The organism is Lentzea sp. NEAU-D7, assembly GCF_026242055.1.
GTDB lineage: Bacteria > Actinomycetota > Actinomycetes > Mycobacteriales > Pseudonocardiaceae > Lentzea.
This window is the reverse complement of sequence record NZ_JAPJDL010000010.1, coordinates 1-56,782: the sequence shown is the minus strand read 5'-3', so window position 1 is coordinate 56,782 and position 56,782 is coordinate 1. Positions and strand designations below refer to the sequence as shown.

The following is a 56,782-nucleotide window of genomic DNA, read 5'->3' as shown; positions in this document are numbered from 1 at the left end:
CGCACCACGACCTCACCCTGTCCCTGGTGGAGGTGCGCCGTACTCCCCGCTAGCGGAAAGCTCACCTCTGCCCTGCTCGACGCCGAGCGCACCAACACCAGCCTGACCCGGCTCGCCGGCCACGACCTCACCGACCAAGTCACGTCGTGGACGCTCGACCGCTCCTACGACTCCGACCTTCCCGCGCCGATGCGCGCGGTCAACGGCAGCGCCGCCGCCGAACTCCGCCTCGCCCTCACCGGCAGGGACGACAAGACCGCTGCCCAGCTCTACAGCCCCTATGCCCCGCACATTTCAGGCGACATCGCCCGGCCTGGCCAGTCCGTCACCCACGGCTGGGGCCTGGCGGGCGAGGTCCTGCCCGCGTTCCGCGGCTCGATCCGGGACCGGGCGGCCGACAGCGGCACCGGCACCGTGGCCGTGTCCGCGCTCGACGGCGCCGAGCAGCTCCGCGACGCCGCACGGCTGCCCGCCGTCCTCTCGGCGAACGGCAACCCGATCGCCTCCGGCACGTGGGTGGTGGACCACCTGTTGCGCGAGGGCGGCATCCACAGCGCGCCACCGCCGCGCGCGGACTGCACGCTCTACGCCTCCATGCACGGCGGAGTCGTGCCGGACATCGGGTTCTACCGCGACCACACCCCGAACTCGCTGACCTACCGACGAGACCGCGCGCCGTGGGAGATCGCCGCCGTCCCCGGCTCGCAACCGTTCACCGTGCGCTGGGACCCGCGCACCCGCACCACCGCGGGCGGACGCGGACTGTTCATCGAGTTCTGGGTGGACCGCACCTCTCTGCAGGCGTCCGGGAACCGCGTGGAAATGAAGCTTGTGTTCCAGGCGGACAACAACATCAACGACATCTACTTCTGGTTCGACTTCAAGGAAGACCAGATGAACATCGGCGCGACCGGCACCGGTGGCACCGTCAAGGGCGATGCCGCAATGGGCATCCGGTTCGACAGCATCTACCACATCGGCGTGCACTGGACCTGGAACGGCCGCACCCCGTCCGCCCGCTACTTCATCACCAGCTCGGCGTTCAACACCTACCGCGAGACCGACATGGGCGCGTTCACCGAACTCGGTTTCTCGCAGCTGAACTACATCGAGCTGATCTCGGCGTTGCCGATCGAGGCCGTGCAGGTGTCGTTGCGCGAGAACGCCATGACACGGCAGGAGTTCACCCAGACCTGGACCCGTGGCGCGGTGCTCGACCAGATCACCTCCGACCTGCGCGCGATCCCACCCGTGCAGGGCTCGGCGTGGGAGGTGATCACCAGCGTGGCCAAGGCCGAACAGGCCACGGCCGAGTTCGACCCCTACGGGGTGTTCCGCTACCGCAACAACACCCGCTTCACCACGCCCGGCCAGACCGTCCTCAAGGTGACCTCGGCGCGGGAGATCGCCGCCATGCAGGTGTCGGAGGCGATCGACTCGATCCGCAACACCATCGACGTGCCGTATCAGCTCTACTCCACCGGCTCGCCGGCCGAGCGGTTCACCGAAACCACGGTGCGCTCCATCGCCGCGTTCCAGACGCTGACGGTCTCCTACGACTACGACGTCTCCGAGTACGACAGCCCGCCACCGATCGTGTACGCCACCACGGCCCCGGCCAACACCAGCCGTGTCCGGTTCTCCCCGACGCTCAACGGTCAACTCGGTGTGCATGGCTCGATCGAGTCCACTACCGAACGCGACGGCGCGACCCTGCGCGTGACCTTCCGCAACCGGTCGTCCAGTACCTGCTACATGGTCACCACCAGTGGCACGCCGTCGCTGTCGATCTGGTCGCAGCGTCTCGCGTCCGGCAGTCCGGCCAGGCTGTCCACTCGCCGCTACGACACCACCAGCCGCACCCGCTACGGCGCGCAGGTCTACCAAGTCCCACCCACACCGTGGATTCAGACCCTCGGCACCGCCGGACGCATCGCCAACTACCTGCTCTCCGTTGCCGCACAACCACTACCCGTGCTCGGAGCTATCGAGATCCTGCCCGATCCACGGATCACGCTGGGCGACCTCGTGCGCGTGGTGGACGAGGTCGGCGCGGCACTGGACACCGACGCGTGGGTGATCGGCATCCGCACCAGCGGCGACGGCACCGGACGCATCCGCCAGGTCCTCACCCTGCGCGCCACCACCAGCCCCGGCGTCCCCACCGACCCCGGCCTGAACCCAGACCCCGCCGTCGACCCCGCCGCGCGCGACGTCCTTGCACGCGAAGGCATTCGTGTCCCGTAGTTCCGGACCGGCCTCCGGCCCGGAACTACGTCAAGGTCCACTTTGAACTGGCGGTGGCGTGGCTGCTCCAGTCCAAGTACGAACGGAAGGCGTCCACCCGACACCAGGCTCAGGCTGGTTCACCTCCAGGTGTCGCATCAGCGCGCCCACGGCCGTGTCGGCTTTCGCCATCTGGAGCGCGGACTCTATGACGAAGCGCTTCCCGGTCTGGTAGTCGTCGTGGGTCAGGTTCTCCTGTGCCTTGGTGACGGTGTAACGCTGGCTGCCGCCTCCGTAAAGGTGAACTTTGGGCGCGAGAACTTCGAACTCGGCATACCGGCGATAGTCCACTCCGAGAGCGATCATCCGCATCGCCCGCTGCATGGCGGCCGTGATGTTGGTAAGTGCCTCAACATGTTTGACGACGCCGCCGAGCGATTCCCGGCCCAAGTCGAACGCCGAAGGGCTGGTGTAGCGGTTGAACTCGTGGAGAGTTTGGCCGAACCCGAACGCTTCGCGGGTGCCGTGGCGATTGCGGCCAGAGTAGTGGTCGAGCATCTCTTGGAAGGCAAGGGACAAGCCTGCGAGCCCCGCTACGTAGTCACCGATGTCCGCATGTGATTGGGCGTCTCGTAGAGCCTTGACCGTCTCTGGTCGCGCAACCATGTCGATCAGGTCGATGCGCGCGAAGTCCAGCCCGAACACCAGAGACGTGGCATCGACGAAGAAGGTCGTGACGTCGCCGCGAGTCTGAACGACGGCCGTGGCGGACGGGATGGTGCCGTGGTGCTTCAACGCAACCCGCAGCTTGTTCATCCGGTCCATCGGGTTCTTGCTCGGCAGTTGTGCCTGTCCTGGCAATCCAGGCTGGAGCTTCTCCCAGTACTGGGCGAAGTTGATACCGGTCGGCACATTGATCTTCAGGTGCTCAGCGGCCAGCAGCAGGAACGACTCAACGGCGTCATGGAACGACAGGATCGCCGTAGCCGAGAGCGGCTCCGGCTGATCAGCTTGGACGATGCCCTGTTCGTAAAGGAACCGCACGAAGGCCAAGCGTTGAGTTGTGACGGGATCGAGGGCCAACGAACTCTCCAATATCGATCACATGCCGGTGGTGACCGGCCGCTAAAGACCCGCGCTGGTCGAAGCGGTGTTCGTCGACCATGCGGCCGGGGGCCTCGAATCTTACGTTCCACGAGCGGCACACGCCGCTGAATTACCGCTGGTCAGGCCGTCCGAGCGACTGCATATTCAGCTTGACGGACAACTGCGGCCGTCACCACACGCTAGAGGGCGAGCGCGATCGCATCGCCCCTTTGCGCCCTGAGGGGAGGTAGATGGACCCCTCCCTGCTTCCCCAGCTCGGTGTGGCCGGAGCGCTCGTGATCGTCGTGGGCTACCTGCTGCACGCCAACCACCGGCTCATGACCACCAACCGGTCAGACCGCGCGGACTATCTCAAAGCCCTGGCAGCACGCGAAGCCGCACACGCGGCCGAGCTCACCGCCCTACGCGCTCGCTTCGCCGAAGTCGAAAAGCGCCTCGGCGAAGTCGAAGACGAACTCGACCGCGAACGCGACCGCCGCCGCGCGGCCGAGGACATCGCCGCCGCCGTGCGGCGCCACACCTAACCCACCCCGAAACGAACGGCCGTCACCGCCTGGTGACGGCCGTTTTTTGTTGCCCACCAACAGGAAGAGAACACCTTGGCCTGGCGCGTAGCGCGATCCCTGCTCACCCTCCGAGACCAGATCAACGCCAAGTTCCCCAACAGGAACAAGGCATCCGACGGCTTCATCGGCGACGCCAACCACGACGCCACGAGCGACCACACCCCGTGGTACGGCGGCATTGTCACCGCCGGAGACTTCACCCACCACCCCGCAGTCGGCTTCGACATCGACCGGTTCACCGACGAACTCCAGGCCAGCCGCGACAACCGCATCAAGTACGTGATCGCCAACTCGCTGATCATGGACACCCGGCCGCAGTTCAACCCGTGGCAGTGGGTTCGCTACACCGGCAGCAACCCCCACACCAGCCACGTCCACATCAGCGTCGTGGCCTCGGGCCTGTGCGACGACCCGCGGCCGTGGAACATCCCCATGCTCGGCGGCGCCAGCACCCCGCCGCCGTCCCGGCCGCCCACGCTCCCGCGCTTCCCGCTGCCGCCGAACCACTACTTCGGGCTGATCACCGGCCCGAACGAGTCCCACGGCGGCGCGCCCGTGTCGATGGGTGGAATCCCGGACGAGCAGTACTACGTGCGGCTCATCCAGGAACGGTTGCAGCGACTCGGCTTCGCGCCGAACGTGCCCGGCTGGGCTGACGGCATCTTCGAGCAGCCCACCAAGGACGCCGTCGCCGCCTGGCAGCGCGCCCACCGCCCCAACTCCACGTCCCGCTGGGGCGAGGTGTGGGGCGACGACTGGGCCGACCTCATCCGCCCGTGACCCCCGAGCCAGTGCCCGCCGCGCTCACGCCCGGCGGGCACTGGGTCATCTCCCTTGCCCTCGTCGTCTGGCTGCTGATCAAGGGCAGCAAGGCCGCCGTGCTGTGGCTCGACCGCCACGACGACACCCAACCCACACCGGAGGCTGCTCCTTTGCTCGACACCCGTCCCCGCCCGCTGCGCGCCGTCGCGACCTGGGTAGGCCTGATCACCGCCCTGGTCTCCTGGCTCGTCGGCTCCGGCCTGCTCACCACCGGCCAGGCCGACGCCATCAACGGCACCGTCTCCGCGGTCCTCGCCCTGCTCGGCGCCTTCGGCGTTGCTCTCGCCGGCGAGCGCCGCGTGACTCCGACGTTCGACCCGCGCGACGACGCCGGCCGGGCGCTCGTCCCACTCGACATCGACTGACGATCCAGCCCACCTAGCCAACGCCCACCAGCGCGAGGAGCCTTAGGCCTCGCGCTGGTCTGGGGCTCCTCGCGCGCGATCTCGCGGAGCCCACGAATGACGGCAGCAGCCAACGCCCAGGCCTGGACGGTCGACCACGTCGAGACCGAGCCCCTCGACGACGCGCAGCGCGCCCACGCGGTAAACGAACTCGCCACCCTCATCAATTCCTGGAACGAATCACAGCGCTCTACGTGAGAATTGAATCTCAACAATGGTCAACCGGTAATGCTATATTCCGGAACATGACCGAGAGCAATTCCGGAATTGGTAGAGCCATGCCAAAAACCGCGCATTCTCGCGCGTGCGCGGTGAATACTTGGGGGAACATCATTGTCTAGGCGGACACGAACCAAAAAGGTGAGCAACGCTGCGGCGGGGCTCGACCTGGACACCGTGCGGGTCGGCGTCTACATGCGGCGCAGCACCGACGACGAGAACCAGCCCTACTCGATCGAGGCGCAGGACACCCGACTGGAGGCCTATGTCCAGTCGCAGCCCGGCTGGAAGATCGTCAAGAAGTTCAAGGACGACGCGTCCGGGAAGAACACCGACCGGCCCGATCTGCAAAAGGCGATGCAGTGGGCCAAAGCGAACATGATCGACGTCTTGCTCGTCTACCGGGTGGACCGGTTCTCCCGCAACCTGCGCGACACCGTCACGCTGCTGGACGAGCTGGAAAGCGTCGGCGTGGCGTTCCGCTCCGCCACCGAGCCGTTCGACACCTCCACCCCGGTCGGCCGGATGATGCTCCAGCTGCTCTCGATGTTCGCGCAGTTCGAACGAGACCTGATCGTGGACCGCGTCACGGCGGGCATGGAGAAGAAGGCCGAAGCCGGAGAGTGGAAGGGCGGCTACACCCCACCCGGCTACGCCAAGGACCCGGCCACACACAAACTCGTGGTGGACGAGGCCGAGGCCGTCGTGATCCGGCTGATGTTCGATCTGTACACAAAGGACCGGATCGGCTCCCGCTCGATCGCCAACGAGCTCAACGAACGCGGGTACCGCACGCGAAGCGGCGGACTCTGGGCGTTCAAACGGGTTCTCACCATCCTGGAGAACCGCGTCTACCTCGGAGAGATCCACTACCGCGACGTCATCACCCTGGACGCCCACCCTCCGCTCATCACCCCCGAGCAGTTCGCCGAAGCCGAACGCATCATGGACTCACGCGGCGAAAGCCACTCGCGCCGCGCAACCAACAACTCCGACTACGTGGCCACCGGCCGCCTGAACTGTCCCAAGTGCAAGCACGCGATGATCGGCACCAGCGCCACCGGCAAGACCAAGACCTACCGCTACTACACGTGCATGAAGCGCATGAAGTACGGCAAGGACGCCTGCGACCAGGACCGCCTCAACGCCGATGCGCTCGACCAAGCCGTACTCGACTCCGTCGCCAGCTTCTACGGCAACCAGCTCGACCTCATCCGCGACGCCGTCAACGAAGCCCGCAAGGTCTACGAGTCCAGCCACGACACCGTGACCGCCGAACTCAACACCGTGAAGGCCAGGCTCAAAACCGTCACCGCGAAGATCGACAAGTACCTGGACGCGTTCGAAGACGACCTCTTCGACGCCGACGACGACGCCGCCAAGGAACGAGTACGCGGCTACCGCACCGAACAGAAGCAACTCCGCACACGCGCGGCCGAACTCCGGGAAGAACTGGAGAACGAGCCCACCATGCCCGATGCCGCCACCCTGGAACAGGTCAACACCAACATCCGGACCATCATCAAGGCAGGCAACCCCAACCAACGCAAGGCCGTCGTAGAGACCTTCGTAGTCAAGATCAAGCTCACCGGACCGGGCCGCATGGTCCCCGTCTTCCGAGTGCCACAAACCCCCGCACCCACCGATGCCGCGAACGCCAAAGGGGCGGAGCCCGGTATATCGGACTCCGCCCCTAAGGGTGTTCGTGTATGTAGTTCTTTGGTGGAGCTGAGGGGACTCGAACCCCTGACCCTCACACTGCCAGTGTGATGCGCTACCAGCTGCGCCACAGCCCCTTGAAGGTCCACGTTCCCGCCGGGTTTCCCCGTCGTTCTCGTGTGGCAATACCGTACAACACCCATGCCACAAGATAAAAATCGGGGGTATCCAAGGCGCATTCGGCCTGGTAGGACCCGGTGACGACCAGGCGGCACCACCCACCCCGAAGATCGAGTGCGAGACCCCGAAACCCCCTCGGAGCTGCACGAACAGCGCCGATCAAGCGAGCAGGCCGCACGCACCGCACGCAACGGGCCGGAAGTGACGCGCGGCACAAAACGCGGCAACGCCCGGCCCCGAGAAGATCGGGACCGGGCGTTGCACGAGCAGACTCACTTGGTCAGGTCGGAAAGCCAGTTCTTGTTGTCCAGGTCGACGAGCTTGCCGCCGGAGGCGACGCTGGGGGTGCCGCGGAAGCGGCCCGACTCGGCGTCGCGGAGGGCGGGGTCGTTGCTGGTCTTGGACATCAGCTCGTCCAGCTGCGACTTGTAGGTCTGGTTCCGCACGCACGACTCGAAGGTGGCGGACGTGACGCCGACTTCCTTGCCCAGCTTGATGAGCTGGTCCTGGGTGTAGCCGGCTTCGCCTTCCTCGGGCTGCTTGTTGAACAGCGCCGCGTGGAACGCGTTGAACTTGCCGTCGTCGGCCACGCACAGGGCGGCGTTGGCCGAGTCGGTCGAGTAGCCCTCCGGCGACGAGAGGCGGTTGAGCATCGGCAGGATGTGGTAGCGGACCTTGACCTTGCCGTCCTCGACCGCCTTCTTGATGTCGGTGCCGTAGGTCTTCTCGAACGTGCCGCAGATCGGGCACAGGAAGTCCTCGTACACGTCGACGGTCACGGTGGCCGTGTCCTTGCCGACGAGCACGGTGTTGCCGTCGCGGACGGCGGGGGCCGAGATCGTGTGGTCCGCGGGTGCCAGCGGGATGGCGTCCGTTGTCGACGTGGAGGGCTTCATCTGCTGGAAGATGACGTACCCGATGACGGCGACGGCCAGCACCGCCACGACGGCGATACCCGCGATGATCTTGGTGCGGTCGCCGCCCGACGAACGGGCCTGGACCACCGCACGCGCGGCCTGCTTCTTCTTCCGCGCACTGCGCTCTGCTCCACCCACGGCGATGAGGGTAGCGACACAAACTAAAAGAAAGCTGAGCGCGCAATCACGCTTCTGGGTGACGTGGCTTGCCGCCGACCCGTTCGCCGGTCGGGATCTCGGCGCTTTCGTCCAGGCAGCCGCACTCCGGCGCCACCGCGGCGGCCGTGTGCTCCTCCTCGTGCGTGGGCAGCGTTTCGGGGGCGACGAACCAGAAGCCCACGGCCAGCAGCAGCGAGGCGCCGGTGATGGCGAACGACGCACCGAAGCCGAACGAGTCGGCCAGCAGGCCCGCGGCCATCGGGCCGATGATCGCGCCCAGGTCCGTCACCATCTGGAAGCCCGCGAGGACGGGGCCGCCCTTGCCGCGCGCGCCGATGACGTCGGCCACGACGGCGTTCTGCGGCGGGTTCAGGAGCCCGGCGCCGGCACCCGCGATCAGGGACGCCGCCATGAACGTCCAGAGGTCGCCGGTGAAGCCCATCCAGACCGTCGCGAGGCCGCTGACGAGCAGACCGACGATGGCGACGGGCTTGCGGCCGCGCGTGTCCGCGAGTCGGCCGGACAGGAACAGCATCGCGGCGTTGCCGGCCGCGAACACCGACATCGAGATGCCCGCCACGGCCGCGCTGTGCTCCAGCGCCTCGATGACGAACACCGGCACCAGCGAGATCCGCACGCCGAACACGGCCCAGCCGTTCGCGAACCCGGACGCCAGCGCCGCCCGGTAAGCGGGGTGCCGCACCGCCGCACGCACCGTCATGGGCACTTCGGTGTTGGTCTTGTCCAGCGCCACCAGCGTCGACCGCCGGAGGAAGATCCACACGACGAACGCCGCGACGCACAGCAGCACGCCGTACGACACGAACGGCACCCACAGCCCGAACGGCACGAGCCCGGCGCCGACGATCGGACCGGCGATGTTGCCGACCAGGAACCCCGCCGCCCACATCCCGGACGCCCGCCCGCGCATCGGCGCCGGCGTGATCCGGATCAGCAGCCCCAGCGCGGCGACCGTGAACATCGTCGACCCGACACCGGCCAGCGCGCGCCACGACAGCATCTCGGCGTAGCTCGTCGAGAACCCGCTCATGGCGGTTCCGATCGCCACGATCAGGATGCCGACGATGTACACCCGAGGCTCGCCGAAGCGGTTGACGAGCTTGCCGCTCATCGGCGCGAACGCCAGCCGGACGAACGCGAAGGCGCTGATCAGAGCCGCGACAGCGGTATGACCGACACCGAACGAGGACGCGTACACCGGCAGAACGGGTGCCACGATCCCGAACCCCACGGCGATGATGAAACTCGCCGCGACCAGAACCCACACCTCGACCGGCAACCGCTCGCGCACAAAGCCTCCCTTAGCCCTGCTAAGGATATGTCACGCGGCAACTAAGTAACTCAGTCGAGTAGCTCATCCACTCTGCGTACATAGGCAGTCACGGGATACGCCGCAACGAACCCGCACGCCTCGGCGAACCGCTCCCCCGGACCCTCGTCCACCTGCGACGCGACCAACATCGCGCCCGACGAACGCAGGGTCGCGGCAGCGGACACCACCAGCGACCGCCCGACACCCCGGCGCCGCCGCGCCGGACGCACCACGCACTGCTCGACCAGACCCACGCCACGCTCAGCGAATCCCGACACGAATCCGCCGATCCGGTCGCCGTCATCCATCACCAGGGTCGAACACCGCGGGTCGTCCAATCGATGCCCGAGCCAGCGACCCAGCCGTTCACGGTTGCCAACCAGCTCGTCGGACAGCAGCTCGACGATCCCGGCCACGTCCGCGTCGAGGGCCGGTCGCACTCCCTCTGCCACCGACGCGGGTCCGCGATGCACCACGGTCAGCAACTCCTCGACCGCGTACCAGCCGGAGTCGTCGGCGATGCCCTCGATCTCGTCCACCGTGGTCGGCGACGCGTACACGACGGCCTCCGCGCGCCCCACCGCGGCGAAGGTGTGCTCGAGCTGCAGCAACGTCGACGCGACCTCGACCGACGAGCCGTCCAGGGCGCACCCGAAGTTGCCCGACGGCAGCGGGTTCTCCCGGTTGACCACCACGGCGGCGCTGCCGACCTTGCCCACCTTGCCGTACCGGACGGCACCGGACGCGAGCCGCGCGCCCTCCACCAGGATCGCGAGCGATCGGGACTGGTAGGGGTCGAGCAGCTCCGGGTCGTCCGGGTCGCGCAACGGGTCAACCAACGCGGCGGTCCTTCCACTGGGCACCTGGACGCATCGCGCAGTCCAAAAGGAACACCCCAATCGTCGCCCACAACACCGGCACCGGCACCTCCGGCTGCCCGGCCCCCGCCGCACGAACCAGCGGTGCGGCGCGGCCTGAGCGAACCACGCCGATCATCCCCGCACGGCAACCCTGGCACACTCAGCGACGTGGACCTGCCCGATCTCCCGGTGAAATCCGTTCTCCCCCAACTCCTGGCACAGCTCCAGGAGCACGGGGCGGCCGTGCTGGTCGCGCCACCGGGAACCGGCAAGACGACGCTCGTCCCGCTGGCCCTCGAAGGCAGGGTCGTCGTCGCCGAACCGCGCCGGATCGCCGCGCGAGCGGCCGCCGCGCGGATGGCGAGCCTGCTGGGCGAACCGGTCGGCCACACCGTCGGCTACTCGGTCAGGGGTGACCGCAAGACCAGCAGGCACACCCGCATCGAGGTCGTGACCAGCGGTCTTCTCGTCCGCAGGCTGCAACACGACCAGGAGCTGAAGGGCGTCGGCACGGTCCTGCTGGACGAGTGCCACGAACGCCACCTCGACGCCGACCTCCTGCTCGCGCTCCTCCTGGACGCCAAGGCGGGGCTGCGCCCGGACCTCAGGCTCCTGGCCACGTCGGCGACCGTTGCCGCGCAACGGCTTTCGGACCTGCTGAACGCGCCGGTGCTGCACACCGAGTCGCGCATGTTCCCGACGGAGATCACCTACGTCCCGCCCGCGCGCAACGAGCACATCGAGACCACGGTAGCGAGGGCGATCAACAAGGCACTGTCCGAAGTGGATGGTGACGTGCTCGCGTTCCTGCCCGGTGTCAGGGAGATCAACCGGACCGCGAGCCTGCTCAGGGCCGAGACCGTGATCCTGCACGGCCAGCTCAACGCCCAGACGCAGGACGCGGCCCTCAGGCCCGGACCGCACCAGCGGGTCGTGCTCGCCACGAGCATCGCGGAGTCCAGCCTCACCGTCCCCGGCGTCCGCGCGGTCGTGGACGCCGGCCTGGCCAGGGTCCCGCGAGTCGACCACCGCAGGGGTCTGGCGGGTCTCGCCACCATCCGCGTCTCCCAGGCCGTCGCGGAACAGCGCGCCGGACGTGCGGGACGTGAGGCGCCGGGCCGCGTCTACCGCTGCTGGCCCGAACACGAGCACTCGACGCTCCCCCGCTACCCGGAGCCGGAGATCAAGACCGCCGACCTGACCAGGCTCGCGCTCGAGCTGGCGGTGTGGGGCACCCCGGACGGCAGCGCCCTGAACTGGTGGGACGCCCCTCCGGAGGGCGCGCTCAAGGCGGCGCAGGAGACCCTCGACGCCATCGGCGCGCTCGAACCCGGTCGCCGCGACCGCATCGCGAGCGTCGGCCTGCACCCCCGGCTCGGCCGTGCGCTCATCGACGGCAGCGCGCTCGCGGGCAACCGGACGGCCGCCGAGGTCGTGGCACTGCTCGACGACAGCACGCACCCCTCCACGAGCGATCTCGCGACGGCACTGAAGGCACCGGGCAAGTGGCGCAAGGAAGCCAAGAAGCTCGAGAAGCTGGGCACGAACCCGGCGGGCAACGGCGACCCCGCGCTCGTCGTCGCCCTCGCCTACCCGGAACGGCTGGCGAAGCGCCGGTCCAAGAACAGCAACGTCTACCTGATGGCCAACGGCACGGCCGTCGAGCACACCGACTCGCACGCCAAGTGGCTAGCGGTCGCGATCGCCGACCGCGAACCGGGCAGCAAGCACGGCCGCGTCCGCCTCGCCGCCCCGGCCGACGAGGAACTCGCCGTCACCGCCGCGGCGGCCCTTGTGCACACGGTCGACGACATCCGGTGGAACGGCGACGTCATCGCGAACGAGGTCCGCAAGCTCGGCGCGATCACCCTCGACGAACGCCCGCTCAACGATCTCGCCAAGTCGCAGCAGGCACTCCGCCTCGGTCTGGAGGCTGAGGGCCTGGGCCTGCTCAAGTGGACCGATGCGGCCATTCGCCTGCGCGAGCGGATGGCCTTCCTGCACAGGACCCGCGACTGGCCGAGCGTCGAAGACGAGCACCTGATCCGCGCGCTCGACCTGGGCAAGGCGAAGAAGCGCTCCGACCTGGCCAAGATCGACACCACGGCGCTGCTGAGGAGCCTGCTGCCGTGGCCCGAGGCGGCGGAGTTCGACAAGCTCGCCCCGGAACGCATCGGCCAGGGCAAGGTCGACTACACGCAGGACCAGCCCGTTCTCTCCGTCCGCATCCAGGACGCCATGAAATGGGCCGACACGCCGCAGATCGCCGGAATTCCGGTGGTCGTGCACCTGCTCTCCCCCGCAGGCCGCCCCACCGCCGTGACCAGCGACCTCAGGTCGTTCTGGCGCAACGGTTACCTGCGCGTCCGCAGTGAGCTGAAGGGCAGGTACCCCAAGCACCACTGGCCGGAAAAGCCCTACGACAGAAGATAAGACAAATGAGCTGAACGGAAATCCCGGCGCACCTCTGTGAACCATCGGGAAACGAACAGCGTTAGTCTCTTCTATGGCGCACATCGCGATCTTCCTCATGCCCGAACGGGGGCACGTCCTGCCCGCGCTCGGGGTGATCGCCGAACTCGTGCGCCGCGGTCACCGGGTGAGCTGCCCGGTACCCGCCCGGTTCCTCCCCGCCGTCACCGAGTGCGGTGCGACCGCGATCCCCTACGAGGCAACGCTTCCCGGCGAACTGCCGCCGTCGCTCTACGAGGCCGCGCAGCTCGCGCTCGCCGAAGCAGAGTCGGCGTTGCCCCAGTTCGAGCGCACGTTCCGCGACGACCGGCCGGACCTCGTCGTGTGGGACATCGCAGCCTGGTCCGGCGGCGTCGTCGCGCACCGGCTTGACGTGCCGAACGTGCTGCTGGAAGTTCTTCTGACCAGCAACGCGCACTGGTCGCTCGGCGCCGAGGTCGTACCACCGCGCCGGTTCGACCAGGCCGCGATCGGGTTCTTCACCAGGCTGCACGGCTTCCTCGGCTGCTCGCTGCCGGAGTTCGTCTCGGGTGCGAGCCGCCGGATCGCCCTGTTCCCCAGGGAGTTCCAGCCCGAGGGCCACACGTTCGGCGAGCGCGTCACCTTCACCGGCCCCTGCCTGACCGGACGTGCGTTCCAGGGCACGTGGGAACCTCCGCCCGACAGGCCGGTGGTGCTCGCGACGACGGGCACGCAGGTGTGCGCGGACGCGGCGCGGGGAATGCCGTGGCACCTGGTCACGAAGGGCAAGGTGCTGAGTCCCGCGATGAACGTCGAGACCCGCGAAGAGGTGCCGCAGCTCGCGGTGCTGAAGCACGCCCGCGTGTTCGTGACGCGCGGCGGCATGGGCGGGGCCATGGAGGCGCTGCACCACGGCGTCCCGATGATCGTCGTGCCGCACACGACCGACCAGCGGCTCCACGGCCAGCGGATCGAGGAGCTGGGGCTCGGTGTGCTGCTCGACACCGTGACCGTGGAGGGCGTGCGCTCGTTGGTGGACCAGCTGGCGTCGGACTCCGCGATCGCCGCGCGGGTGAAGGACATGCAGCGGATGATCCACCAGGCGGGCGGCAGCACGGTGGCCGCGGACGTCGTCGAGGAGGAACTGGCGCGGTGAGACGGATCTGGGACGACGCGGTGCGCGCGCTCGGCGGCGCGCCGGACGCGGGTGATCTGATGGAGCGCTACTCCGAGCCGCACCGGACCTACCACAACGCCTTCCACGTGGTGTCCGTCGTGCGCGACTCGTCCGCGCTGGCCGACGCGTTCGCGTTCACCGTGGAGGAGCGCGCGATCCTCGCGCTGGCGGCCTGCGCGCACGACGTGATCTACGACAGCAAGCCCGGCGAGGACGAACGCGCATCCGCCGCGTGGGCCCGCGAACGCCTGGCAGGCCTGGAAGAGGCGCACATCGCACGTGTGGAGTCGTTGGTGCTGGCCACCATCACGCACTCGTCCGACGACCCGCTGGCGCACGTGCTGCTTGACGCCGACCTGGCCATCCTCGGCTCGCAGCCGGAGCACTACGACCGCTACAGCCAGGCCGTGCGCCAGGAGTACGCGCAGTACGACGACGCGACCTGGCGGGCGGGCCGGGCGAAGGTGCTGAAGACGCTGCTCGACCGCGAGGTGCTGTTCGTGACCGAGCCCGCGCGGCAGCGGTGGGACGACGCCGCGCGGACCAACCTCGCCCGCGAGCTTCAGTCCTTGGCGTAGAGCACCTTCGTCGCCGTCGTGAAGCGCTTGACGGTCTCCGGGATCGGCTCCACACCGATGCCCGGCCCGGCCGGCACGTGCATGAAGCCGTCCTGGAGCTCGAACGGCTCGGTGAGGTCCTCGGCGAAGTACCTCCGCGACGCCGAGACGTCGCCGGGCAGCACGAAGCCGGGCAACGCGGCCAGTGCCAGGTTCGGCCCGCGTCCGATGCCGGTCTCCAGCATTCCGCCGCACCACACCGGAACGCCGTGCGCGGCCGCGACGTCGTGGATGCGGCGCGCCTCCAGGTACCCGCCGACCCTGGCGGGCTTGACGTTGATGATCCGGCACGCGTCGAGCGCGATGGCCGTCGCCGCGTCCCTGGCCGACGTGATCGACTCGTCGAGGCAGATCGGCGTGCGGATCCGTTGTGCGAACAGCGCATGCCCGCGGAGGTCGTCCTCCTCCAGCGGTTGTTCGACCAGCAGCAGGCCGAACTCGTCGAGCCGGCGCAGGTGGTCGGCGTCGGCCAGCGTGTACGCGGTGTTGGCGTCGACCTGCAGCAGCACGTCGCCGAACCGTTCGCGCACCGCTCGGACGGGTTCGACGTCCCAGCCCGGCTCGATCTTGAGCTTGATCCGCGCGTAGCCCTCGGCGAGGTAGGCCTCGACGTCGTCGAGCAGCTCGGGGATCGAGTTCCTGATCCCGACCGAGACCCCCGCCGGCACCTTGTCCGCCGTCGCGCCCAGATAGGCGCCGATCGACATCCCGTACGACCGCAGCTCGGCGTCCAGGACCGCGGTCTCCAGCGCCGCCTTGGCGAGTTTGTGGCCCTTGACCGCGTGCGTCCTCGGCGCGACCTCGGCGGCCGTGACCTCGGGCGTCACCCGCGGCACGAGGTGCTGCTCCAGCACCAGTTCCGCGGCGCCGACGAACTCCGAGCAGTACAGCGGTTCCGGGTCGGCCGCGAACTCCGACCAGCCCTCCGCCTCGTCCGCGACGACCCGCAGCAGGAACGTGTCCTTCGTCGTCATCGTCCCGAACGAAGTGCGGAACGGCGACACCAGCGGAATCGCGACGTGCAGCAGCTCGACCCGTTCGATCTTCACCGTGACACCTCCTCATGGCGCACCAGCTCGTACCAGCCGTCGCGGGACATCGACGTCGCGACGTAGCCCTGGCCGAAGGCGTCCACGAACACGCCCCGGACCGCCTCCCGCCACTGCCTCGCGAGGTCCCGTGACTCCTTGCGCACCTGCACGACGTCGCGCGGCACCCGGCACCAGATTCGTTCGCCGTCCGTGCGCGCCAGCGGTTCTCCGTCCGGGGCGGTCTTCGTGACCTCACCCGCCGGCACCGGCTCGTGCGGCTCGCGGGAACCGGTGAGGTCCCATCGCACGGTGAGCCGGTCGCTCTCGTCGCCGTCGTTCACGCCGTCGCGCATCGGCCCGTAGAAGTCCACTGTGTACTCGATGGCGACCGCCCCGAGCTTGACCAGGTTGAACCGGGCGTTGCGCGACACCAGCGGGTCGTAGGTCCACCGCATCGACCGGGCGCCGAGCTCGACCGCCCAGTCCTTCTGCGCGAGCTTCAACGCGTGCCCGGTTCCCGGCCGTGCGGCCGCGATCATCGAGTACACCGACCCGTCCGGGCAGAAGAGCCCGGTCGTGGCGCCGACCAGCTCGTCGCCGTCGAACGCGCCGATGGTCGCACCGCCCGCGTGCCGGACGCAGTGCAGCGTCTCCGTGGACAACACGTCCTCGGTGGTGTCCCAGACCTCGGCGTAGTACCGGGCGACGCGGGCGATGCCGGCGACGTCACCGATCACCTGGAACCGCAAGGCGTGCCTTCCTGACGCTGTAACCGAAGTAGATGACGAACCCGAGTGCCATCCAGGCGAGGAACGCGATCCACGTGTCGAGCCCGAGGCTGAACATCATGTAGACGCAGAACGCGAGGCCCAGCAACGGCGTCACGGGCGAGAACGGCACGCGGAAGCTGCGCTTCCGGTGGGGTTCCGTGCGCCGCAGGATGATCACCGCGACATTGACCAGAGCGAACGCGAACAGCGTGCCGATGCTCGTCGCGTCCGCCAGCGACCCCAGCGGCACCAGAGCGGCGAGCACGGCGATGAACAGCCCGACGACGACGGTGTTCACGAACGGCACGCCGGTGCGCGGGCTGAGCTTCGCGAAGATCGACGGCACCAGCCCGTCGCGGGACATGGCGTACAGGATGCGCGTCTGTCCGTAGAGGACGGTCAGCACGACCGAGGTGGTCGCCACCACAGCACCGATCGACAGCAGGATCGGCCAGACGGCGCCGTCGACGTTGTCGGTGAGCACACGGCTCAGCGCCGCCTCCGTGCCCTCGAACGTCTGCCACGGCATGGCGCCCACGGCGGCGAGGGCGACCGCGCAGTACAGCGCGGTGATCACGACCAGCGAGATGATGATCGCGCGCGGCAGGTCGCGCTGCGGGTTTCTGGCCTCCTCGCCGGCGGTCGACGCGGCGTCGAACCCGATGTAGGAGAAGAACAACGTGGCCGCGCCGGCGCTCACGCCCGCCAGCCCGAGCGGGAACAGCGGCTGGAAGTTGCCCGCCTTCAGCGCGGTGAACGCGACCGCGCAGAACATCAGCAGCGCGCCGACCTTGATCCACACCAGGATCGTGTTCGTCCGCGCACTGCCCTTCGCGCCACCGAGCAGCACCAGCATGGAGACCACCACGACCAGCACGGCGGGGATGTTGACGACTCCGCCCGCCCCAGGCGGCTGGCTCAGCACGTCCGGAATCCGCAGCCCCGTCACCAGGTGCAGCAGCTCGTTGACGTACTGCCCCCACCCGACCGCGACCGCCGCGACCGACACCCCGTACTCCAGCACGAGGCACCAGCCGCAGACCCACGCGACGATCTCGCCCAGGGTCGCGTAGGTGTAGGAGTACGAGGAACCGGACGCGGGGATCAGGCCCGCGAGCTCGGCGTACGACAGCGCGGAGAACAACGCGGTGATGCCCGCCAGCACGAACGACAGCACGATGGCGGGCCCGGCGAGCGGCACCGCCTCCCCCAGCACGACGAAGATGCCGGTGCCGAGCGTGGCACCGATGCTGATCATCGTGAGGTGGCCGACACCCATGGTGCGCTTGAGCTCGCTACCTGGATGGGTCAGCTGGTCGATCGGCTTGCGCCGCAACACCCGCGCCCCGATGCGCTGTTGGTTGCTCATCAGGACAACCTAACGCCCACCTGTGGATCTAGTGGCCACCAACGGGGCGGAACGTGCGGCGGTATGTGTCCGGCGGCACACCGACGGTCCGGTGGAAGTGCCGGCGCAGCGTTGTGGCGGTGCCCATCCCGGACGCCTCCGCGATCCGGTCCACGCTGTCGTCCGTCATCTCCAGCAGCTCCTGCGCGCGCCGGATCCTCTGCGTGTGCAGCCACTGCAACGGCGTGGTGCCCGTCACCGCGCGGAACAGCCGGGCGAGGTGCCGTGAGCTCATGCCTGCCTGCCGCGCCATGTCCTCGACGGTGATCGTCTGGTCGAACCGCGCCGAGACCCAGTCGAACAACTCGGTGAGCGGATGCCCTTCGCCGGACGGCACCGGCGCCAGCACGAACTGCGCCTGCCCGCCGTCCCGGTGCGGCGGCACGACGAGCCGGCGCGCCGCCGTGTTCGCCGTCGAGGTGCCGTGGTCGCCGCGGATCACGTGCAGGCTCAGGTCGATCGCCGCCGCCTTGCCCGCGCTCGTCAGCACCTGCCCGTTGTCGACGTAGAGCACGTCCGGGTCGACCTCGACGCGCGGATACCGCCGGGCCAGCTCGTCGGTGTGCGCCCAGTGCGTCGTCGCGCGCAGCCCGTCGAGCAGCCCGGCCTCGGCCAGCACGAACGCGCCCGTGCACAACGACACGATCCGCGCGCCCTTGTCGTGGGCCGCTCTCACGGCCTGCACGAGCGCCGGATCGAGAGGCACGTCCACGTCCGCGATGGCGGGCACGACCACGGTGTCCGCCCGGTCCAGCCGGTCGAGCGGCAGGTCGGGCTCCAGCGTGAACCGGCCGAGGCGCACCGGGGCGTTCCCGCAGACGACCACGCGGTAGTCGAGCTGCGGGGCGGTGAAGATCTCGTACGTGGCGGTCAGCTCGAAGTGCAGCATCCCGGAGGTGACGGCGAACGCGAGCATGTCCGAAAGTGTACGCATCGTGTCGTTCCAGACACTGGCTCGGGCCACGCCCAGCGGCTTGACTGGTCCACATGGGACACAACATCGCGGTCTACGGCGCATCCGGCACCACGGGACAGTTCGTCTTGGCGGAGCTGGAGAAGCGCGGCCACAACCCGCTGCCGTTCGGACGCGCACAGGCCACCGCCGACGACCCGGCAGCCCTCGACCGCGCCCTCGAAGGCGCGGCCGCCGTCACCAATACGGCCGGTCCGTTCGCCGTCACCGCGGGCCCGCTGATCGCCGCCGCCGAACGCGCCGGCATCCCGTACGTCGACGTGGCGGCCGAGATCGAGGCGAACGCCGACACGTTCGCCCGCGGCGCCTCGATCCCGGTGGTGCCCGCGATGGCCTTCTTCGGCGGCCTCGCCGACCTGCTGGTCACCGCCGCGATGGCGGACTGGGACTCCGCCGACGAGGCCCACATCGCGTACGGGCTGAGCGGCTGGCAGCCCACCGCGGGCACTCTCACCGCGGGCCAGGTCTCCCGCGAGCGCCGCGACGGCCGGCGAGTCCGCTTCCGCGACGGCGCCCTGACCTACCACGGCGACACCGCACCGGTGCTGGACTGGGAGTTCCCCACCGGCACCCGCCAGGTGATCGGCGAGTTCTCCATGGCCGACGTGGTCACGCTGCCGAGCCACCTGCGGATCTCCTCGGTGACCGACTACATGTCGACGGAGGCGGCCACCGGCCTGCAGGCCGCGCAGGCCCGCCAGGAGCCCGAGACGTTCGAGGTGGACGTGCGCGTGCGCAGGGCAGGCGAGGAACGACGCCTGACCGCATCCGGCAAGGACATCTACGCCGTGAGCGCCCCTCTGGCCGTGGAAGCGGCAGAACGCCTGCTGAGCGGCCGCTTCAAGACGACCGGAGTCGCCTCAGCGGGCGCGATGTTCGACGCCCCGGACTTCCTGGCCGCACTGTCGGACGTCATTCAGACCAAGGATTGTTCTTGATGACGTCCAACTGCCCCTGAGCGTCCCGCGCGTGCCGGAAGAGGTCAGCGACCTCCTCCGTCATCCAGTACTGCGCGCTCTTGCCTTCGGGGTACTCCCAAGCCCACGGCCACGCACGTCCAACCGACCGACAGTGCCGCATCGGCCACCCAAGAACCCCTGCCACGCCGTGCTTCCCGTTGGGCAGGCCAAGCCGTGAGCTCAGCTCATCACCGCTGAACCGCACACCAGGCTCGTTCATCAACACGGTGAACAGTTCCTTGGCCGGCTCGCTGAGCTTCCCCCAGACAACCTCGGAGAGTTCGCCGTCGGCCTCACTCCACCCGACCACTTCACCACCTGGCTCATCCACGACGTAGATCATGGACGACTGCTGACCAGCACACGGCGTCAATTGGACCACCAAGGTCGCGAAGCGACGAGGCAGCAGAGGCAGGCCAGCCGGATGGGCCGCCGATGTCGCGAAGCGACGAGGCAGGCCGGGGGTCCGGGGGCGTGCCCCCGGCGTGGGGGTCTGGGGGCTCGGCCCCCAGAGGACACCCGAGAACGAGAAAAGGTGAGTGCTGTCCACGAACAGCACTCACCCATCGAGTGGAGGTGCCGGGAATCGAACCCGGGTCCTGTGCCGGTTCATCAGGGCTTCTCCGTGCGCAGTCCGCTGTGTCTCTGCTTGACCCCACCTGTCACGCGGACGAGCAGGTGTGACGGGCCCAGTCGCTGTGAGTTTCCCGGGCAGTCTCCGCGACCGAGACTGCTGGTAAGCCCTCTAGCTGATGCCGGGAACTAGGCCGAAGGCACTCCTAGGCCGACAACCGCTAGCTCCGCTGTCAGGCAGCGAGAGCGTACGCGGTGCGCTTGTCGTTAGACGTGGCGCTTATTGGTTTGCGATGACGCTTAACGGTGGTCTCTCGCCTGCACCGACACGCTTCCCCTGAATCAACGTTCACAGTCGAAACCGTTCACCCCCTTGTAGTGGTACGCATAGCATAACGACTGCGGCCACCGAGTTCTTCCCGAGGCAGGTAGGGCTGTCCCCACCTCTGACCGGATGGCTGGCCAGATGGTCTCTGACCAGCGAGAACGACAGCATGGACGTCATGAGGAAACCGAACGCGCTCGCAGCCGGGTTCTACCTGCTGACCAACCTGGTGACCGGCATCTTCTGGTTCACCCTCTCCGTCGTGCTCACCGTCGTGGGGTTCGCGACCTCGATCCTCTGGGTGGGTCTGCCGATCCTGTGGTCGGCGATGGCCGTCGCGCGGGGCGGGGCGACGATGGAGCGGGCGTGGGTCAGGGCGGCGTTGCGCACGGACATCCCCCGGCCTTATCGGGAGCTGCCGACCGGCGGCACGTTGTGGGAGCGGTTCAAGGCCCAGTTCACCGATCCGGCGACCTGGCGTGATTTCGGGTATCTGCTGTTGCTGTTGCCCGTCGGTGTCCTGGAGTTCGCGTCCGTCGTCGTCATGTGGTCGGTCACGGCGGCGTTCATCGCGGTGCCGTTCTGGATCGACACGGCGCCGTTCGCGGTGATCGTGGGCGACTTCTGGACCATCGACTCGTTCGCGTCGGCGTTGCCGGTCTCGCTGATCGGGCTGGCGCTGATCCCGTTCGCGGCGCTCGGCACGCGGTGGCTCGGGTCGGTGCACGGCAAGTTCGCGCGCGGCATGCTCGGGCCGACCCGGGCCGACGCGCTGGCGATCGAGGCCGAGCGGTTGTCGTCCAGCCGGGCGCGCGGTGTCGAGGCGGCCGAGGCGGAGCGCCGGCGCATCGAACGCGACCTGCACGACGGGGCGCAGCAGCGGCTCGTGGCCGTGGCGATGGGGCTGGGCCGGGCGAAGTCCAAGTTGGACACGGACCCGGAGGCGGCCGCCGAGCTCATCGCGGAGGCGCACGCGGACGCGAAGCTCGCCATCAAGGAGCTGCGGGACCTGGCGCGGGGCATCTACCCGTCGGTCCTGGGCGACCGGGGGCTCGACGCCGCGCTGTCCGCGCTCGCCGCCCGTGTGCCGATCGAGGTCGACCTGCAGGTCGACGTGGAGCCGCGGCCGCCGACGTCGGTGGAGAGCGCCGCGTACTTCACCGTCGGCGAGGCGCTCACGAACATCACGAAGCACTCCAACGGCACCAAGGCGACCGTGCGGGTCAACAGGGTGGACACGGGGGTGCTGGTCGAGGTCACCGACAACGGTCAGGGTGGCGCGGAACTGCGGCCGGGCGGCGGGCTCGCCGGCCTCGCGGACCGGGCTGCCACGATCGACGGTGTTGTTGTCGTCGTCAGCCCCGTTGGTGGGCCGACCGTTGTTCGAGCGGAGTTGCCGTGCGCGTGGTGATCGCCGAGGACTCGGTGCTGTTGAGGGTGGGCGTGCAGAGGTTGCTCGCCGACGAGGGCATCGAGACCGTCGCGGCGGTGGAGAACGGTGACGACCTCCTCGACGCCGTGACCGAGCACAGGCCTGACCTGTGCGTCGTGGACGTGCGGATGCCGCCGTCGTTCACCGACGAGGGGCTGCGGGCCGCGATCGAGTGCCGCCGCCGCTATCCGGGGCTGCCGGTGCTGGTGCTGTCGCAGTACGTGGAGGAGCGCTACGCCGTGGAGCTCCTCGCGGGCGGCGCGAGCGGGGTCGGGTACCTGCTCAAGGAACGGGTCGCGGACGTGAAGGAGTTCGTCGACGCGGTGCGCAGGGTCGCCGACGGTGGCACGAGCATCGACCACGAGGTGATCACGCAGCTCATGGTGCGCAGCAAGAAGAGCCCCGTCGACAAGTTGACGCCCCGCGAACGCGAGGTGCTCGGGCTGATGGCCCAGGGCCTGTCCAACACGGCCATCGCCGGCACGCTCGTCGTGTCCGACGGCGCCGTGGAGAAGCACGTCGGCAACATCTTCGCCAAGCTCGGCCTGGAGCCGTCGAACTCCGAGCACCGCCGCGTGCGCGCCGTGCTCGCCTACCTCGACAGCTGAAGCAGACGGGCGCCGTTGTCGTGCAGGACCGCCTGCTCGGCGGCGGCGTCCAGGCCCCACGACCTGATGGCGTCGAGCTGCACCTCGTACGGGTACGGGATGTTCGGGAAGTCGGTGCCCAGCACCACCCGGTCCGCGAGGGCCGCGACGCGCACCCGCCAGTCCGCGGGCAGCGGCACCATCTGCTCGGTGAACGGGACGCCCACCATCGTGGTGTCGACGTGCACGTTGGAGTAGCGCTCCACCAGGTCGAACGCGCCCGTGTAGTCCGGCATCCCCGCGTGCGCGATCACCGCGGTCAGCCGCGGATGCGCCTTCAGGACCTCTTCGAAGACGCCGAGCCCGGTGAACTCGCCCGGCATCGGCCCGTCACCGCAGTGCACGACCACGGGCACGCCGGCCTCCGCCAGCTGGCCCCAGACGCCGTCCAGCAGCGCGTCACGCGGGTCGTAGCCGCCGACCTGGACGTGCGACTTGAAGCAGCGCGCACCGGCCTCCAGGGCCTTGCGCACGTACGCCTCGGCGCCGGGTTCCGCGTAGAACGTGCCCGTCGGCACCGCCTCGGGGACCCGCGCCGCGAAGTCGGCCACCCACTCGTTCAGCCACGGCGCCATGCCCGGCTTGTGCGGGTAGAGCAGGGGTGCGAACGCGACGACGCCCAGCTCCCGCAGCGCGGTGAGCCGGGCGTTCTCGTCGGTGCGGTACTGGATGAACCAGTCGACCCCGGACTCGCGCACGCGGTCGAAGTAGGCCCAGACCTTGTCCAGGACGTTCTGCGGCATGAAGTGGACGTGGACGTCCACCAGTGCCATCAGTAGCGACCCTTCAGGGCCCGGCCGTGGGCCTTGGCGATCTCGCGGTTCGCGTCGCGCTTCGCCAGGTCCTGGCGCTTGTCGTAGGACTTCTTGCCCTTCGCCAGCGCGATCTCGACCTTGACGTAGCCGTCCTTGAAGTACATCTGCAGCGGCACGAGCGACAGACCGGACTCCTTGGTCTTGCCGATCAGCCGCTCGATCTCCGCCTTGTGCAGCAGGAGCTTGCGCTTGCGCCGGACCTCGTGGTTCGTCCAGGTGCCCGCGACGTACTCCGGGATGTGCAGCGCGTGCAGCCAGATCTCGCCGTCGTCGACCTGGGCGAAGGCGTCCACCAGGGACGCCCGGCCCATGCGCAGGCTCTTCACCTCGGTGCCGACGAGCTGAATGCCCGCCTCGTAGGTGTCCAGAATGGACCAGTCGTGCCGAGCCTTGCGGTTCGACGCGATGACCTTCTGCCCGCGTTCCTTGACCATGACGACAAGTCTAGGCGGTCGGCAAAATACTTAAAGCCGCACGTAGAGACGGAGTGTCACGTAGCCGGTGGTCGCCGAGATGACTATCGCGACGAGGAACAGCCAGGGCGACACGATCAGGATGTCCAGGTAGCCGATCGGCGGGATGATGCCCGACTCGGTGAGGTTCCTGGTGATCCTGTCGAGGAAGAACGCCTTGAACAGCACGAGGCCGCCGACCGCGGTGACCGAGCCGATGATGCCCGCGACGACCGCCTCGATGAGGAACGGCAGCTGCGTGTACCACCGGGTCGCGCCCACCAGTCGCATGATGCCGACCTCGACGCGGCGGGTGAACGCCGACACCTGGATGGTGTTCGAGATCAGCAGCAGCGCGGCGAACGCCTGGATGAGCGCCAGGATCAGGGCGACGTCCCGCATGCCGTTGAGGCCCTCGAAGAACCGTTCCAGGAACTTGCCCTGGTCGTCGACGCCCTTCACGCCGGGCTTGCCCTCGAAGGCCTGCTTGATGACGTCGGTGCGCTCCGGGTCCTCGAGCTTCACGCGGAACGTGGCCGGGATGGCTTCGGGACGCGCGAGCTTGAGCAGCTCCGGCTGGGCCTCGAAGATGCGCTTGAAGCGCTCGAAGCCCTCGTCCCGGTTCTGGTACACCACGGACTCGACGCCGGAGGTCGCCTCCAGGTTGGAACGCAGGCCCGCGCACGGCTGCTGGGTGCAGTCCTTGTCGTTGGCGCTGACGTCGTTCGTCAGCAGCACGGAGACCTCGAGCTTGCCCGCGTAGTTGGCCTGCATCTTGTCGACCATGCGGACGACGAGCAGGCCACCGCCGAGCAGCCCGAGCGAGATGGCGGTCGTGAGGATCATCGCGATCGTCATCGTGACGTTCCGGCGAAGTCCGGTGATGACCTCGCTGAACACGAAGCTGGTACGCATCGGGGGCGGGGTTCCTTGGGGTTCGGGGGCTTAGGGACGCTTAGCGGCCAACGCCGTAAACGCCGCGCGCGTCATCACGGACGACCTTGCCGTACGAGAGCTCCACCACTCGGCGGCGCATCGAGTCGACGATGCCGTGGTCGTGGGTGGCCATGATGACGGTCGTGCCGGTGCGGTTGATCCGCTCCAGCAGCAACATGATGTCCTGGCTCGTGTCGGGGTCCAGGTTTCCGGTCGGCTCGTCGGCGATCAGCACCAGCGGGCGGTTCACGAACGCGCGGGCGATCGCGACGCGCTGCTGCTCACCACCGGACAGCTCGGTCGGGAACCTGTCCTCCTTGCCGTCGAGGCCCACCAGCTGCAGCACCTCCGGCACCACCTTGACGATGGTGTTGCGGGGCTTGCCGATGACCTCGAGCGCGAAGGCGACGTTCTCCGCCACCGTCTTCGTGGGCAGAAGACGGAAGTCCTGGAACACGCAGCCGATCGACTGCCGCAGGCGGGGGACCCTGCGGCGCGACATCTTGGCGACGTCGAAGTTGGAGACGTAGACGCGTCCCCTGGTCGGCACCTCTTCGCGCAGCAGCAGGCGCAGGAACGTCGACTTGCCGGAGCCGGAAGGCCCGATCAGGAAGACGAACTCGCCCTTTTCCATCTCGACGGACACGTCGTCGAGCGCAGGACGCGTGGAGGTCTTGTAGACCTTGGAAACGTGTTCGAGACGAATCACGAGGCGCGAGTCTACTCATGGCCGGGGTAAAGCCCCCGTTCCGGTTAACTTCCAGCCCCGGAAGGGCGGTTCGGACCTCAACAGGCCGTGGTCGAACCGGTACCGCCCGTCCACGAAAAGAGCACGTCCGGGCCCTTTGCGGGACCGGACGTGCTCTTCGGCTCAGATCAGCTCTAGCCCTGCTGGGACTGCTTGCGCCACCGGATGCCGGCCTCGAGGAAGTCGTCGATCTCCCCGTCGAGCACCGCGGACGGGTTGCCGACCTCGTGCTCGGTGCGCAGGTCCTTGACCATCTGGTACGGGTGCAGCACGTAGGAGCGCATCTGGTTGCCCCAGCTGGAGCCGGAGTCCTTCAGCGCGTCCATCTTGGCCTGCTCCTCCTGACGGCGGCGCTCGAGCAGCTTCGCCTGCAGGACGTTCATGGCCGTGGCCTTGTTCTGCAGCTGCGAGCGCTCGTTCTGGCAGGACACCACGATGCCGGTCGGGATGTGCGTGAGGCGCACCGCCGAGTCCGTCGTGTTGACGCCCTGGCCGCCGGGACCGGACGAGCGGTACACGTCGACGCGCAGGTCCTTCTCGTCGATCTCGACGTGGTCGGTCTGCTCGACGACGGGCACGACCTCGACACCGGCGAACGACGTCTGGCGGCGGCCCTGGTTGTCGAACGGCGAGATGCGCACGAGACGGTGCGTGCCCTGCTCGACGCTCAGCGTGCCGTAGGCGTAGGGGGCGCTGACGCGGAAGGTGGCGGACTTGATGCCGGCCTCTTCGGCGTAGGACGTGTCGAACACGTCGACGCCGTAGTTGTGGCGCTCGGCCCAGCGCGAGTACATGCGCAGCAGCATCTCGGCGAAGTCCGCGGCGTCGACGCCACCGGCCTCGGCGCGGATGGTGATGAGGGCGTTGCGCTCGTCGTACTCGCCGGACAGGAGAGTGCGCACCTCGAGGCTCGCGATCTCCTCGCGCAGCTTGGCGCGCTCGTTGTCGGCGTCGGCCGCCGCCTCGGCGTCCTCGGCCTCTTCCGCGAGCTCGTAGAGCAGCGGCAGGTCGTCGAGGCGCGAGCGCAGGCCGGTGACCCGGCGCAGCTCACCCTGCTTGTGGGAGAGCTGGCTGGTGACCTTCTGCGCCTTCTCCTGGTCGTCCCAGAGGTCGGGGCGGGTCGCCTGCGCCTCCAGGTCCGCGACAGCGGCGCGCAACGCATCGAGGTCCAGCACCGCCTCGATGCTCGAGAGCGTCGCGGAGAGTTCCTTGATGTCTGCTTCGACGTCCGGGTTCACGCAAAAAGATTACGCCAGCACCGGTCGCGAGTCGCGACCGGTGCGTGCTGGCGCTCTCTTCTACGCGGTCGGAATCGCGTCGAGCAGCTTGAGGACGGCCTTCGCGTGGGCGAGACCGAACTCGGCCACCGCCTTGGCGTAGGGGTCCTCCGCCGTCTTGGCCGCGCTCTTCGCGCTCTCCTGTTCCTGACCGTACGTCGAACGCGCGGTCGTGATCAGGGACTCGCGCTGCTTCGCGGTCAGCGAACCGGCGTGCACCAGGCGCAGGATGAGCGGGCTGCGGAGGTGGTCCGGGCCGGGCTCGGACAGCAGCCAGTTCTTGAAGGCCTTCTTGCCCGCGGCAGTCAGCACGTACTGCTGGCTGGACCGCGGTCCCTGCTTGCCGAGGCGCAGCAGGCCCTGGTCGGCCAGCGCGGGCAGCTCGCGGTACACCTGGCTGCGGGTGACGCTGAAGAACGCGCCGAAGCGGTCTCCTGCCTCCGCAACCAACTGGCCACCGGTCTTGGGTCCGTCGTGCAGCAGCCCGAGCAGGGCGGCTGCGGTCGCATTCAGGTCTGACACAACGACAACGTTCCCACGTCTGGGGGAAGCTGTCCACAATGGTCAGCCGTTCTGTCCACAGTGGCTGATCACCGGGCTAGTCTGATGGGCCATGCGGAGCAACGAAAAGTCTCGCTGAGTAAGCGGCAGTTTCCGAGTCTCACGCGTTTGGCCTCTTGACCGTCTGTGTCCATCCCGGATGGAAAAGTCCTTTCGCAGAAACGAAAGTCCTTCGCCCTCACTCGATCGGCGGTACGACTCTCACCGGCCGGAGCCACCCGAATGGACGGTCGGGGCCAACTGTCGCACGACCTGGTGATGTCCGCGCGGACCTCTTTCCTGAGCCCGGCATTCGAGGAAAATGATCATTGCCAGACAGGCGCGGTTGAACACGGAGGTCGGGGACCATGAAGAACCTGAGCTTGAAGTGGCTGGACCACAAGAAGGTGGCGGCGCACACGAGGGCATGGGTGACGGGAGGCATCCCGGAGCAGGCCGGCAAGGACGAGTGCATGGTGTGCGGCAAACAGATCCGCAAGCACCGCACGGTCAACGGCGAGGGCCGCATCTGCTCCAGCATGCTGTGCGCCCAGTACTGGGCGGAGAACATGACCTGAAAGGCCCGGCCACCTCACTGGAACCGGAAAACGCAGAAGGCCGGAGCTAAGTGGCTCCGGCCTTCTGTCTGTTACTAGTAGCGGGGACAGGATTTGAACCTGCGACCTCTGGGTTATGAGCCCAGCGAGCTACCGAGCTGCTCCACCCCGCGCCGCTTCTAGCTTGTCTCACCGTGTTGCTGTCTTGCTGTTGTAAGGAGAACTCTACACCCTCCGAAAACCCATTTTCACCCACCCCCCTTGAGCGTCATTCCCGCAGGTCAACGCCCCGCAGACCCATCCAGCCCGACCAACTCGCCAATCCGCCCGAACGGGCCGGGCCACCGACGGGAGCAAGCCGTCCACGAACAGGATTGCTCTCGCCGGCCGAAGGCGAAGCGACCGAAGCGCGAGATGTTCGGCCAGCCGACGCAGAAGACAAGCCAGGCCGAGTCCAAAGCTCCACCGCCGACGCAAATGCGAAAAAGCCCTGTTCGCGTTTCGCGAACAGGGCTTCCTCAACTTTGTAGCGGGGACAGGATTTGAACCTGCGACCTCTGGGTTATGAGCCCAGCGAGCTACCGAGCTGCTCCACCCCGCGTCGGTAATTAGAACCTTACGCGGGGGGAGCAGCGGAAAGCAAATCGGTAGGTCAGCCGGACGGTGTGGGGCTCGGCACAACCGACGACTGGCCGGTCGGCGGTGCTGCCGGCGCCCCGGTGTTGTACTGCTTGAACCTCTTCGTGGCGTCGTCCAGCTTGGCGTAGGCCTGGCCGAGCTCGGTGAAGTTGCTGCTCTGCTGGGCCCTCTTGATGTCGGCCAGCGCGGCGTCGATGTCGCTGACGGCCTTCTGCAGCTCAGGGCTCAGCGCGCTGTTGGTGGGCGGTGTGGTCGACGGCGGCGTGGAGGTCTGGCCGTTGCCGTTGTTGTCGCTGGGCGGCGGCACGACCGCGCCGGCACCGCTGAGCACCTGGTCCAGCGCCTCGTTCAGCGTGGACGCGTAGCCGACCCGGTCGCCGTACCAGACGAGCACCTTGGACAGCTGCGGGTACGACGTGTTGTTCGACGCGCGCTCGATGTAGACGGGTTCGACGTAGAGCAGCGCTCCGCCCACGGGCAGTGTGAGCAGGTTGCCGTAGACGACGGTCGTCTTCTGCTGGGTCAGCAGGTTGAGCTCGCGGCTGACGTTGTCCGAGGTGAGGAACTGCGTCTGGATCTGCTGCGGGCCCTTCGCGTCCTGGCTCAGTTGCAGGACGCTGATCTTCCCGTAGTTGTCCGGATCGGATCCGACCGAGACGTGGGCCGCCATGAACTCGCGGTTCTCGCGGACGAGCGGGCTGGTCAGCTGGAAGCGGACCTTGCTCGGGTCGCTCGGGTCACCGGCGAGGACGTAGAACGGCGGCTGGGCGTCCCGGCGCTTGCTCGCCGCGTCGCGCTGGGCGTCGGCCGTCGTCACGTTGTCGATCGTCGGGTCCTGCGGCGGTGCCCAGTAGGCGACACCGGAGTAGAAGTCCGACGGCGACGAGACGTGGTACTTCGACAGGATCTGCCGCTGCACCTTGAACAGGTCCTCGGGGTAGCGGAAGTGCTGGCGCAGCTCGTTCGAGATCTCGCTGCCGGGCTTCACCGTGTTCGGGAAGACGCCCATCCAGGCCTTGAGGACCGGGTCCTTGTCGTCGATCTGGTACAGGTTCACCGTGCCGTCGTAGGCGTCCACAGTGGCCTTGACCGAGTTGCGGATGTAGTTGACGGGCTTGTTGACCTGCGAGATCACGACGCCGTCCGCGGTGAGCGAGTCGTTCGTCGCGTCGCCGAGCTGCGTGCGCTGCGCGTACGGGTAGTTCTCGAGCGTGGTGTATCCGTCGACGATCCACGTGATGCGGCCGTTGACGACGGCCGGGTACGGGTCGCTGTCCACCGTGAGCCACGGGGCGACGGCCTGCACGCGGTCGCGCGGCGTGCGCTTGAACAGGATCTTCGAGTCGTCCGCGATCGACTGGTTGAAGAGGATGTTGCGCTCGCCGTAGTACGCCGCGAAGGCGAGCTTGTTGAACAGGCTGCCGATCGGGACGCCGCCGGCACCGGTGTAGGTGTAGGACTTGGCGTCCGTGTCGTACTCGGCCGCCGAGCCGGCCGGGCGGCCGCCGACGATCGAGTAGTCGTTCACGCCGAACAGCTCGCCGAAGTAGGTGCGGGGCTGGTCGACCTTGATGCCGTTCGGGACGTTGCCGACGTCGCCGTTGGACTTGACCTCACCGGTCTTGAAGTCCGGGTAGCCGCCGTTGGACTCGTCGGCGACCGCGTTCACCTTGTTCGCCTCGGCGTAGACGAAGCCGTTGCCGTGCGTGTAGATGAGGTGCTGGTTGATCCAGTCGCGCTGGCCCTGCGGCAGGCTGTCGAGCTTGAGCTCGCGCACCGCGACGATGTAGTCGCGGAGCTTTCCGTCCACTGTGTACCGGTCGACGTCGAGCTTGTTCGGGAAGCCGTAGAACGGCCGCAGCTGCTGGAACTGGGTGAACGTGCGCGAGAGCACCGCCGGGTCGAGCAGGCGGATGTTGCCCAGCGTCGCCGCGTCGTTGGTCTTGACCTGGTCGTTCGTGACGTTCTGCTTGCCCTCGTAGGGCTTCGTCTCGACCTTGTCGTCCGTCAGCCCGAACGACTGCCGTGTCGCCGCGATGTTGCGGGTGATCGACTCGGCTTCCTTCTGGATGGCGTTCGGCTTGACCGAGAACTGCTCGAGCACCGCGGGCCACGCCGCACCGACGAGCACGCTCGACAGCACCAGCAGGACGGTCGCGATGGCGGGGAGCTGCACGTTGCGCATGAACGCGCCCGCGAAGAACGCGACGGCGCAGAACACCGCGATGCACAGCAGGATCAGCTTGGCCGGCAGCACCGCGTTGAGGTCGGTGTAGCTGGCGCCGACGAACTTCTCGTTCTCGTGCAGCAGCAGCGAGTACCGGTCGAAGAAGTACGCGACGGCCTTGAGCAGCACGAACGTGCCGGCGACGAGCGCCAGGTGCAGCCGCGCGGGGCCCGAGAGCTGGCCGCCGCGACCGGCCAGCCGGATGCCGCCGAAGAGGTAGTGCGCGATGACCGCGCCGATGAACGAGACGGCGGTCGTGATGAACAGCCACGACAGCAGCCACTCGTAGAACGGCAGTTGGAACGCGTAGAAGCCGATGTCGTGCCCGAACTGCGGGTCGGTCACGCCGAACGGCTGGGAGTTCAGGAACAGCTGGATCTGCTGCCAGTCCGCCTGCGCCGACGCGCCCGCGATCAGACCGACGAAGACGGGGATGCCGATCGCGAAGAACCGCACCCGCCCCATCACGACGGTGCGGTAGCGCGCCACCGGGTCGTCGGGCCCGGACACCGGCACGAACACCGGCCGGGCCCGGTACGCGAGGAAGAGGTTCAGCGCGACGATGCCGCCGACCACGGCCCCGACGGCCACGAACAGCGCCAGGCGCGTGAGCAGGACTGTGCTGTAGACGTCGCGGAATTTCACCTCGCCGAACCACAGCCAGTTCACGTAGGTGTCGAGCAGCCGCGATCCCGTGATGAGACCGAACAGGAGCACTACACCCACGATGAGCAGTATTCGGCTGCGCCGGGACAGTTTCGGCAGTCCGACCGGAGGCCGTGTGGCCACGAGGCACGCTCCTGGATCGCGGTAAATCGATACGTACGTTTAGTCCAACTCTACGGACGACGCCCTGGGTTCCCGTGAAGTCCGCAGTCTTACGATGACACGCGTGTCAGCGAGTGAAACGCCAGCGGTCATCCTCCCGACGGTCGCCCGCGAGGTTGAGGAGTTCGTAGCGGCAGGCGGCTGGGAGCAGCCACCGCAACTCTTCGCCCTCGTGGCCACCTCAGAGCTGCTCAAGCAGCAACCGGAGCTGCGGGACCAGCTCGACCCAGAGTCGAGCCCGCTGACCCCGATCGCCCAGGACGAGCTGAAGGGCGACCTGGGCGACGCGCTCGCGGGCATCGAGTGGCCCCCGGCCGTCACCGGGTGCGCCCTGGCCCAGGAGATCGTCGTCCTGCCGCCCGAGGCCGAGACCGAGCTGAGCCACGGCGACCTGGACGACGAGGCGGCCCGCCGCTTCGCCGCCGAACACCCCGCCCGCCGCGAGGCGCGCCTGGTGGCGGCGGTGCTGCGCGACGGCTCGGTCTCCTGCGTGCTGAGGCTGCGCGGGACGGTCGAGGTGCCAGAGGAGTTCGTCGAGCACCCCGAACTGGCGCCCAACCTCACCGACGCCCTGCTCGCCACGCTGCGGCCCTAGTCGTCACCTCTCCAGGCTGGCACAACCCCGGCGCCCGATCGCGCCGGGGTTGATGTCGTGGCCTGATGTTCGCGGCAAGCGGACAGCGACGACCGCCGGAAGCACCACCGACCCGGCCGCCCCCGGCGGGACCGACGCGCGGTTGCCGATCTTGTCGGACCCTCTGAGTACGTTGAGATGTAGGGGTTCCCAGGTCAGGGGTACCCCTGCGAAAGCGCGCGCCGACGTCCGCGGCGGGTCGACAACCGCGGCGGGTCGACAACCGCGGCGGGCCTACGACTGCGGCACGGGTCGACGACTGCGGCTGGTCGACGACCATCTGGGGACCAAAGCCTCGCCGACCAGCGAGGCGCACACCGGTCACCGGCGTGAAGCACCCGGCCCACAGGCGGCGACCACTCCGCGGCACGCCGTTCGAGGCGTCGGACAGACACCGCGTCGACCTCCGGCCCCAAGCCAGGCCCGACGACCACCGGGACCGAAGCCTCGCCGACCAGTGAGGCGCGCACCGGTCACCGGCCTGAAGCACCCGGTCCACACGCGGCGACCACTCCGGCACGCCGTTCAAGACATCACCCAAACGCGTCCACCCCCGGACATGCACCGGCCGCGGCCACAGCGGGCCGCGGCCGGGTCAGCCGATCCAGGTGAGCGTCACCCGTCCACGGGCCGGGTCAGCAGCTCGGCGTGTCCTTGCCGGCGTTGAGCGCCTCCAGCGACGACACGGCGTCCGTCAGTTTCTCGACCTTGATCAGCTTGAGGTCGGGCGGTGCCTGCTGCTTCGCGTCCGTGCAGTTGTCGGCGGGCACGAGGAACGCCGTCGCGCCCGCTTCCTTCGCGGCGACCATCTTGAACGCGATGCCGCCGATGGGCTTCACGGTGCCGTCGCCGGTGATCTCGCCGGTGCCCGCGATGGCCTTGCCGCCGTTGAGCTCGCCCGGCGTCAGCTTGTCGACGATCGCCAGCGCGAAGATCAGGCCGGCCGAGGGGCCGCCCACGTCGGAGAGACTGATCTTGATCTTGAACGGCACATCGGCGCGGTCGACCGGCGAGATGCCGATGAAGCCCGCCGGGCGGCCGTCGTCGCGGGTGCCGAGCGTGAGCTGGGTCGACTGGGAGGTGCCGTCCTTCTCGAACGCCACCTCGATGCGGTCGCCGGGCTTGGTGTTCTCCAGCGCGCCGCTCACGTCGGCGGCGCTCTGCACCTGCTTGCCGTTGACCGAGATGATGCGGGCGCCGAGCGGGATGACGTTGTCCGCCGGGCTGCCCTTGGTGACCTGGTTCGCGATCACCATGCCCGGATACTTGAGGTAGTTCAGGGCCGCGACCTCGGCGGCGGTCTGCGACTCGCTGAACGCGCGCTCGTTGTTCTCCTGGACCTGCTGCTCCGACTCACCGGGCTTGAAGAACTCCTCGCGCGGCGCCAGGGCGTAGCGGCCGGACAACCACAGGCCCAGCGCGCCGAACAGCGACACGTCGTCGGTGAGCGAGACCGTCGTCATGCGCAGGGTCCCCTTGGTGGGGAAGGTGTCCTGGCCCTCGACCGACACCACGTCGGCGTCCTTGACCTGGCCGAGCACGTCGTAGGTCGGGCCGGGGCCCAGCGCGACGTACGGGACTCTGGCGAAACCGCCGAGCAGTCCGAGCGCCGCCACCACTAGGAAGCTGACGATCAGCGTCCACGTCCGGCGGGTCAGTCCGCGTTCCCTCGGCGGGGGCGCGGGTGGGGGTGCGGTCGTGACGGTTTCACTCACGGCTGAACAGCGTACGACCATGTCTGTCCGCGTACGGTAGAGGCATGAGTGACGTGCCGTTCGGGTTCAGCCCGCACGACCCCGACGACAAGAGCGGGAAGCCGGGAGACAACCCGTTCGACTTCAGCCAGCTGGGCAACATGCTGAGCCAACTGGGCTCGATGTTGAGCAACGCGGGTTCGTCGAGCGGGCCGGTGAACTACGACCTCGCCAAGCAGATCGCGTTCCAGCAGCTGTCCTCGACGACGACCACGATCGGGTTCGCCGCCGACCAGTCGAGCGCGGTCACCGACGCCGTGCACCTGGCCGAGATGTGGCTGGACCCGGTCACGTCGCTGCCCGCCGGCACCCGCACCACGCAGGCGTGGACCGCGCGCGACTGGATCGAGCGCACGATCCCGACCTGGCAGCGCCTGTGCGACCCGGTCGCGCAGCGCATGTCCGGTGCGTGGGTCGAGGCGATGCCCGCCGAGGCCAAGCAGGCGGCCGGTCCGCTGCTGGCGATGCTCGGCCAGATGGGTGGCATGGCGTTCGGCTCCCAGCTGGGCAACGCGCTGGCCCAGCTCGGTTCCGAGGTGCTGACCTCGACCGACGTCGGCCTGCCGCTCGGCCCCGAGGGCACCGCGGCCCTGCTGCCGGCGAACATCGAGAAGTTCACCGAGGGCCTGGAGCGTCCCGCGTCCGAGGTCATGGTGTTCTTGGCCGCCCGCGAGGCCGCTCACCAGCGCCTCTTCACGCACGTGCCGTGGCTGCGGCAGCGCCTGCTCGACACCGTCGAGGAGTTCGCCAAGGGCATCAAGGTCGACACCTCCGCACTGGAGCAGCTCGCCGGCCAGATCGACCCGTCGAACCCCGCCTCCATCGAGGAGGCCATGAGCTCGGGCCTGCTCGAGCCGCAGACCACCCCGGAGCAGAAGGCGGCGCTGAACCGCCTCGAAACGCTCCTCGCCCTGGTCGAGGGCTGGGTGGACGTCGTGGTCGACGCCGCCGTCTCCGACCGCCTGCCCGGTGCCGCGGCCCTGCGCGAGACGCTGCGCCGCCGCCGCGCCTCCGGTGGCCCGGCCGAGCAGACGTTCGCGACGCTCGTGGGCCTGGAGCTGCGCCCGCGCAAGCTGCGGGCCGCCTCGGCCCTGTGGAAGCTGATCGGCGACCAGCACGGCGTCGAGGTGCGCGACAGCGTGTGGGAGCACGCCGAGCTCGTCCCGACCGCCGAGGACCTCGACGACCCGCTGGAGTTCGCCGAGCGCCTGACGAACACCCGCAACGCGCTGGAGGACCCGATCGCCGAGCTGGAGCGCACCATGCGCGAGGGCAAGGCCGAGGACGGCGGCAAGCCCGACAAGCCGGAAGAGGCCTGACCAGCACCCGAACACGTGAAGCGCCCGGCGAGCACACCCTCGCCGGGCGCTTCACGTCGTCAAGGCCTCAATCCTCGGTGATCCCTAAGCCTGCGGCGGCCGAGAGACCCTCCAGATAGCCCATGGCCCGCTCGGTCTTCGGGTAGCGGTGGACCCACTCCCAGAAGTCCTTGCCGTGCCCTGGGACGAGCAGGTGCGCGAGCTCGTGCACCAGCACGTAGTCAAGCACCCACGGCGGCACGTCGCGCAGCCGTTCGGACACGCGGATCGTGCCCTCCGTCGGCGTGCACGACGCCCAGCGCGTGCGCATGGGCGGCACCCAGCGCACGCTCGCCGGCTCCGCCAACGAGTCCAGGTAGCGCGCCGAAAGCTCCGCGCACCGCGCCATGAGCGCCTCGTCCGATGTGCGCGCAGGGGACTTCCTGCGCGTCTCACTGCGCTGGAGGCGGCTCAACATCTCCGCCACCCAGTGCTTCTCTTCCCCCTTGGTCATCCGTGCCGGCAGAAGGACGACGACGGTGTCGCCCTCCCGGTACGCGCTGACCATGCGGCGGCGCCGGGGGCTCCGCCGCACTTCCACCCGCGGTTCGGCCATGCAGTCACCGTAAACGCCGCCACCGACAAATTTCCGCCCCCAACCGGCGGCAGGCGCGCACCCGGCGGGTGAAGTTCCACCGAACGGCGGCTGGACACGCGCGGGATCGACATGCGCGATTTCGCACGCTTGCGGAGGTACCGTCGCGCCAAGGTCCCCGAGTGTGTCCGCACTCACAACTGCAAGGGAGGGGCTGTGGCCGACACCTACAACGGCTACTGCGTCAAGTGTCGCGAGAAGCGCGACTTCGACGGCAACGTCGAGGAGACCAATGGGCGGCGCATGGCGAAGGGCACCTGCCCTGTGTGCGGTACGAAGATGACGCGGATCCTCGGCAAGGCCAAGGTCTGACGTTTGCGCTGGCAGGGGGCCACGCCCCCTGCCAGTCTTGCCGTCGTGGACACAAGACCTCGCGTGCGTGCCGGACTGGCCGTGGTGCGCAGAGCCCCCGGCGTCGTGCAGGTCGGCATCGACCCGAAACACGCGGTCGTGATCGACTCGCTGCCCGAGGCACTGGTCGACGAACTGATCGCCCTCGACGGCCGGTACACGGTCGGCGAACTGGGTGAGAGGCTGAAAAGCCGAGGTGGAGACCCCACCCAGCTGGGTGAAGTTCTCGCTTCGCTCGAAGAGGCGGGTCTGCTCGACGACGGTCCCCTGGCGAGGGGTGGGACGGCCGCCGTCCACGGTTCCGGGCACCTCGCACTCTCCATCACCTCGCTTCTGGCGGAATCGAGCGTCCAGCTCGCCCACAACGCCGATCTGACCGTGCTGGCGGCGACGCTCGTCCCCGATCCGAACCTCGTGGGCACGCTGATGGCGTTCCGGACGCCGCATCTGGCCGTGCGCGTGCGTGAGGGCGTGGGGATCGTGGGGCCGCTGGTCCTGCCTGGTCGTTCTTCGTGCCTGAACTGCGCGGACCTGCACCGCACCGACCAGGACCCGGCGTGGCCCGTCATCGCGGCCCAGCTCGTCGGACGGCCCGCCTCGACCGACGTGCTGTTCGCGTCGGGAACCGCGGCGCTGGCGGTGGCGCAGGTCCTGGAGTCGCTGAGCTACGTCCGCGGCCGCGACCAGGTCCCTCCGCCCGTGGTGAACGCCACTCTCGAACTCGACCTGCTGTCCGGTGTTGCTGAGAGGCGAAGCTGGTATCCGCACCCGGACTGTCAGTGCTCCGCACATAACATGGCCGAGTGACCGAGATTCCGCGCAAGGCCGTGCAGCGCACCGCCAAGCTGGCGAGCCTCCCGCTCGGGGTGGCCGGCCGGGTTGTCGGCGGCTGGGGGAAGCGACTGACCGGACGCGCGGCCGACGAGGTCAACGCCGAGGTGACGGCCAAGACGGCCGAACAGGTCTTCGCCGTGCTCGGCCAGCTCAAGGGCGGCGCGATGAAGTTCGGGCAGGCGCTGAGCGTGTTCGAGGCGGCGGTCCCCGACGAGCTCGCGGCCCCGTACCGCGAGGCGCTGACGAAGCTGCAGACCGCGGCCCCGCCGATGCCCGCTCGCACCACGCACCGCGTGCTCGCCGAACAGCTGGGCGCGTCCTGGACGAAGCGCTTCCAGGAGTTCGACGACGTTCCGGCGGCCTCGGCGTCCATCGGCCAGGTGCACCGCGCCGTGTGGCACGACGGCCGCGACGTGGCGGTGAAGGTGCAGTACCCCGGCGCCGACGAGGCCCTGCGCGCCGACCTGAAGCAGCTGCTGCGGTTCAGCCGCCTGCTGCAGGCGATCATGCCCGGCACCGACGTGCGCCCGCTGCTCGAGGAGCTGCGCGACAGGTACCTGGAGGAGCTCGACTACCGCGACGAGGCCGCGAACCAGCGCACGTTCGCGAAGGCCTTCGAGAACGACCCGCACGTGCTGGTCCCCCGCGTCGTCGCCTCGGCGCCCAAGGTCATGGTGACCGAGTGGACCTCCGGCGTGGGCCTGTCGCACATCATCCGCGAGGGCTCGCCCGATGACCGCGACCTGGCGGGCCAGCTCCTCGCCGAGTTCCACTTCTCGGCCCCGTCGCGCTCCGGCCTGCTGCACGCCGACCCGCACCCCGGCAACTTCATGCTGGGCGACGACGGCCGCCTGCGCGTGATCGACTTCGGCGCCGTGGCCCGGCTGCCCGACGGCCTGCCCAAGACGCTCGGCCTGATGACCAGGCTGGCCCTCGACGGCCGCTCCGCCGACCTCGTCGAACTGCTGCGCACCGAGAACTTCATCCGCGAGGGCATGGAGCTGCACGGCGAGGACGTCCTCGGCTACCTGGCGCCGTTCGTGGAGCCGCTGCGCACCGAGTCTTTCCACTTCACCCGCCGCTGGCTGCAGTCTCAGGCCGAACGCGTGGGCGATCTGCGCAGCCCGGATTCGCAGACGGGCCGTTCTTTGAACCTGCCGCCCCAGTATCTGCTGATCCACCGCGTGACAATGGGCGCGACGGGCATTCTCTGCCAGCTCGACGCCCACGTCACCGCGCACGAAATCGTCGCCCGGTGGCAGCCGGGATTCGCCGACTAACTCGTCCGAGTGAATCCCGGCGAAGTTGTCCACAGCTTTGCCACCACCCCACTTCGACCACCACCGGTTGCGCAACCATGAACCCATGGCACCCATCGCGACCACCGCTGAGCTGCGCAAATCCGGGATCTCCTCGCGGGAGGTCCTGCGCCTCTGCACACCCGCCGGCTCCTGGCAGCGGCTGCTGCCAGGCGTAGTTCTGACCACGCCTTCGCCCGCCACTCGTCTCGACCGGCTGCGCGCGGTTCTTTCCTTCGCCGGGCCTTCTTCGGTGATCACGGGAGCCGATGCGCTGGTCCGCCAGGGAGCAGTTCTTCCTCTTCCCCGGCACATTCACGTCCTCGCGGGAAGCAATGTGCGAAGAGCGAATCCGTGGATTCTCCTGGAACGCACCACCCGTCCGCCGGTCGTAGTGGAACGCCACGGCCTGCGGCTCGCGGGTGCCGCACGGGCTGCCCTCGACCTGGCCCGGCGGGAGCTGAACCCGCGCGCCATCGCGGAAGTCCTCGACGCCGTGGTGAGTGCGCGGTTGTGCACGCCGGCGGACCTGCGGGAGGAGTTACGGGTGAGCAGCCGCCGAGGGACGGCGCTGGTCAGGCAGGCCTTGGGCCACCTGTACCCGGGCTGAGGCAGGCGGAGGTGGCGCGCTCGTGTCGTGGCGACGGATCGCGGTTCCCCGCCCAGCGACAAGCCGACTTCGCAGGGCTGATCGGGTGATCGCTTGTGCCCTGACACCGCAGGTCAGCAGGCATGCGCTACAGCTCGGCCCAGGCCGTCACGCCTCGTGGAAGTCCTCGGCGCCGTGGCGAGTGCGGTTGTGCACGCCCGCCGACCTGCGGGAGGAGTTACGGGTGAGCAGGGGCCGAGAAACGGCGCTGGTCAGGCAAGCCTTGAGCCACCGCCACGTCGGCCTGACGGCAGGCCGACGTGGAGTACTCGCGTCATGGGCGACGGACCGCGGTTCCCCGGCCAGCGACAAGCCGACTTCTCGGGGCTGATCGGCTCACCGCCTGCGCCCTGACACCGCAGGTCAGCAGGCATGCGCTCCAGCTCGGCCCACGTTGTCGCGTCTCGCGGACGTGTTAGGTGGTCGACCAGCGACCGGCTCTCCAGGTCGCTGGTCGCGATCCTTCGGCACCAGGCCGATGCGTGTGCGGCGGTCGAGGAAGTCGCTAACCAGGCGGATGTCCCCAATGCGGCGGGGGATCTGCCTGTGGTCGACCGCGTCCGGCGCCATCCTGCGGCAAGTGGCTCTCGCCTCCGACGACCGTGACCACACCTGACCCTGCGGCTCACACCCACGGGCCCGTGCCACCTCAACCCGACCGTTACCGCAGGTCAGACGCACCCCGGCTTCGCCGCGCGATCCGCGGCCCTGGGTGAGTCAGCGCCAGTACTCGTCCGGCAGCTTGCCCTCGATGTCCCGCACGTGGGTCTTCGAGCACGTCTGACACAACCACCGGAGAGACCCACCGGTCCTCTCCGACGACCAGGCCAGGAAGTCCAGGTCGGAAACGGAGGAACGCAGCCGCCCGCATCTGTGGCACACCGGCTCCGCCCCAGCGGTCACCGGCGCCGTCCCAGATGGACGGTGTCGGTTTCCAGCAGGAACACGTCCTCGCGGGCGCCGACGTACTCCGAGTCGGAGGGGTTGAGCAGGCGGCGGAGCGCGTCGCGGTCGGCCGGGTGCAGGTGGGCGCTGGTGATCTCGGCCAGCCAGGTCAGGCGGTCCACCGCCCAGTCGCGGACGAGTTGTTTGGCCGGGGCCGGGTGGTCGACCACGAAGCTGAAGGCGCTGATCTCGCCCAGGCCCGCGTCGGCGAGGGCGACGTTCCAGCCGACCGGGAGGCGGACCGAGCCCGTCATGTTCTCGCGCATCGACACGAACCACGAGGCTCGGGCCGCCGCGATGCGGTCCTGCAGGCCGGGTGAGCCGATGCCGAGGTCCCACGGGAGGAAGCGGGTTTCGAGGCCGCCTTCCGCGAGAGCCAGCCAGCCGCCGGGGGCCAGAGCTTCTACCAGGCGTTTCATGCCGCGCAATTGATCAGGGAGGTGGTGGATCACCCGCGAGCCCCAGATGAGCTCGACCGGGCCGGCGAACGACAGCGGGTCTTCGGCGGCGAGGTCGGCCAGTACCGGCTTCACCGACACGGCGCCGTCGGTTTCCGCGCGGGCCGCGGCGCAGGCCGCGTCGAGGAGTTCGGGGGTGGCGTCGACCAGGACCAGGACGCCTCCGCCGTGGTCTCGCAGGGCCGCGGCGAGCGGCACGCTCATGGAGCCGGCGCCGCAGCCGACGTCCATCACGACTGGCGAGTCGGGCAAGGGCTCGACCAGTCTGCGGGCGACCGAGGTCAGCGCCTCCGCCTGCAGCGAGCCGTAGCGCCTCATCGCGTGGAGGCGAGCTGACCAGTCGATTCCGTCGTGAGTGTGGTGCGGCACAAAAGGGAACGGTACGGAGGAACGGCCGAGGCCGCCATCCACCTTCTCGTGGATGACGGCCTCAGCTCGAGACTGTCAGAGGTCGAAGCGAGCCGCTCTGCGTCCCGCCCATCGCGACAACCTGCGCCAACGTTGCGCTGACGCGAGGCGGTTCGCCAGGCGTTGCTCCTCTGCGAACCTCTGGGCTTCTTGTATTCGTATTCGGACGAGTTCTTCATTCAGAGACATGGGAGTCAGGCCCTCAGTCAGGTAGGCGGGCATTGCGCTGTGGTTGAGCTGCACGGTGTTCACGCTGCCGCCTCCGTCTTGCTGGCAGTGACAACGGTCGCGTCCTTGCGCGGACGGCCACGAGGCCGCTTGCGCGCGATGACGACTCCGCGCTCGAAGATCTCTCCACCCCAGACGCCCCACGGCTCGTGACGAGCGATCGCGCCGGCGAGGCACTCCGCGAGGACCGGGCAGGTCCCGCAGAAGGACTTCGCCTTCTCGAGGTCAGCAGGCGCGTCAGCGAACCAGAGGTCGGGGTTGTGGGTGCGGCAGGGGATGTCGAGCCCCTCCGCGAGGTCCGGAAGTGCCTCGCCCGTGAGCGGGACAGTCGCGGTCAACATCAGGGTTTTCTCCTTGTGTGGGGTACTGCAAAAACACGAAAGCCGCGGACTCTGTACGAGTCCGCGGCTTTCGTGAGCCTGGTGGTCCTTCGACCCCTTCTATGGGGTCGGCAGAAGCCTTCTCACTTGATGCGCGGACAGCGCATTCGTGTAGTTGTCGACGTCATCGATGACCGGCAGCGCGATCGGCTGCTCGGTGCGCACTTCGGCTCCCGCCAGAGCGGTGCCGCGCAGAGCGGTGCCCCGCTCACGACCCAGCAGCGCCACTGGCTTGTGGGCAGAGGTGTGCCACATGGCCTGAGCGGATGCGGACGTGCAGAAGCCCCCGGTCAACGGGAGGCCGAGCGCGCGGGAGATGCTGAAGATCTTCACAACGGGCCACCTCCTCCGAACGAGAGAGCTCTGCATCGAGAGCTAGTAGTAGTTCTTCTTCCCCAGACGGGTCCTCCGGACCCGGCATGAGCAGGTTATGACCCCGTACCTGGGGCTCGCAACCTATTTAACGAAACTTGTCCCGATCAGGTGGCGGAGTACCCGACACCGGCTCGGACCAGGCCCAACACGTCGTCGCCGAACTTATCAAGCTTCGAGGCGCCGATGCCCGAGATCGCGACCAGTCCGGCCGAATCCGTGGGTCGCTGCTCCGCGATCGCCATCAGGGTCGCGTCGGTGAAGACGACGTACGCGGGCACCTTCAGCTCCCGCGCCCGTCCCGCGCGCCACCGGCGCAGCGACTCGAGCAGCTCCTCGTCCACATCGGACGGACAGGACCTGCATCGGCCGAGCTTGACGGCCTGTGCCTCGACCAGCGTCGACGCGCACACCCGGCAGGTCGGCTTCTCCTTCTTCATGAGAGGAGGCCGTTGCGCGCCACCGGACACCCGTGCGGCCGGGTGGTTCTCGGGAACGAGGCTGTAGAGGAACCGCGAACGGCGCCGGTACTTGCGTCCGCCGGCGGCGCGGGCCAGCGCCCAGGAGAGCCAGATGTGCTCACGCGCGCGCGTGACACCTACGTACAGAAGGCGGCGTTCTTCTTCGATCTTCGCCTCGTCGCCGTCCGCGTACTGGATCGGCATCGTGCCCTCGACCAGTCCGACGAGGAACACCGCGTCCCACTCGAGGCCCTTCGACGCGTGCAGCGACGCCAGCGTCACGCCTTCGACCGTCGGCGGGTGCTGCGCTTCGGCACGCATGTCCAGCTCGACGCAGAACCTCGGCAGGTCGGCGTCGGGCGTGGCGGCGGCGAACTCCTCGGCGAGCTCGACGATCGCGAGCAGCGACTCCCAGCGTTCCCGCGCGCTGCCGCCGGTCGGCGGCTCGTCGGTCAGCCCGACGCGGTGGAGCGCCGAGCGCACGACCTCGGGAAGGCTCCCGTCGGGAGCGCCCGACGAGCGCAGCGTGATCATCGCCTGGCGCACCTCGGCGCGTTCGAAGAACCGCTCACCTCCGCGCACCAGGTACGGGATGCCGAGCCCGGCGAGCGCCTGTTCGTACACCTCGGACTGCGCGTTGACGCGGTAGAGGATCGCGATCTCGGACGCCGCGACGCCCTCGTCGAGCAGCGTCTTGACGCGGCCCGCGACGGCGTCGGCCTCGCTCGGCTCGTCGTCGAACTCGTGGAACCGCGGCTTCGGCCCGTCCGGCCGCTGCCCGATCAGCTGCAGGCGTGAGCCGGCCGGACGCCCGCGGGCCCACTTGATCACGTCGTTGGCCAGCTCGACGACCTGCGGCGTCGACCGGTAGTCGCGCTCCAGCCGCACGACGACCGCCTCGGGGAACCGGCGCCCGAAGTTGAGCAGCGGCTGCGGTGAGGCGCCCGCGAAGGAGTAGATGGTCTGGTTCGCGTCGCCGACCACGGTCAGGTCGTCGCGAGCGCCCAGCCACGAGTCGAGCACGCGCTGCTGCAGCGGCGTCACGTCCTGGTACTCGTCCACGACGAAGCAGCGGTAGCGGTCGCGGAACTCCTGCGCGACCTCCGCGTTGTCCTCCAGCGCGCCCGCCGTGTAGAGCAGCAGGTCGTCGAAGTCGAGCAGCTGCGCCTCGGTCTTGAGCTGCTCGTAGGTCGTGTAGAGCTTCATGATCTGTTCGGCGGGCGCCGGGATGTCCCGCGCGGCGCGAGCGGCGGCGGCCGGGTAGTCCTCCGGCGTCAGCAGGGACGCCTTCGCCCACTCGATCTCGCTGGTCAGGTCGCGCAGCGCGTCCGACTCGGTCGGCATCCCCAGCCGGGACGCGGCGCGGGCGACGACGCGGATCTTCTGGTCGACGAGCTCCCAGCGCGGACCGCCGATGACGCGCGGCCAGAAGTAACGCAGCTGGCGTGAGGCGGCGGCGTGGAAGGTCACGGCCTGTGCGCCGTGCACGTCCAGAGAGCGCAAACGTGTGCGCATCTCCCCCGCGGCGCGCTTGGTGAACGTGACGGCGAGGACCTGCGACGGAGCGACGTGGCCGCGCTGGCACAGGTAGGCGATGCGGTGCGTGATGGTGCGCGTCTTACCTGTGCCGGCACCCGCGAGCACGCACACGGGGCCACGCGGGGCCTCCACCGCGGCGCGCTGTTCCGGATCGAGTCCCTCCAGCAACGCGTCCATGCCCGGCAGTCTCGCAGATGGCCGAGCTGTGCTAAGTCAGGCTCCCGCTGTGTTCGAGAATTTCGGCCAGTACCCTGTGGGTATGGCTGGTAAGCAGGACAAGGCGGCGGCGAAGGAAGCGGCGAAGGTTCGCCGCGCGGCTTCACGCGCGCGGCGCAAGCAGATCTTCGAGGCGTTCAAGATGCAGCGCCGCGAGGACAAGGCGCTCATCCCGATGATGCTGGGCGCCCTGCTCGGTGTCACCGCGATCGCCGTGGTCCTGGGCATCGTCTTCAACGCCGTGTGGATGTTCGTACCGCTGGGCGTCGCGATCGGCGCGCTGCTGGCCGTCATCATCTTCGGCCGCCGCGTCCAGAGCAACGTCTTCCGCAAGGCGGACGGCCAGCCGGGCGCCGGCGCCTGGGCGCTCGAGAACCTGCGCGGCCGCTGGCGCGTCACGCCCGCCGTCGCGGGCACCACGCAGCTCGACGCCGTGCACCGCGTGCTGGGCCGGCCGGGCGTCGTCCTGGTCGCCGAGGGTGCGCCGCAGCGCGTGAAGCCGCTCCTCGCGCAGGAGAAGAAGCGCATCGCCCGCGTCGTCGGCGAGACCCCGATCTACGACTTCATCATCGGCAGCGAAGAGGGCCAGGTCCCGCTGAAGAAGCTGCAGTCGAAGCTGATGAAGCTGCCGCGCAACATCACGGCCGCCCAGGTCGACTCGCTGGAGACCCGCCTCGCCGCGCTGGCCAGCCGTGGTGCCGCACTGCCCAAGGGCCCGATGCCGGCGGGCGCGAAGATGCGCAACGTCCAGCGCGCCATGCGCCGCCGGGGCTGACCGAACCCGCTCCCACCAGCGTGAAGAGGCCCGCCGCACATCTCGTGCGGCGGGCCTCTTCGCGTTCTCGGTGGCTAGCGGACCTTGATGACGACGGTGCCGGCCGCCTTGTCGTGCAGGCAGCGGCCGTCCGAGTCCCAGACCAGCGCCGGGATCAGCGGGAAGATGAGCACGGTGCGCAGCAGGGCGCGCGGCAGGTGCACGAACGTCTTGCCGTCGATCCGCGCCACCCGCAGCCCGAGCAGCGCGTGCCCCGGGGTGAACCCGAAGAACGCGACGGCGACAGTCGTGATCACGAACCAGGCCAGCAGGCTCCAGTTCTTGGGCAGGTCAGGCTGGGTGAAGACCGCCGCGACGCCCGCGGCGAGGAGGAAGTCGACCAGGATGGCGAACGTGCGCCGCCCGATCGAGGCGATGGAGCCCGGCCCCTCCTTGGGGAAGCCGTGACGCTCACCACGCCAGCGCTGTTGCGTGCCGTCGTTCGAGTCTTCACCCGGCGACAGCACCGAATTGGGTCCTGACAGCCACGAACCGGTCCACCTGCTCACCCCACCAGAGTAAAGCCGTGCTCAACGGGTGAGCATCCGCAGGTCGCCTTGCCCACTTGGACGGCCCCGTTAACACTGGCGAAACATCGGAGTGACGGACGGGCAACACCGCCGACATACGGTCACTCGCGATGACCAGCCGTTGTCCATAGTCAAGGAGTCGACGAGGGTGTTCAAGAATTCCGACGAGGTGCTGAAGTTCATCACCGACGAGGGCGTCAAGTTCGTCGACGTGCGGTTCAGCGACCTGCCCGGCGTGATGCAGCACTTCACGCTGCCCGCCAAGGCGTTCGACGCCGACGCGATCGAAGAGGGACTCGCCTTCGACGGCTCCTCCGTGCGTGGTTTCCAGTCCATCCACGAGTCGGACATGCTGCTGCTGCCCGACCTGTACACCGCGCGCCTCGACCCGTTCCGGATCGAGAAGACGCTGATCGTCAACTTCTTCGTGCACGACCCGTTCACGCGTGAGGCGTACAGCCGCGACCCGCGCAACATCGCGCGCAAGGCCGAGCAGTACATCACCGACTCGGGCATCGCCGACACCGCGTACTTCGGTGCCGAGGCCGAGTTCTACATCTTCGACTCGGTGCAGTTCGACACCACCGCGAACGGCTCGTTCCACAAGGTCGACGCGGTCTCCGGCTGGTGGAACACCGGCCGTGAGGAAGAGGGCGGCAACCTCGGCTACAAGGTCAAGTACAAGGGTGGCTACTTCCCCGTCACCCCGAACGACCACTACGCCGACCTGCGCGACCAGATGGTCCTCAACATGGAGGCCCAGGGCTTCACCGTCGAGCGCGCCCACCACGAGGTCGGCACCGGCGGCCAGGCCGAGATCAACTACAAGTTCAACACGCTGCTGCACGCCGCGGACGACCTGATGCTGTTCAAGTACATCATCAAGAACACCGCGTGGCAGGCCGGCAAGACCGTCACCTTCATGCCGAAGCCGCTGTTCGGCGACAACGGCTCGGGCATGCACACGCACCAGTCGCTGTGGAAGGACGGCTCGCCGCTGTTTCACGACGAGAGCGGCTACGCGGGTCTCTCCGACACCGCCCGCCACTACATCGGCGGCATCCTGCACCACGCGCCGTCGCTGCTGGCCTTCACCAACCCGACGGTGAACTCCTACCACCGCCTGGTCCCGGGCTACGAGGCCCCGGTCTCGCTGGTCTACTCCCAGCGCAACCGCTCGGCGTGCGTCCGCATCCCGATCACGGGCAACAACCCGAAGGCCAAGCGCATCGAGTTCCGCTGCCCCGACTCCTCGGGCAACCCGTACCTCGCCTTCTCGGCGATGGTCATGGCGGGCCTCGACGGCGTGAAGAACAAGATCGAGCCGCCGGCCCCGATCGACAAGGACCTCTACGAGCTCCCGCCCGAGGAGGCCCGCGACGTCAAGCAGGTCCCCGCGACGCTGGACGCCGTGCTCGACAACCTCGAGGCGGACCACGAGTTCCTGCTCGAGGGTGGCGTGTTCACGCCGGACGTGATCGACACCTGGATCTCGTACAAGCGCGAGCAGGAGATTGACCCGCTGCGTCTGCGCCCGAACCCCTACGAGTTCGCGCTCTACTACGACGTGTGATCGGCTGAGCTTCGCGTCGAAGGCCCGGTGGGGACGTCCCCGCCGGGCCTTCGGCCGTTCTAGGTGGCGAGCAGGGTCGCGGTGGACGACGCCCCGCTGACCCGGACGTTCGACACGAGCACGTCGGCCTCACCGCCGGTCGGCAGCTTGATGCGCGCCTCACCGCCGGTGAGCTCCGCCGAGGCCGTGCCCGCGCCGGACAGCTGCCACTGACCGCCGTCGTCGACGGTCTCGATCAGATCGACCCGGTCCATCACGACCGCGTTGCCGTCCGCGTAGATGAGCCGGGCCGGTCCCGAGTAGCTGAACATCAGTTCTCCCCTGCCGGATCTCCCTGACGCTGGAACACACGTACAGGGCGGCCGCGGGGTTCAGGTGATGATCCGAAGAGGACTGGTGTCACGCGGCGAGGCGGGTGCGGACCTCCATCAGGGCCTCGCCGAGCAGGTTGAGTCCCAGCCACTGCGCGGGGTCGGCGGCACGCGGGTCGGACGCGACGAGGCCGATACCCCACACCCGGTCCTGCGGGCTGGCCTCGACGAGAACGCGGGAACCCGTGCCCAGCAAGTAGGACCGCAGTGCGGGGTCCTGGCCGAACTTCGCCAGGTTGCCCTCGACCACGATCTCCAGGCGCGCGGAAACCCACTGGTCGTCGGAGAAGCCCGAGACCTGCCGGCCCAGCGCCTTGGCCTCGCCCGGCGTGCGGGCGGCCAGCACGCGCTCGGCCACGGCGGTGTCGTCGAAGAGCAAAGCCTTGCGCCACATCATGTAGTGCTCGGCGGACGCGAACTGCTGCCCGTCGGCGACGAAGGTGCACGGCCACCACTGCGACAGGCAGCCCTTGCCGATGCCGCCGTCACGTTCGGGCTGGTGGCCCCAGAAGAACAAGTACTTCACAAGGCGCCAGGCTAGCCACCTAGCCGCGTGATTCCTCGGGATTTTCGTCCGGCTCCAGCATCTCCGGCTCACGCCAGGGCTCTGAGCGCGTCGGTCCGTTGGCACGCAGCTCGTTCTCGACCTCCTTCTTCAGGTGGTCGTCCTTGGCGAACCCGTGCTGGTCACTTCCGCGTTGCGTCATGCATCAGGCGTACCCGGTGCCGCCGGGAAATCACTTCGGCAGCGGGATTCCCGCGATCGTGATCGCGGCGCCCGTCGGGGCGAACTGGCCGGAGATCGACGAGAACGTCAGAGTGAGCGAGTTCACACCCGTGCCGAGCTTCTCGTCGAGCACGACGGTGCCCGAGGTGGTGGTGCCCTGGGTGACGAGACCGTCCCACTTGCTGCTCGACGCCGCGTAGGTGCGGTTCAGATCGTCCACAACGGCGATGCCGACCACGGGGAGGGTCATCCTGGCTTGGGAGGCGTTCGTGGCCGTCACGAAGAGCTTCACGCGGCCGTTCGCGGCTTCCACGCGAGTGACCTCGACGGTCAGCATGCCGCGCTGTTGCTTGAACGAGCCCGTGGTGACCTTCACTTCCGCTGACGGCTCTGTCGTTTCCAGTGCGCCATCAGGGGTTTCGACACCGTTCGACGTAGTCGTCGTGGCGGTGACGTTGGGCTGCGCGGCGGAGTTGTTGCCACTCAGTGCATACTCGATCACACCGAGTAGTGCGAGCACACCGGCAGCCACGCCCGCGATGGCGATCACGGTCTTTCCTCGGCGCGTGACCCTGCGATGCTGCATGACTTCCTCTGCTAGACCCCCGACGAACCACAGCTCCCCCACTGAGCGCGCCCAGTCTCATCTCGATTGGGTGAAACGTCAATGCGCTAGGGTCCGCGCGTGTCTCAAGATGTCGCCGAATTCACGGCTCCGCAGCTGCTCACCACCCACATCTTCGACTCGGCACCCGATGCTCTCGAAGCGGTCCAGGCCGCTGACGTGCTCGACCTCGGTGTCCGCGTCTACAACCGGCTCGTGCCCGACACCGACGACGCGGAAGCGTTGGAGGAGGAGTGGGTGGTCGAGATCTACACCAGCGCTCCGGCGGTGGACCCCGACTCCGACGAGGACTGAGCAGTTCCAGGTTCGGGGGCACACCGCGAGGTGCGCCCCCGAACCTGAAGAAATACCTGAAGATTTCAGACGGTCAGTACAACTTTTCCTCGCACATGGCCACCTTCGAGCAGCTTGTGCGCCTTCACGGCCTCCGCCAACGGAAAAGTCTGCTGCACCTCGACGCGCAGCTTCCCGGCCGCGACCAGGTCCACCAGCCACTGCGTCTGCCCGGCGTCAGGCCGCGCCCAGGTGTTGACCACGCCGTTCTCCCGCGCCCGTGCTCCATCCACAATGGACGTCATCCGCGCCCGGTCGCGCACCAGCTGCAGCGACTGGTCGAACGCGAGCCCTCCCGCGTTGTCGACCACCACGTCGACCCGGCCGTCGCCACCGACGAGCTCCGCGACCGAGTCGACCAGCGCGTCACCGTAGGCGACCGGTTCCGCGCCGAGCGAGCGCACGAAGTCGTGGTTGCGCGGCGACGCTGTGCCGATCACCCGTGAGGCGCCCAGTTCCCGCGCGATCTGCACCTGGAGGTGCCCGACGCCACCGGCGGCCGCGTGCACCAGGACGACGTCGCCGGAACCGATGCCGGCCGCCTTCAACGACTGCAGCGCCGTCAGCCCCGCCAGCGGCAACGCGCCCGCGGTCACGAAGTCCACGGTGGACGGTTTGCGCGCGATCATGCGGTCCGGCAGCGAGACCGACTCGGCGCAGGTGCCGAACTGGACGTGGTCCTTGCGCGCGTACGCGAGCACCTCGTCGCCCGGCTTCCAGTCGTACACGCCGATGCCGACCGCCCGCACCACACCCGCCACGTCCCAGCCGGGGATCAGCGGCAGGTGGTGCGGCAGCAGCCCCTGCAGGTACCCGGCTCTGATCTTGCAGTCCACCGGGTTCACCCCGGCCGCGCGCACGTCCACCAGCACGTGATCGGGCCCGACCAGCGGATCGGGCACTTCCTGCAACGACATGACCTCGGCTTCACCGAACCGGGTGTACGCGATCGCTTTCACGGTTTCTCACCGTAGAAGACACGCTCCGCCACCGCACGTGCACGACGAGTGGTCCTGCGGTACTCCTCCAGGAACTCACCCGGATCGCCACCGGGTGCGTAGCCCATCACCGAGGCGACCGCGACGAGGTCACGCCCGGACGTCGGCAGTTGATCAGAGGCCTTGCCCTTCACCAGCATCACGGCGTTGCGCGCCTGCGTCGCGAGGTTCCACGCGGTGGTCAGCGCGGTGGCGTCGTCGGCGGCGAGCAGACCGGCCTCGACGGCCGCTCCCATGGCGGCCATTGTGGACGGTGTGCGCAGGCCGGGCACCGCGCCGGAGTGTTGCAGCTGCAACAACTGCACGGTCCACTCGACGTCCGCGAGCCCGCCGCGCCCGAGCTTGGTGTGCGTGCCCGGATCGGCGCCGCGCGGCAGCCGTTCCGCGTCGACCCGCGCCTTGATCCGCCGGATCTCCCGCACGGACGCCGCGTCCAGACCGGCGGCCGGGTACCGCAGCGGCTCGATCAGCTCCTCGAAGTCGGCTCCCAGCGCGGCGTCGCCCGCGATGAACCGGGCGCGCAGCAGCGCCTGCTTCTCCCAGAGCTCGGCCCACTGCCGGTAGTACGCGCGGTAGGAGTCCAGCGTCCGCACCAGCGGCCCCTGCCTGCCCTCGGGCCGCAGGTCCGCGTCGACCTGCAACGGCGGGTCCTGCGACGGCGCGCCGAGCAGCCGCCGGATCTTCTCCACGACCCCGCTCGCCCACTTCACCGCCTCGGCGTCGGACACGCCCTCGTGCGGCCGGCACACGAACATCACGTCCGCGTCCGAGCCGTACCCGAGCTCGTGCCCGCCGAGCCGGCCCATCCCGATCACGGACACCGCCGCCAGGGACTCGCCGGACGACCGCACCGCCGCGTCCAGAGCGCTCTGCAACACCGAACCCCACACCTCGGACAGCGAGACGCACACCGTCTCCAGCGGCATGAAGCCCAGCAGGTCCGCCGCGGCGATCCGCAGCATCTCGTGGCGCCGCAACGACCGTGCCGCCGCGATCGCCCGCGCCGCGTCGCCGTACCGGGAAACGGCGCTGCGCAGGGGTTTCCCGATCGAGTGCGGATCACCGCCGACCAGCGCCTCGGTGTCGGCGAGCAGCCGCATCACCTCCGGCGCGCGCACCAGCAGGTCCGGCACGAAGCGCGACGTGCCCAGCAGCACGGCGAGCCGTTGGACGACAGCGCCCTCGTCACGCAGAAGCCTCAGGTACCAGGGGGTTTCCGCGAGTGCTTCGGACACCTTCCGGTACGCGAGCAGCCCGCCGTCCGGATCGGGCGTGCCGGCGAAGAGGTCGAGCAGCACCGGCAACAGGGCACCCTGGATGCGGGCCCGCCGCGACATCCCGTGCGTCAACGCCTGGATGTGCCGCAACGCGCCGTCCGCGGACATGTACCCCAACGCCGCCAGCCGAGCCACGGCCTCCTTCGTGGTGAGCCGCAACGCCTCGGTCGGCACGCCCGCGACGGACTGCAGCAGCGGCCGGTAGAACAGCTTCTCGTGCAGCCGCCGGACCTGGTTGGCGTGCTTGCGGAACTCCGCGAGCAGCACCTGCCCCTCGGACTTCTGCCCGTCCGCCGCGAGCCCCACCGAACGCGCCAGCCACCGCAACGCCGTCGCGTCGTCGTCGGCCGGGAACAGGTGCGTGCGCAGTAAACGCTGCAGCTGCAGCCGGTGCTCCAGCGTGCGCAGGAACCGGTACGAGCGCCCGAACTCCGCCGCGTCCTCGCGACCGACGTACCCGCCCTGGCCCAGCGCGGCCAGCGCGGCCGTCGTCGCCTGGATGCGCAGGTCCTCGTCGGAACGCCCGTGGACGAGCTGCAGCAGCTGGACCGCGAACTCCACGTCGCGCAGACCGCCGCGGCCGAGCTTCAACTCGCGTTCGGCGAGCCCGGTCGGCACGTGGTCCTCGACCCGGCGCCGCATGGCCTGCACGTCCTCGACGAAGTTCTCGCGCTCGGCCGCCGTCCACACGTAGGGTCGCACGACGTCGAGGTACGCCTGCCCCAGCTCGGCGTCACCGGCGACCGGCCGTGCCTTCAGCAGCGCCTGGAACTCCCAGGTCCGCGCCCACTTCTTGTAGTACGACGCGTGCCCGTCCAGCGTGCGGACCAGCGCGCCCGCCTTGCCCTCGGGCCGCAGCGCCGCGTCGACCTCGAAGCACGACTGACCGGCGATCTGCATCATCGTGCTGGCCAGCCGCGTCGCCACCCCCAGGTCGCCCTCGGCGACGAACACGACGTCGACGTCGCTCACGTAGTTCAGCTCGTTCGCGCCGCACTTGCCCATCGCGATCACCGCGAGCCGGCAGCGGTCCGCGCCGTTCACCCGCTCCGCCGCGAGCTTCAGCGACGCCTTCAGCGCCGACACGGCCAGATCGGACAGCTGCGCCGCCACGGTGTCGTACGGGACGTACGGCAGCTCGGGCTCAACGACGTGCGCGAGGTCGTTCGCGGCAACGAGCAGCAGCTTCGCCCGGTACTCCGTGCGCAGCACGTCGCCGTCCGCCAGCTCCAGCGACACGTCGACCTCGTCGGTCAGCGAACGCCACCGGCCGGGGTTCGCGACGAGGAAGTCCGAGAGCGCGGTGGACGAGCCGAGCACCGCGAGCAGACGCCCGCGCACCACGACGTCCTTGTGCAGCGCGGCCGACAGGGCATCCCAGTCGGCGACAGCTTGGAGGCGTTCCAAGCCGCGCAGCGCGAGGTCCGGATCGGGGCAGCGGGACAACGCGGACAACACCGCTTCGGAGCCCTCGGTGGGCCGGCGGTCGGCCCACAGGCCGAGGCCGCGCAGCACTTCCTCGCTGCGCGGTTCGGTGAGCCCGAATCTTGCTGGTGACGCGTGGCGCACTGGTTCGCTCATCGTGAGCCAACCCTAATGCCCTCACACGGCTAGAAGACGATCAGTGAGAGTCCGTAGAGCACGACGGCGACGCAACCGGCGAAGCTCGCGTACGCGGGCACCTTCTTGTCACCCGACAGTGCGCGGATGCCGACGACGAACAACGTCACGACCAGAACCGTGACCAGCAGCGTGGCGCCGAAGACCTGGAGAAGCGCCGTCCAGTCGACCTTCATGCCGCCACCTTGTGCAGCTCGGCCTGCGCCGCGACCTCGTCGACGATGTGCTCCGGCTTGACCGGCTCACGGCGCGCCATGATCCAGATGCCGAGCGACACCACGATGCCGATGGTGGCGACGCCGATGATGCCGACGGTGCCGGTCGACGCCCACTTGCCCGCGAGCGCTCCGACGATGCCGGCGGCGGGCAGCGTGAACAGCCAGCCGGCCGCCATCTTGCCCATGGTGCCCCAGTTGACGCCGTTGCGGTCGCGGCCGAGGCCGGAGCCCATGATGCCGCCGGACGCGACGTGCGTGGTGGACAGTGCGAAGCCGAGGTGCGACGACGCGAGGATCGCCGTGGCCGTCGAGGTCTGCGCCGCGAAGCCCTGCGCGGGCTCGATGGTCGTCAGGCCGCGGCCCAGCGTGTGCGTGATGCGCCAGCCGCCGAGGTACGTGCCCGCCGCGATCGCGAGACCGGCGCTGACGATCACCCAGGTGGGCGGGCCGGAGCCGGGAGCGAGCGAACCGGACGTGATCAGCGCGAGCGTGATGATGCCCATGGTCTTCTGCGCGTCGTTCGTGCCGTGCGCGAGGGAGACGAGCGAGGCGGACGCGACCTGGCCGACCTTGAAGCCGGTGTGCGCGACGCGCGGGTCCGCCGCCTTCTTGAGCCGGTAGACGACGATCGTGGCGATGGCCGCGACCAGCCCGGCGACCAGTGGCGCGACGATCGCGGGCACCAGGACCTTGTCGACGACCTTGGCGAAGTGGATGGCGTCCACACCGGACGCGACCCAGGCCGCACCGATCAGGCCGCCGAACAAGGCGTGCGACGAGCTCGACGGCAGGCCGACGTACCAGGTGACGAGGTTCCACATGATCGCGCCGACCAGCCCGCCGAAGATGATGGCGGGCGTGATCTGCGCGTCGTCGACGATGCCGCCGGAGATGGTCTTGGCGACCTCCACGGAGAGGAAGGCGCCCACGAGGTTGAGAACCGCCGACAGCGCGACCGCCGTGCGGGGCTTCAACGCACCCGTGGCGATGGAGGTGGCCATGGCGTTGGCCGTGTCGTGGAACCCGTTGGTGAAATCGAAGATGAGAGCGGTGATGACGACGATGATCACCACAAGAGCGGGATCCACAGTGATCCTCCGGCTGGATCGAACAAGCTGTCCAGGAGATTACGGTACCGCCAACGGAGGATGTCTTAAAACCTACGAAAGTAACGTCACACCAGCGGAAGTTGTGTCCCTGAGCCCATCGCCGGCAACAGTTCTCCCCGAACGAGTTTCGCGAATCGGCCGACGAACGGCTGCCACACCTCTTCGAAGTCGCGGTGCGCCTGCTCGAGGAACTCCTGGTCGAAGTGGTGAGCTCGCGCACACGAAGCCGATTCAGGATCTTTGGCGGCCCAGTTCAAGACGATTTCCGGCGTCGTCTCGATGTGGAACTGGAGGCCGTAAGCGCTCTCCCCGACACGGAACGCCTGATTCGGATATTTCGGGGACGCCGCGAGGTGCTCCGCGCCGGGCGGCAGCAGGTGCACCTCGTCGTTGTGGAACTGCAGCACGTCCGGCGTGAACGGCAGGTCCGCGAACAGCGGGTCGCCGGCCGCGGCGTCGCGCTTCGCCACCAGCAGCACCCCGACCTCGGGCCCCTGCGGTCCCTTGCGGACCTGACCACCGGTGGCGGCCGCGAGCAGCTGCGCACCGAGGCAGATCGCGAGGGTGGGCAGCCGCTTCGACACAGCGCTCGACAGCAGCCGGCGGGCGTCCGCGAGCCACGGGTGGTCGAGGTCGTCGAGCGCGCCCATCTCGCCACCGAGACAGACGACGCCCTGGTAGCCGTCGAGGTTCTCCGGCGCGGGCTCGTCCTTGAGCGCCACGAGGTGGAGGTCGATGCCTTCGGCCTCGAGCCAGTCCCCGAGCTTGGCCAGCGGGTCTGACTGCGAGGGCTGCAGGACGAGCAGGCGTGGTGCGTTCACGCGGTTGAGCCTATGTCGGACGAGGTCAGCAATGACACGCGACCTTGGATACGCCCGCTGCGGCGAACTGGTCCGACTCGACCGGATAACCGGCCTCCCGCCAGGCCGTGATGCCGCCCGAGAGCCGCTTGACGCGGTACCCCCGCTGCGCGAGCGCGAGGGCGCCCTTGGTCGCCGCATTGCACTGGAAGCTCTCGCAGTAGCAGATGTAGACGAGGTCCGGATCGAGGTCGAGCCGCTCCGGCAGGTCGCGGTAGGGCAGGTTGATCGCGCCGGGGATGCGAGCCTGCGCGAACGCCTCCGGAGCGCGCGTCTCCACGAGGACGTAGCCCCGGACGTTGCCGTCCTGCATGTCGCGGTGCACGTCGTCGGGATCGGCCTCGAACGCGAGCTCGGCGGCGAAGTGGGCGGCAGCGGCGTGCGGGTCGGCGGCGGGGAAGCGCAGTGCGTTCGTCATGCCTTCGATCCTGCTTGGACCGCTCCAGTTCGGACATGCGGAAGTCCAGGCGTTCGGGACGTTCTCCTTATGATTTCCAGGTGGAACTCGACGCCGTGGACTGGAAGATCCTGTCGCTGCTGCAGCAGGACGGCCGCATGTCGTTCAGCGCGCTGGGCCGCGTCGTCTCGCTGTCCGCGCCGGCGGTGACCGAACGGGTGCGGCGCCTCGAGTCGCTGGGCGTGATCACGGGCTTCACCGCGGTCGTGTCCCCTTCACGGCTGGGCCTGCCGATCGAGTCGATCGTGCGCGTGCGGGTGCGGTCGCTCGACACGCCGCGGTTCCGCTCCCAGGTCCTGGTGCTGCCGCAGATCCTCGACGCCGACCACGTCACCGGCGACGACTGCTGGCTGCTGCGGGTCGTCTGCCGGTCGATGGTCGAGCTGGAGGAACTCGTCGAGGTGATGCAGCGCTACGGCGACACGACGACCTCGCTCGTGTTCTCCTCCCACGTCCGCAACCGGGCGCTGTCGCCCGAGCTCTTCACTCGGACGAGTGATTGATGTCCGGATCCACGCTTGAGCGCGTCTAGTGGATGTCCTGATTTCATGATCATCCACCTCCGCGGAGTCAGAAGCGCGCGTGGGGAGCAGCCGGGTTGCTGCGTTTTGGGTGTGGCGATCGGGGAGCAGTGCTTGGGAGAGCAGTGCTTGATGGGGCGGTTCGGCTGCGGCGCCTGGGGGCGCATTTGAGGTGGGCCGCCTGAGCGGATCGCCAGCGGCGGATCGCCAGCGGCGGATCGCCAGCGGCGGATCGCCAGCGGGGATCGGCGGTGGTGAGTGGCCTGGGCAGATCGCCGCCAGTGGGCGGCTTGCGTTGGACGGCTCGAGGGATCGCCGGCGGTGGGTCGCCTGAGCGGAGTATGTGGTGGATAGCTTGAGCGGATCACCTGTGGGAGAGCGCTGAGCGGGGCGCGGTCAGGGCTGCGCGGTCAGGGCTGCGCGGTCAGGGCTGCGCGGTCAGGGCTGCGCGGT

57 protein-coding genes, 3 tRNA genes and 1 other RNA gene (1 of these 61 cut by a window edge) are annotated in these 56,782 nt (G+C 68.8%); 24 read left to right on the top strand and 37 right to left on the bottom strand.

The window, feature by feature from the left end; all coding sequences use genetic code 11:
* Positions 1–53: the end of a hypothetical protein gene (locus ORI60_RS21135; protein ID WP_266039464.1), read on the top strand. Its footprint begins 736 nt before the window's first position; only the last 53 of its 789 coding nucleotides appear in the window; its start codon lies off the left edge, out of view; its stop codon occupies positions 51–53.
* A 136-nt stretch (positions 54–189) separates the two neighbouring features.
* Positions 190–2,247 (top strand): hypothetical protein, encoded by a 2,058-nt coding sequence (locus ORI60_RS21130; protein WP_266039463.1) that lies wholly within the window; start codon positions 190–192, stop codon positions 2,245–2,247.
* 30 nt (positions 2,248–2,277) lie between these two features.
* Here the strand turns inward: ORI60_RS21130 and ORI60_RS21125 are convergent, their stop codons facing one another.
* Positions 2,278–3,309 carry a hypothetical protein gene (locus ORI60_RS21125; protein WP_266039462.1) on the bottom strand — a complete coding sequence of 344 codons (1,032 nt, stop codon included), beginning with the start codon at positions 3,307–3,309 and terminating at the stop codon, positions 2,278–2,280.
* 254 nt (positions 3,310–3,563) lie between these two features.
* On the opposite strand from ORI60_RS21125, the gene ORI60_RS21120 reads away from it, so the two are divergent.
* The 5 genes from ORI60_RS21120 (at position 3,564) to ORI60_RS44775 (ending at position 7,114) form a co-directional block, all read left to right on the top strand.
* Complete coding sequence (locus ORI60_RS21120; RefSeq protein WP_266039461.1) at positions 3,564–3,857, top strand: hypothetical protein; 294 nt, start codon at positions 3,564–3,566, stop codon at positions 3,855–3,857.
* Positions 3,858–3,932: 75 nt separating this feature from the next.
* Positions 3,933–4,679, top strand: coding sequence for a peptidoglycan-binding domain-containing protein (locus ORI60_RS21115; RefSeq protein ID WP_266039460.1), 747 nt, complete (start codon positions 3,933–3,935; stop codon positions 4,677–4,679).
* Entirely contained in the window at positions 4,676–5,086 is a 411-nt protein-coding gene (locus ORI60_RS21110; RefSeq protein WP_266039459.1) for a hypothetical protein, read from the top strand. The genes ORI60_RS21115 and ORI60_RS21110 overlap by 4 nt, the downstream gene beginning before the upstream one ends.
* A gap of 96 nt (positions 5,087–5,182) precedes the next feature.
* A complete protein-coding gene (locus ORI60_RS21105) occupies positions 5,183–5,323 on the top strand; it encodes a hypothetical protein (protein ID WP_266039457.1) in 141 nt (46 codons plus the stop codon).
* 216 nt (positions 5,324–5,539) lie between these two features.
* Positions 5,540–7,114, top strand: a complete 1,575-nt coding sequence (locus ORI60_RS44775) for a recombinase family protein (protein ID WP_416234484.1) — start codon at positions 5,540–5,542, stop codon at positions 7,112–7,114.
* Here ORI60_RS44775 and ORI60_RS21090 read toward each other — a convergent pair.
* The 4 genes from ORI60_RS21090 to ORI60_RS21075 form a co-directional block, all read right to left on the bottom strand.
* Positions 7,065–7,140: transfer RNA gene (locus tag ORI60_RS21090), tRNA-Ala, on the bottom strand. The two genes, ORI60_RS44775 and ORI60_RS21090, sit on opposite strands and share 50 nt — an antisense overlap.
* 315 nt (positions 7,141–7,455) lie before the next feature.
* Positions 7,456–8,238, bottom strand: coding sequence for a DsbA family protein (locus tag ORI60_RS21085; protein ID WP_266039451.1), 783 nt, complete (start codon positions 8,236–8,238; stop codon positions 7,456–7,458).
* A gap of 46 nt (positions 8,239–8,284) precedes the next feature.
* Positions 8,285–9,571: an MFS transporter gene (locus ORI60_RS21080; protein ID WP_266039449.1), complete on the bottom strand. Its 1,287-nt coding sequence runs from the start codon at positions 9,569–9,571 to the stop codon at positions 8,285–8,287.
* 50 nt (positions 9,572–9,621) lie between these two features.
* Complete coding sequence (locus ORI60_RS21075; RefSeq protein WP_266039447.1) at positions 9,622–10,431, bottom strand: GNAT family N-acetyltransferase; 810 nt, start codon at positions 10,429–10,431, stop codon at positions 9,622–9,624.
* A gap of 189 nt (positions 10,432–10,620) precedes the next feature.
* Here ORI60_RS21075 and hrpB point away from each other — a divergent pair, with 189 nt between their 5' ends.
* From hrpB to ORI60_RS21060, 3 genes are all read left to right on the top strand, one after another.
* Entirely contained in the window at positions 10,621–12,885 is a 2,265-nt protein-coding gene (gene hrpB / locus ORI60_RS21070; RefSeq protein ID WP_266039445.1) for an ATP-dependent helicase HrpB, read from the top strand.
* Positions 12,886–12,958: 73 nt separating this feature from the next.
* Positions 12,959–14,041: a macrolide family glycosyltransferase gene (locus tag ORI60_RS21065; RefSeq protein ID WP_266039444.1), complete on the top strand. Its 1,083-nt coding sequence runs from the start codon at positions 12,959–12,961 to the stop codon at positions 14,039–14,041.
* Positions 14,038–14,640: a hypothetical protein gene (locus ORI60_RS21060; protein ID WP_266039442.1), complete on the top strand. Its 603-nt coding sequence runs from the start codon at positions 14,038–14,040 to the stop codon at positions 14,638–14,640. The genes ORI60_RS21065 and ORI60_RS21060 overlap by 4 nt, the downstream gene beginning before the upstream one ends.
* Here ORI60_RS21060 and menC read toward each other — a convergent pair.
* The 4 genes from menC to ORI60_RS21040 are packed head-to-tail and all read right to left on the bottom strand — an operon-like array spanning position 14,625 to position 18,822.
* A complete protein-coding gene (menC, locus tag ORI60_RS21055; RefSeq protein WP_266039441.1) occupies positions 14,625–15,728 on the bottom strand; it encodes an o-succinylbenzoate synthase in 1,104 nt (367 codons plus the stop codon). The two genes, ORI60_RS21060 and menC, sit on opposite strands and share 16 nt — an antisense overlap.
* Positions 15,725–16,459 carry a hypothetical protein gene (locus tag ORI60_RS21050; RefSeq protein ID WP_266039440.1) on the bottom strand — a complete coding sequence of 245 codons (735 nt, stop codon included), beginning with the start codon at positions 16,457–16,459 and terminating at the stop codon, positions 15,725–15,727. Before ORI60_RS21050 ends, menC begins: the two co-directional genes overlap by 4 nt.
* Entirely contained in the window at positions 16,437–17,849 is a 1,413-nt protein-coding gene (locus ORI60_RS21045) for an amino acid permease (protein ID WP_266039439.1), read from the bottom strand. The genes ORI60_RS21050 and ORI60_RS21045 overlap by 23 nt, the downstream gene beginning before the upstream one ends.
* Before the next feature lie 28 nt (positions 17,850–17,877).
* Positions 17,878–18,822, bottom strand: coding sequence for a helix-turn-helix domain-containing protein (locus ORI60_RS21040; RefSeq protein WP_266039438.1), 945 nt, complete (start codon positions 18,820–18,822; stop codon positions 17,878–17,880).
* A 53-nt stretch (positions 18,823–18,875) separates the two neighbouring features.
* Here ORI60_RS21040 and ORI60_RS21035 point away from each other — a divergent pair, with 53 nt between their 5' ends.
* Complete coding sequence (locus ORI60_RS21035) at positions 18,876–19,799, top strand: saccharopine dehydrogenase (protein ID WP_266039436.1); 924 nt, start codon at positions 18,876–18,878, stop codon at positions 19,797–19,799.
* On the opposite strand, the gene ORI60_RS21030 is transcribed toward ORI60_RS21035, so the two are convergent.
* Complete coding sequence (locus tag ORI60_RS21030; RefSeq protein WP_266039435.1) at positions 19,774–20,163, bottom strand: DUF6416 domain-containing protein; 390 nt, start codon at positions 20,161–20,163, stop codon at positions 19,774–19,776. The two genes, ORI60_RS21035 and ORI60_RS21030, sit on opposite strands and share 26 nt — an antisense overlap.
* Positions 20,164–20,388: 225 nt before the next feature.
* Positions 20,389–20,766, bottom strand: a transfer-messenger RNA (tmRNA) gene (gene ssrA / locus ORI60_RS21025).
* Positions 20,767–20,887: 121 nt separating this feature from the next.
* On the opposite strand from ssrA, the gene ORI60_RS21020 reads away from it, so the two are divergent.
* Positions 20,888–22,129 carry a sensor histidine kinase gene (locus ORI60_RS21020; protein ID WP_416234483.1) on the top strand — a complete coding sequence of 414 codons (1,242 nt, stop codon included), beginning with the start codon at positions 20,888–20,890 and terminating at the stop codon, positions 22,127–22,129.
* Entirely contained in the window at positions 22,117–22,758 is a 642-nt protein-coding gene (locus ORI60_RS21015) for a response regulator transcription factor (protein ID WP_170176439.1), read from the top strand. Before ORI60_RS21020 ends, ORI60_RS21015 begins: the two co-directional genes overlap by 13 nt.
* On the opposite strand, the gene ORI60_RS21010 is transcribed toward ORI60_RS21015, so the two are convergent.
* The 6 genes from ORI60_RS21010 to ORI60_RS20985 all read right to left on the bottom strand — a co-directional run bounded on the left by ORI60_RS21010 (position 22,743) and on the right by ORI60_RS20985 (position 27,547).
* The gene (locus tag ORI60_RS21010) at positions 22,743–23,570 is read right to left on the bottom strand and encodes an amidohydrolase family protein (RefSeq protein WP_266039431.1); all 828 of its coding nucleotides are present in this window, start codon (positions 23,568–23,570) and stop codon (positions 22,743–22,745) included. The genes ORI60_RS21015 and ORI60_RS21010 overlap by 16 nt on opposite strands.
* Positions 23,570–24,046, bottom strand: a complete 477-nt coding sequence (gene smpB / locus ORI60_RS21005) for an SsrA-binding protein SmpB (protein ID WP_189160483.1) — start codon at positions 24,044–24,046, stop codon at positions 23,570–23,572. Before smpB ends, ORI60_RS21010 begins: the two co-directional genes overlap by 1 nt.
* Positions 24,047–24,076: 30 nt before the next feature.
* Complete coding sequence (gene ftsX, locus ORI60_RS21000) at positions 24,077–24,979, bottom strand: permease-like cell division protein FtsX (RefSeq protein WP_030481520.1); 903 nt, start codon at positions 24,977–24,979, stop codon at positions 24,077–24,079.
* A 40-nt stretch (positions 24,980–25,019) separates the two neighbouring features.
* A complete protein-coding gene (gene ftsE / locus ORI60_RS20995) occupies positions 25,020–25,709 on the bottom strand; it encodes a cell division ATP-binding protein FtsE (RefSeq protein WP_030470385.1) in 690 nt (229 codons plus the stop codon).
* Between the two features lie 173 nt (positions 25,710–25,882).
* A complete protein-coding gene (gene prfB / locus ORI60_RS20990) occupies positions 25,883–26,986 on the bottom strand; it encodes a peptide chain release factor 2 (RefSeq protein ID WP_266039430.1) in 1,104 nt (367 codons plus the stop codon).
* A 60-nt stretch (positions 26,987–27,046) separates the two neighbouring features.
* A complete protein-coding gene (locus ORI60_RS20985; protein WP_030470382.1) occupies positions 27,047–27,547 on the bottom strand; it encodes a PadR family transcriptional regulator in 501 nt (166 codons plus the stop codon).
* Positions 27,548–27,933: 386 nt separating this feature from the next.
* On the opposite strand from ORI60_RS20985, the gene ORI60_RS20980 reads away from it, so the two are divergent.
* On the top strand, positions 27,934–28,143 hold the full coding sequence (locus ORI60_RS20980; RefSeq protein WP_266039425.1) for a hypothetical protein: 210 nt from the start codon (positions 27,934–27,936) through the stop codon (positions 28,141–28,143).
* A gap of 78 nt (positions 28,144–28,221) precedes the next feature.
* On the opposite strand, the gene ORI60_RS20975 is transcribed toward ORI60_RS20980, so the two are convergent.
* The 3 genes from ORI60_RS20975 to ORI60_RS20965 form a co-directional block, all read right to left on the bottom strand.
* Positions 28,222–28,295, bottom strand: a tRNA-Met gene (locus ORI60_RS20975).
* 354 nt (positions 28,296–28,649) lie between these two features.
* Positions 28,650–28,723: transfer RNA gene (locus ORI60_RS20970), tRNA-Met, on the bottom strand.
* 51 nt (positions 28,724–28,774) lie between these two features.
* Complete coding sequence (locus ORI60_RS20965; RefSeq protein WP_266039424.1) at positions 28,775–31,777, bottom strand: UPF0182 family protein; 3,003 nt, start codon at positions 31,775–31,777, stop codon at positions 28,775–28,777.
* 94 nt (positions 31,778–31,871) lie between these two features.
* On the opposite strand from ORI60_RS20965, the gene ORI60_RS20960 reads away from it, so the two are divergent.
* Positions 31,872–32,411 (top strand): PPA1309 family protein, encoded by a 540-nt coding sequence (locus ORI60_RS20960; protein ID WP_266039422.1) that lies wholly within the window; start codon positions 31,872–31,874, stop codon positions 32,409–32,411.
* A gap of 674 nt (positions 32,412–33,085) precedes the next feature.
* On the opposite strand, the gene ORI60_RS20955 is transcribed toward ORI60_RS20960, so the two are convergent.
* Positions 33,086–34,165 carry a PDZ domain-containing protein gene (locus tag ORI60_RS20955; RefSeq protein ID WP_266039421.1) on the bottom strand — a complete coding sequence of 360 codons (1,080 nt, stop codon included), beginning with the start codon at positions 34,163–34,165 and terminating at the stop codon, positions 33,086–33,088.
* A gap of 44 nt (positions 34,166–34,209) precedes the next feature.
* On the opposite strand from ORI60_RS20955, the gene ORI60_RS20950 reads away from it, so the two are divergent.
* Positions 34,210–35,523, top strand: a complete 1,314-nt coding sequence (locus ORI60_RS20950) for a zinc-dependent metalloprotease (protein ID WP_266039419.1) — start codon at positions 34,210–34,212, stop codon at positions 35,521–35,523.
* Positions 35,524–35,590: 67 nt separating this feature from the next.
* Here ORI60_RS20950 and ORI60_RS20945 read toward each other — a convergent pair whose 3' ends face one another.
* Entirely contained in the window at positions 35,591–36,118 is a 528-nt protein-coding gene (locus ORI60_RS20945; RefSeq protein WP_266039418.1) for a M48 family metallopeptidase, read from the bottom strand.
* Positions 36,119–36,313: 195 nt separating this feature from the next.
* Here ORI60_RS20945 and ORI60_RS20940 point away from each other — a divergent pair, with 195 nt between their 5' ends.
* From ORI60_RS20940 to ORI60_RS20925, 4 genes are all read left to right on the top strand, one after another.
* On the top strand, positions 36,314–36,469 hold the full coding sequence (locus ORI60_RS20940) for a DUF5679 domain-containing protein (RefSeq protein WP_169746029.1): 156 nt from the start codon (positions 36,314–36,316) through the stop codon (positions 36,467–36,469).
* A 45-nt stretch (positions 36,470–36,514) separates the two neighbouring features.
* Positions 36,515–37,315, top strand: coding sequence for a TOMM precursor leader peptide-binding protein (locus ORI60_RS20935; protein ID WP_266039417.1), 801 nt, complete (start codon positions 36,515–36,517; stop codon positions 37,313–37,315).
* Positions 37,312–38,622: an ABC1 kinase family protein gene (locus ORI60_RS20930; RefSeq protein WP_266039416.1), complete on the top strand. Its 1,311-nt coding sequence runs from the start codon at positions 37,312–37,314 to the stop codon at positions 38,620–38,622. Before ORI60_RS20935 ends, ORI60_RS20930 begins: the two co-directional genes overlap by 4 nt.
* An 85-nt stretch (positions 38,623–38,707) precedes the next feature.
* Positions 38,708–39,250, top strand: a complete 543-nt coding sequence (locus tag ORI60_RS20925; RefSeq protein WP_266039415.1) for a hypothetical protein — start codon at positions 38,708–38,710, stop codon at positions 39,248–39,250.
* 938 nt (positions 39,251–40,188) lie between these two features.
* On the opposite strand, the gene ORI60_RS20920 is transcribed toward ORI60_RS20925, so the two are convergent.
* From ORI60_RS20920 to ORI60_RS20905, 4 genes are all read right to left on the bottom strand, one after another.
* Positions 40,189–41,010: a class I SAM-dependent methyltransferase gene (locus ORI60_RS20920; protein WP_266039413.1), complete on the bottom strand. Its 822-nt coding sequence runs from the start codon at positions 41,008–41,010 to the stop codon at positions 40,189–40,191.
* A gap of 338 nt (positions 41,011–41,348) precedes the next feature.
* Positions 41,349–41,669 carry a WhiB family transcriptional regulator gene (locus ORI60_RS20915; protein WP_030481533.1) on the bottom strand — a complete coding sequence of 107 codons (321 nt, stop codon included), beginning with the start codon at positions 41,667–41,669 and terminating at the stop codon, positions 41,349–41,351.
* Positions 41,670–41,768: 99 nt separating this feature from the next.
* A complete protein-coding gene (locus ORI60_RS20910; RefSeq protein ID WP_266039411.1) occupies positions 41,769–42,041 on the bottom strand; it encodes a hypothetical protein in 273 nt (90 codons plus the stop codon).
* Between the two features lie 146 nt (positions 42,042–42,187).
* The gene (locus ORI60_RS20905) at positions 42,188–44,257 is read right to left on the bottom strand and encodes an ATP-dependent DNA helicase UvrD2 (protein ID WP_266039409.1); all 2,070 of its coding nucleotides are present in this window, start codon (positions 44,255–44,257) and stop codon (positions 42,188–42,190) included.
* An 82-nt stretch (positions 44,258–44,339) separates the two neighbouring features.
* Between ORI60_RS20905 and ORI60_RS20900 the strand changes: the two genes are divergently transcribed.
* Entirely contained in the window at positions 44,340–45,071 is a 732-nt protein-coding gene (locus ORI60_RS20900) for a DUF4191 domain-containing protein (protein ID WP_266039408.1), read from the top strand.
* 74 nt (positions 45,072–45,145) lie between these two features.
* On the opposite strand, the gene ORI60_RS20895 is transcribed toward ORI60_RS20900, so the two are convergent.
* A complete protein-coding gene (locus tag ORI60_RS20895) occupies positions 45,146–45,619 on the bottom strand; it encodes an RDD family protein (protein WP_266039407.1) in 474 nt (157 codons plus the stop codon).
* A gap of 169 nt (positions 45,620–45,788) precedes the next feature.
* On the opposite strand from ORI60_RS20895, the gene glnA reads away from it, so the two are divergent.
* The gene (gene glnA / locus ORI60_RS20890; protein WP_266039406.1) at positions 45,789–47,213 is read left to right on the top strand and encodes a type I glutamate--ammonia ligase; all 1,425 of its coding nucleotides are present in this window, start codon (positions 45,789–45,791) and stop codon (positions 47,211–47,213) included.
* Between the two features lie 59 nt (positions 47,214–47,272).
* Here the strand turns inward: glnA and ORI60_RS20885 are convergent, their stop codons facing one another.
* The 4 genes from ORI60_RS20885 to ORI60_RS20870 all read right to left on the bottom strand — a co-directional run bounded on the left by ORI60_RS20885 (position 47,273) and on the right by ORI60_RS20870 (position 48,861).
* Positions 47,273–47,524: a hypothetical protein gene (locus ORI60_RS20885; RefSeq protein WP_266039405.1), complete on the bottom strand. Its 252-nt coding sequence runs from the start codon at positions 47,522–47,524 to the stop codon at positions 47,273–47,275.
* Between the two features lie 88 nt (positions 47,525–47,612).
* Positions 47,613–48,110, bottom strand: a complete 498-nt coding sequence (locus tag ORI60_RS20880; RefSeq protein ID WP_266039404.1) for an NADAR family protein — start codon at positions 48,108–48,110, stop codon at positions 47,613–47,615.
* Positions 48,111–48,129: 19 nt separating this feature from the next.
* Positions 48,130–48,291 (bottom strand): hypothetical protein, encoded by a 162-nt coding sequence (locus tag ORI60_RS20875; RefSeq protein ID WP_266039402.1) that lies wholly within the window; start codon positions 48,289–48,291, stop codon positions 48,130–48,132.
* A gap of 30 nt (positions 48,292–48,321) precedes the next feature.
* On the bottom strand, positions 48,322–48,861 hold the full coding sequence (locus tag ORI60_RS20870; protein WP_266039401.1) for a hypothetical protein: 540 nt from the start codon (positions 48,859–48,861) through the stop codon (positions 48,322–48,324).
* A gap of 135 nt (positions 48,862–48,996) precedes the next feature.
* On the opposite strand from ORI60_RS20870, the gene ORI60_RS20865 reads away from it, so the two are divergent.
* Positions 48,997–49,230 carry a hypothetical protein gene (locus ORI60_RS20865; RefSeq protein WP_266039400.1) on the top strand — a complete coding sequence of 78 codons (234 nt, stop codon included), beginning with the start codon at positions 48,997–48,999 and terminating at the stop codon, positions 49,228–49,230.
* A gap of 65 nt (positions 49,231–49,295) precedes the next feature.
* Here the strand turns inward: ORI60_RS20865 and ORI60_RS20860 are convergent, their stop codons facing one another.
* The 6 genes from ORI60_RS20860 to ORI60_RS20835 form a co-directional block, all read right to left on the bottom strand.
* Positions 49,296–50,228, bottom strand: a complete 933-nt coding sequence (locus tag ORI60_RS20860; protein ID WP_266039399.1) for an NADP-dependent oxidoreductase — start codon at positions 50,226–50,228, stop codon at positions 49,296–49,298.
* Positions 50,225–53,125 carry a bifunctional [glutamine synthetase] adenylyltransferase/[glutamine synthetase]-adenylyl-L-tyrosine phosphorylase gene (locus ORI60_RS20855; RefSeq protein WP_266039398.1) on the bottom strand — a complete coding sequence of 967 codons (2,901 nt, stop codon included), beginning with the start codon at positions 53,123–53,125 and terminating at the stop codon, positions 50,225–50,227. The genes ORI60_RS20860 and ORI60_RS20855 overlap by 4 nt, the downstream gene beginning before the upstream one ends.
* Positions 53,126–53,154: 29 nt before the next feature.
* Positions 53,155–53,340 (bottom strand): hypothetical protein, encoded by a 186-nt coding sequence (locus ORI60_RS20850; protein WP_089921782.1) that lies wholly within the window; start codon positions 53,338–53,340, stop codon positions 53,155–53,157.
* Positions 53,337–54,470 (bottom strand): inorganic phosphate transporter, encoded by a 1,134-nt coding sequence (locus ORI60_RS20845; protein ID WP_266039397.1) that lies wholly within the window; start codon positions 54,468–54,470, stop codon positions 53,337–53,339. The genes ORI60_RS20850 and ORI60_RS20845 overlap by 4 nt, the downstream gene beginning before the upstream one ends.
* A gap of 86 nt (positions 54,471–54,556) precedes the next feature.
* On the bottom strand, positions 54,557–55,312 hold the full coding sequence (locus ORI60_RS20840; protein WP_266039396.1) for a type 1 glutamine amidotransferase: 756 nt from the start codon (positions 55,310–55,312) through the stop codon (positions 54,557–54,559).
* Positions 55,313–55,337: 25 nt separating this feature from the next.
* On the bottom strand, positions 55,338–55,769 hold the full coding sequence (locus tag ORI60_RS20835) for a rhodanese-like domain-containing protein (RefSeq protein WP_266039395.1): 432 nt from the start codon (positions 55,767–55,769) through the stop codon (positions 55,338–55,340).
* 80 nt (positions 55,770–55,849) lie between these two features.
* Here ORI60_RS20835 and ORI60_RS20830 point away from each other — a divergent pair, with 80 nt between their 5' ends.
* Positions 55,850–56,311, top strand: a complete 462-nt coding sequence (locus tag ORI60_RS20830; protein WP_266039393.1) for an Lrp/AsnC family transcriptional regulator — start codon at positions 55,850–55,852, stop codon at positions 56,309–56,311.
* Positions 56,312–56,782 lie beyond the last annotated feature (471 nt).

Bases quoted from the DNA above. Each gene is read 5' to 3' on its own strand.
- ORI60_RS21130 (WP_266039463.1), top strand. From the start codon at position 190: ATGCGCGCGGTCAACGGCAGCGCCGCCGCCGAACTCCGCCTCGCCCTC.
- ORI60_RS21120 (WP_266039461.1), top strand. From the start codon at position 3,564: ATGGACCCCTCCCTGCTTCCCCAGCTCGGTGTGGCCGGAGCGCTCGTG.
- ORI60_RS21105 (WP_266039457.1), top strand. From the start codon at position 5,183: ATGACGGCAGCAGCCAACGCCCAGGCCTGGACGGTCGACCACGTCGAG.
- ORI60_RS44775 (WP_416234484.1), top strand. From the start codon at position 5,540: ATGCGGCGCAGCACCGACGACGAGAACCAGCCCTACTCGATCGAGGCG.
- ORI60_RS21065 (WP_266039444.1), top strand. From the start codon at position 12,959: ATGGCGCACATCGCGATCTTCCTCATGCCCGAACGGGGGCACGTCCTG.
- ORI60_RS21045 (WP_266039439.1), bottom strand. From the start codon at position 17,849: ATGAGCAACCAACAGCGCATCGGGGCGCGGGTGTTGCGGCGCAAGCCG.
- ORI60_RS21040 (WP_266039438.1), bottom strand. From the start codon at position 18,822: ATGCGTACACTTTCGGACATGCTCGCGTTCGCCGTCACCTCCGGGATG.
- ORI60_RS21035 (WP_266039436.1), top strand. From the start codon at position 18,876: ATGGGACACAACATCGCGGTCTACGGCGCATCCGGCACCACGGGACAG.
- ORI60_RS21030 (WP_266039435.1), bottom strand. From the start codon at position 20,163: ATGATCTACGTCGTGGATGAGCCAGGTGGTGAAGTGGTCGGGTGGAGT.
- ORI60_RS21020 (WP_416234483.1), top strand. From the start codon at position 20,888: ATGGACGTCATGAGGAAACCGAACGCGCTCGCAGCCGGGTTCTACCTG.
- ORI60_RS21010 (WP_266039431.1), bottom strand. From the start codon at position 23,570: ATGGCACTGGTGGACGTCCACGTCCACTTCATGCCGCAGAACGTCCTG.
- smpB (WP_189160483.1), bottom strand. From the start codon at position 24,046: ATGGTCAAGGAACGCGGGCAGAAGGTCATCGCGTCGAACCGCAAGGCT.
- ftsX (WP_030481520.1), bottom strand. From the start codon at position 24,979: ATGCGTACCAGCTTCGTGTTCAGCGAGGTCATCACCGGACTTCGCCGG.
- ORI60_RS20980 (WP_266039425.1), top strand. From the start codon at position 27,934: ATGAAGAACCTGAGCTTGAAGTGGCTGGACCACAAGAAGGTGGCGGCG.
- ORI60_RS20960 (WP_266039422.1), top strand. From the start codon at position 31,872: ATGACACGCGTGTCAGCGAGTGAAACGCCAGCGGTCATCCTCCCGACG.
- ORI60_RS20950 (WP_266039419.1), top strand. From the start codon at position 34,210: ATGAGTGACGTGCCGTTCGGGTTCAGCCCGCACGACCCCGACGACAAG.
- ORI60_RS20945 (WP_266039418.1), bottom strand. From the start codon at position 36,118: ATGGCCGAACCGCGGGTGGAAGTGCGGCGGAGCCCCCGGCGCCGCCGC.
- ORI60_RS20925 (WP_266039415.1), top strand. From the start codon at position 38,708: ATGGCACCCATCGCGACCACCGCTGAGCTGCGCAAATCCGGGATCTCC.
- ORI60_RS20920 (WP_266039413.1), bottom strand. From the start codon at position 41,010: ATGAGGCGCTACGGCTCGCTGCAGGCGGAGGCGCTGACCTCGGTCGCC.
- ORI60_RS20915 (WP_030481533.1), bottom strand. From the start codon at position 41,669: ATGTTGACCGCGACTGTCCCGCTCACGGGCGAGGCACTTCCGGACCTC.
- ORI60_RS20905 (WP_266039409.1), bottom strand. From the start codon at position 44,257: ATGGACGCGTTGCTGGAGGGACTCGATCCGGAACAGCGCGCCGCGGTG.
- ORI60_RS20900 (WP_266039408.1), top strand. From the start codon at position 44,340: ATGGCTGGTAAGCAGGACAAGGCGGCGGCGAAGGAAGCGGCGAAGGTT.
- ORI60_RS20885 (WP_266039405.1), bottom strand. From the start codon at position 47,524: ATGTTCAGCTACTCGGGACCGGCCCGGCTCATCTACGCGGACGGCAAC.
- ORI60_RS20875 (WP_266039402.1), bottom strand. From the start codon at position 48,291: ATGACGCAACGCGGAAGTGACCAGCACGGGTTCGCCAAGGACGACCAC.
- ORI60_RS20855 (WP_266039398.1), bottom strand. From the start codon at position 53,125: ATGAGCGAACCAGTGCGCCACGCGTCACCAGCAAGATTCGGGCTCACC.
- ORI60_RS20850 (WP_089921782.1), bottom strand. From the start codon at position 53,340: ATGAAGGTCGACTGGACGGCGCTTCTCCAGGTCTTCGGCGCCACGCTG.
- ORI60_RS20835 (WP_266039395.1), bottom strand. From the start codon at position 55,769: ATGACGAACGCACTGCGCTTCCCCGCCGCCGACCCGCACGCCGCTGCC.